We start from the raw sequence: 57,671 nt of genomic DNA, 5'->3' as shown, positions 1-57,671 counted from the left end.
ATTGTGGTGCGCGCCGACCAGCACAACACGCTCGTTGACGGGCGGGGCCGGTTGTGGCTGGCGGTCCCGGGCCGGGAACGTCGCAAGATGGTCAGGATCCCGCTGTCGACGACGGTGGCGCCGACGGGCACGTTGCGCCTAATCCTGCGCGGCGGCCGGGTCGAGGTGCATTACCAGATCGACGCATCCCAGCTGCGGTCGTCGCAGCGGCCTTGCGGCGACCGCATGATTGGCGTGGACAAGGGTTACACGGAAGCCCTGACCGACTCGGACGGCCGGCCCCACGGTGCACGGCTCGGTGAGCTGTTGACCGCCGAGTCGGACCGGTTGAAGGAACGCAACCGGCGGCGGGCGAAGCTGCGCTCGATCGCGAACACCGCCACACTGCGGGGTGACCACGCGAAAGCGCGCCGGATCAAGGTCAACAACCTCGGCAGTGTGAAGCGGGACCGGCAGGCCGCCCGGCATCGGGCGCGGGTGCGTACGGAGATTTTCACCGCCGTGCACGAGGTTGTCGACAAGGCCTCGACCGTCATCGCCGAAGACCTCACCAAACGCTTCACCAGCCGCAAAAAGCTTCCTAAGAACACCAACCGGCGCCTCGCCGCGTGGACCAAAGGAGTCACCGCCGAGGCCCTGGCAAACGTGTCGGAGCGCAGAGGTTCTGCACTCGTTCCCGTCAACGCCGCCTACACCTCACAAACCTGTCACCGCTGCGGCCGGCTCGGCCGACGCAACGGGGACCGGCTTCACTGCACCTCGTGCGGGGTGGTGTGGCAGGCCGACGTGAACGCCGCGATCAACATCCTGCAAAGAGCAGGCGACCCCGACATCGCCCTGCACACCCCACACCACAAGGTGAAGCAGATCCTGCAGGACCGGACCGATCGCCACCGGACCAGACTGCCGGTCCAGGACTCCAGCCCGGCCACCACCGAGCGGAGAGCGAACCATCCGAACTGCTCAACTATGAGCAACGAGTAGGAAGCAGAATCCGTGAGACAACCTAGGCTCCGCCGGAGCATGAGCGCATTCGTCGCCCTGGTAGCCGCCGCCGCGCTGACGGCGTGCGGTGGCTCCGGGTCCGGCACCGATTCCGGCAAGGACGCTCTCGAGGCGCCCGGCGCGGAGGTGCTCGAGAAGGCCACCGACAAGACCACCATCGAGTTCTGGCACGGGATGAAGGGCGCCAACGCCGAGGCGATCGACAAGCTGGTCGCCGACTTCAACGCCCAGAGCGGTGGCAAGGTCGAGGTCAAGGCCATCTACCAGGGCAACTACGACGAGACGATCGCCAAGTACAAGGCCTCGGTGCAGCAGAAGAACACTCCCGCGCTGGTGCAGATCTACGACATCGGCTCCCGCTTCATGGTCGACTCCAAGCAGACCGTGCCGATGTACAAGTTCATCGACAAGGACAAGTTCAACGCGGGCGACATCGAACCGAACATCGCCAACTACTACTCGATCGACGGCAAGCTCCAGTCGATGCCGTTCAACACCTCCACCCCGCTGCTGTACCTGAACAAGGAGGCCTTCGTAAAGGCTGGCCTCGATCCGACGAAGCCGCCGCAGAACCTCGACGAGATCGGGGAGATGGCGAAGAAGCTGACCGTCAAGGACGCCAGCGGCAAGACCGTCCAGTACGGCTTCGGCGCCGCCATCTACGGCTGGCTGCTGGAGCAGCTGATCGCCACCGACGGCAAGGAGTACTGCGACAACGGCAACGGCCGCAAGGGCCACGCCACGAAGGTGCAGTTCGACCAGGAGACCGGCGTGCGCGTCGCGCAGTGGTGGGCGGACCTGGTCAAGGGCGGCTACGCGACGAACACCGGCCGCAAGACCGACGACGCCCAGGCCGCCTTCAAGGCCGGCACGGTGGCGATGCACCTGGAGTCCACCGGCGCCATGCGCGGCTACGTCGAGGCGGCCAAGGGCAAGTTCACCGTGCTCACCGCGCCGTACCCGAAGGCGAGCAGCTCGGCGACGGGCGGACCGATCATCGGTGGCGCCTCGCTGTGGATCAACGGCGTCGGGCACAGCGACAAGGAGAAGCGGGCCGCCTGGGAGTTCGTGAAGTTCGCCGTGAGTCCGGCCCAGCAGGCCAAGTGGCACACCGGCACCGGATATGTGCCGGTCAACGCCAAGGCGCTCGACGAGCAGATCGACAAGGACTGGGTGGCGCAGTACCCGCAGTTCAAGACCGCCGTGGACCAGCTGCACGCACTGCCGCCGTCGGTCGCGTCGGCCGGCTGCCTGCTCGGCGTGATGCCGCAGGCCCGCAAGGCGTCCGAGGACGGCCTGGAGGCGGCGATCGTCGGTAGCAAGCCGGCCGACCAGGCTATGAAGGACGCCGCGGCGAGCGTGCAGGCCCCGATCCAGAGTTACAACAAGTCGGTCAGCTGACCACCACGTCATCACCTCAGTAAGAGGGCCGGCTCCGACGGAGCCGGCCCTCTTCGTCGGCGGCTCGGCGGGTCCGTCGGCTCAGACGAGGTACGCGTACAGGTCGACGATGGTGCCGTCGGCGCGGTGTAACCCGGCGGAGTCACCGTTGGTGCTGTTCCAGACCGCAGTGGCGCGCCCGATGTGGTAGGTGGTCGCGTCGTTGTCGCCCGGGCCGGTGTGCACCCGCAGCAGCCCGCCCGGCGGGATGACATAGCCGTCGCCCACCACGATCCGGTCGGACGCCTGGTTGTGCAGGTACCAGCCGCTGACGTCCACCGGGCGGTCGGACACGTTGCGCAGTACGACGTGCTCGCCGGCCCACCGCGGTCCGTCGCCGGGGGAGTGGTAGCTGATGTCCTCGATGATCACGCCCGCCACGCCCGACACCGGGTCGCGGCCGTGCAGCATCTCCTTCAGCGCGTACGGGTAGTTGGTGATCATGCCGTCGACGCCGAGGTCCAGAGCCCACCGCCAGAGCTCCGGTGAGTCGACCGTCCACGGCACCAGGGCCAGGCCCGCCCCGATGACGCGGGCCGCGTCGTCGGGCCGCAGCCGGCGGATGTCCGGGTTGACCGAGAAGATCCACCCGGCGAGGTCGGTCAGCTTCCCGCCCGCCGGCACGTCGTAGGTGATCAGCGAGACCGGGACGTCGGGCAGCTGCGTGTGGAAGTCCCGGAGGGCCCGCTCATCGAAGGACCCGACGATCAGCGGCTGCGGGTGGGCGTCCGGCTCGATCCAGTCGCGACGTCGGCGCAGCCGAGCGACGACCGCCTGCGCCAGCCCGGGATTGACCGCGGGTGACTTCAGCTCAAGATTCAGGCCGACCCGGCCGCCGAGCAGGTCGAGCAGCTCGTCGAAGGTGAGGATGTGCTGGCCGGTGAATTCGGCGTCGTACCACCCCCCGGCGTCAAGCTTCTTCAGCTCGGCGAGGGTGAAGTCGTGCACGTTCCAGCGTGCGCGGTCGGCGAATGCCAGCCGGGCGTCGGTGGTGCGGGGGAGGGTCACATCGTGGATGATCACCGGCTCCCCGTCGGCGCTGAGCTGCACGTCGGTCTCGATGCGTCGGCGCCCTCGGCGATCGCGAGCTCGAAGGCGGCCCCGGTGTTCTCCGGCGCCATCCCGGACGATCCGCGGTGCGCGTACGTCGCGGCGCGCCTGCCGCTACGGCTGACCGGCGGTGTCGTGCCTGCCCGGGGAACCGGCGCCACCGCAGGCCACGCAGCGCCGACAGTTGCGCCGGGGAGAACGGAGGGCCTCGATGACGGACTCGTGCTCATCCAAGAAACTCCCTGAGAAGGGTTCAACACCTCCGGCTGCTGCCCGAATCTAACCGACGCCCAGCTCGGCCTACTCGTGGCGGCACGTCCCGCGCTAGGCGGGGCGACCCCGTGATCCCGGCCCGCGGCCGGCTGGTCGCGACGGTGGCTGCCAGGGCGGTGGTGGTGACGAGTCGCGTCTTCGTCGGCGATGGCCTCTCTCCGGATCCCCCGTTACGTCCCAGTCCGATGTGGAACGAGGGGATGGGGGTTGCTAGTAAATGCTTTGTCGCTGGGGTCAGCCATCGTGGGAGGTGAATGCTAGGTTTCCGGCAACCTGAACGGGGAGGAACGTCTATGCGAAATGTCGTCAGGTCTACCGTGGTTTCCGGCCTGGTCCTCGCAGTCGTGGCGGTATCGGGACCGGCGCAAGCAACCCACGAGTACGACGGAATGATGCCGACAGCCAACTACGACGTGATCTGCCTGAGTGCTTCGGGCCCGGCCGATGGCGAGGTGTGCCGCACCGACAACGCCGACGTGTACTGGTACGCCGACAGCGCCAACCCGGGGGAGCTCGAAGCCGACGACTTCAACGCCCTCCGGACCATGCTCCTCAACGAATACGTTCCCACCGACCTGGCGCTCACCTACGACTCCTCGCCGGTCTTCTCGGGCGACGCCGAGACCGACCTCGTCTACCAGGAAGCGGAGGCCGACCTGCCGCTGCCCTCGGGCATCCTGGGCGCCACGTGGTGCAATGGCGCTGCCCCGGCGTACTACGAATGCGATCAGACCTACATCCGGATCGTGTCGCCCGACGGATTCCGGCGATACGGCGGGTCGATCGCGTGCCACGAGACCGGGCACGGCGTCGGCCTGGTTCACGGCAACGACGCATCCCCGCGGCTTGACCCGGGCGACGCACGACTCGGCTGTATGGTCAATGAGGACCAGTTCCCGTCCGATCTCGGTTCGGACAGCACCCACCTCATCAACGTCACGTACTAATGGGGGAAGTCATGCGACGTATGCGGGTAGCCGCTCTGCCGGTCGCGGTCAGCGCGCTGATTCTCTCCACCACCGGGTGCGCCACGACAGAGACTGCCGCGCCGCCGGCAGCCCCGGTCAAGGCAGCCCCGGTCGAGGCAGCCGAACATGTCCTGCTGGGCGACGGCCGTGACCGCACGGCCAGCCAGACCGCCAGCGACTGGGCCACCTATGCCGATCACGTGCTCGTCGTCACGATCCTCGACGAGGTCAAGCTCAAGCCGAGCAAGGGTGAGCTGGCGCGCGGCGAGGGCATGATCGGCCGCACGGTGAAACTTCGGGTGGACAAGGTCTTGTGGTCGGCGCCGGACGCTCCGCACGCGGCTCCGACCACGTTCAACTTGTCCGCCGCCGGCTGGATCTTCAACAACAACGACGCCAGGACCGGCGAGGTCAAGTTCGCGCTCAGGGACTCGTCCCGCCTCGACAAGGGGCACACCTACATCAAGGCCATCGAGTGGATGGACGACCCGTGCTCGAGCGACCCGAAAAAGGGTACGTGGGAGGGCCTCGGTTCGGGCGACACCATCCCCTTCGACCAGGGCGTTCTCGGCGCTGGTGAGTTCGAGGGGAAGCCGCAGACACTCGCCGAGGCCAAGACCAAGTGGCAGGCCGACGGTGCGCCCGGTGTACGGCTGCGGGCAGCCGGGGCCTCGGTCGACAAGCTGGTCTCCGACGTGAAGGCGGCCCCGGTCCGCGCCGAGACGAGCTACAAGCCCGAGTGCGACCCGTCCGACAGCTGACACTGGCCGGTACTCGGTGATGGCGTCCGCGCCTTGCCGCCATTACGGCGGCAAGGCGCGCGTCCGTCTCCAGCTGGCCGTCCTTTGACTCGGACCGCTGGGTGACCAAACGGCCGTCGCGAGCGACCAGGTCGGGGCCGATGATGACACCGACCGTTCGTCCTCGAAGCCCTGGGCGGTGTAGACGCACCCTACCTGGCCGAAGCCGTTCGGAGCCGTGCCGGATAGGTGCGCGGGTGCCTCCCAGCTACTGGCCGTCTGACGCCTCGGCCGCCTCGATCTCTCCCCGCGGCTCACCAGCGGCAAGCCTGCCTGGCTTCTTCCGCTTGAACAGGGACGCGACCCCCTCGCCGACGGTCCCGGCCGCACCGGCGATCGCCCCACCGACCCCCTTCACGGCGGTCAACGCCTGAGGTTCGTCAGGAACTCCATCGCCATCGAGGTCGACGCTTCGGAAGGGTCGGGTCACGGTGCCGGCTGCACTCGCCACCCAGCTGCCCGTAGCCCTGGCCGCGTCCTCGAGCGCCACGAGCGCCCGATTCGGCTCGTCCTCTTCTTCTTCCGCCGTGACATTGATCGGCACTGCGAGGTGATCTGGGAACTCCGATGGCGCCTCGGCAAATGCCGTCTTCGCCGCGTCGACGACCTCGCGACCAAAAACGAACCGAGTGACACCGCCAGCAAGGGCGCCGACGCCGTACTCGATCGCTGCCTGCTGCCTACCGCTCAAGCCGGAGCGCACGGCCTCCAACTTACCCGTCTGAACGGTCCGGACCAGGTCTTGTGCCGCGCCTCCTGGAAGGGTGTCGGCAAGAGTGTTGGTCCAATGCGACCAGTCTTTGCGGCCGGAGGCGATGGTCTGGCCGACGCCGACAATGCCGTCCGTTGACGCGCTCGCGAGGTCGGCTGCCATGGCTGCAATCTGCTTCTGACTGACGCGTTCGTTGGACAGGCCGTAGACGAGAGCGTGGGCCTGGTCCCGGTCAAGATCCATGCCGTGAATGTCGGCGATCGCCAGGGCGAAGATCGCGGTGATCTCGAACTGGAGTTGCTCGTCACCAGCCGGGAGGAGGGCGGCGACACCTCTCTTCGCGGCGTGTAGCGCCGCGCCTTTCGCGGCCTTCTTCGCCGCCTCCTTGGCGGCCTTCTTCGCAGCCTCCTTGCCGGCCTTCCTCACCACGTGGGCGCCCACACTCTTGGCCCCAGCCGTAGCCGCGCCACCGCCCGGGATCAGCGCGATCCCGATTTGAGCGGCAATCGCTCCGGCAGTAACGATGCCCCCGGCGACAGTGATCGCTGTGACGTAGTGCCGCTCAAGCATCGTGATGACCTCGGCAGGAGTGGCGTCGGGGTTCCGCTTCCGCACCCGTTTCACGTACTTGCGGGCAATCGCGTGCCGGCCCCTCACTGCATTCGCGATCTCACGCTCGGCGTCCTCCTCGAGGAGTTCGGCCTCCAGAGTGATGTTCTCGACGTCAGTCACAGGATCGTCTCCCCGGTCGTCAGGTATTCGTCGGCGCCAGTACGGTGCCACAGCGTAGTGCCTCATCTTTGAACGTTGATCGTGTAATCCGTCGGTTCTGAGGGACTCCTCCGGCAGGCTGTCTCCCACACTCGGTGGCCGGTGGGCAGACGCCCGGAGGTGTTCGTCCGGCAGGTGTCGATTCCCGTCGACCTGCCTGCGCAGGTTCCGCGCCGCGGCGCTGCCTAATAGGGATCCGGCTCTGTTCGACGAGCCATGTCGAGCAGGCGCTCAAGGGCCTGCCGCGACCGACCCGTTGCCGTGGCGAGTGCCCCGAGCGGGTCGCGGTGCCCACGGCCGGCCAGGTCCTCGAAGACCTCGAGAAGGTCGGCTTCGAAGCCGTCCGCGGTCGCACCCCGCGCCCGGGCCAACTGGGCGAGGCGTCGCTCGATGTAGCGGCGAACCATCACCTGGTACGCGCCGACGCTCGGCAGGTCGTGGAACTCGGCCACCATGTCGTCGACCTGCCTGCCCGTGCGGTGCAGGACCGCCGAGGTGATGCCGCGGGTCCGGACCTCGGGCACCGCGTCCTCGGCGACACGGATGATGACCTCGTCCGGCCCGGTGATGGCGGACGACCCGGCATGGGCGTGCCAACGGGCAGTGACGACGAAACCATCGTGCCTGCGCGACAGCTCAGGGGACGGATCGGGTACGGAGTGAAGGCGATTCTTCTGGGCCATGCTTCCTGTCCTTCCGGCGACCTTGATGGCGCCTGTTGCCGGGTGGCCGATGTCGTACTTGTTCCGCCCGGGTCAGGGCGTCGGGGTGGCCGCGCTCAGCACGCTGCCGAAGAAGACCATGACGGTGAAGAGGATCATCGGGCCGACGAAGACGTACCCGAGGACGAGGCCGGCGACCGCCATGCCGTGCCCCGACCGCGTGCCGTCCCGGGTCTCCCGCATGGCGAGGTGGCCCAGGATGACGGCCAGGATGCAGGGCAGCCCGAACAGGCACCAGCCGCCGAGCACGCCGAGGATCCCGAGCACCAGCGACGTCGTCGCCATGCCCGACGTCAGCGCCGGTTGCACGGTGACCCGCTGCGGACCCTGCGGGTAGCCGGCCTGGTAGGCCATGACCGGGCCCGGCGGATAACCGCCGGGAGGCGCGGACACCGGCGGATAGGGCCCCGGCACGGCAGAGACCGGCGGGTACGGGCCCGGGACGCCGGGGAGCGCCGGCTGCGGGCGGGTGCGGTCGGGTCCGGGCTGCGGGTACGTCATCGTTCAGGTTCCGTTCTTCCGTCGAGGTGGGTGAGCAGGGCGCTCACCTCGGTGTGCAGGCGACGCAGCTCGGCGGCCGTCGGCGCCAGCTCATAGCAGTGGTGGTGGGCGGCGGCGGACAGGGCCGCCCAGGTGAAGGCGATCCGTCGGGCGACGGCGGCGCCGGGTCCGAGGCGGCCGCGCAGCATCAGCTGCTTCGCCCGGCCCTGCCGGCACGCGGCCACCACCGGCCGGGTCCGCCGCCAGTACGCGTCGATGCCGCCCTCGAGGGCGAGCCGGATCAGGCAGGCGCACGCCCGGGGCCACCAGCCGGCGGTCACCGCGGCCGCGCCGAGCTCGCCGGCGCCGCGCAGCATCTGGTCGGCCGCCGCCAGGCGGCGCTGCGGCGTCGACGCGGTCACGACCGGACCTCCGCGCCGTCCCGAGGCGCGGGCACGGCAGCGGCGTGGAGCCGCAGCGCCTCCGCGAGGTGGCGGGCGTCCGCGACCAGTTCCGGCAGGTCGAACAGGTACGCCCCGTGCACGCCCTCCTTGCACGCCTTGTACGCGCCCACCGCCCGCGACCCGTGCCGGCGGCCCAGGTACCCGAGCACGTCGCCGCCCCGGTCGGCGTCGTCGAACAGCGCCAACGCGACCGTGGTGGTCAGCCGGCGGGACGCGGCCACGACGGCCGCCTCGATCTTGTCGTGCGGCACACCCCGCGCCACTCGGCGCCGCCACACGATCCGGTGGCAGGCCGCCTCGATCGCCGACCGACACAGCTCCGCCACCACCGGCCCGCGCACCTCTGCGGCGACCTCCTCGGTGCGGGCCAGCGCGTACGCGTCATCGAGGTGGCGGGTGACCGGGTCGGAGCCGGGCCGCAGGGTCACCACCGACCGTTCGGCGCGGGTCACCTCCACGATGCGAGAGTTCCCGAGGTCGAGGCGCGCGAGGGCGTCGGGCAGCCGGGTGTCGTGGGTGAAGACCACCACCTGCCGCTGCTCGGCCAGTTCGGCGAGCACCCGGGCCAGCCCGTCCACCTTGGCCGGGTCCATGCTCTGGACTGGGTCGTCGACGACGATGAACCGGAACGGGCTCTCCGGGGCGCAGCCGCGCGGCAGGAACGTCGCCAGCCCGAGGGCGTGCATCTCGCCCTGGCTCATCACCCCGAGCGCGGTGCCGTTGTCCGCGCCGTCGACGCTGACCGGGAACACCACCCGCCGGCGGGTGTTGGTGCCCTCGAGGGTCATCGCCCCGAGTTCGACGTTGCTCTCCTGGCGCAGTTGCGCCCAGATCCGCTGCGAGTGCGCCGCGAATGGAGCGAGGCGCTGGTTGCGCAGCTGCGCGCCGGTCGCCTTCAGCCACGCGCGGGCGGCCTTGATCCGCGCGAGTCTCTGTTCGCGTTCCGGCAGCGTCCGGGCGGCGTCGATCCAGGCCCGTAGCTCACCGGCTGCGGTCTGCCAGCCGGTGTCGCGTTGGCGGAGAAAGCCCGTCGCGTACGCGCGGGCGTGCGCCGCCGCCTCGAGCACCGCCGGGTAGCGGGCGGTCAGATGGTCGGCGAGCTCCTCCGGGCTTCCGGGCGCCGACCGCAGCGCCGCCGCGGCTTCGTGCAGCGCGTCCACCGGTACCCCGTCGGCCGTGCCCTCGGGGACGTCCAGGTCGTCGATCAGGTGGTGTGCCCGCTGCATGGCCGCGTTCAACCGCGCAGCGGCGGCCTGGGCCGCGAGCGTCCGGTCCCGCAGCTCGGCGAGCGACGCCGCCGCGTTGGCCCGCCAGCCGCCGTTGAGGGTGCCGGTGTCGCAGACCGGGCATGCACTGTCGCCCCGGTCGTCGTGGTGTTCCAGGGCGAGCCGGAGCAGCTCCGCGGTCCGCATTGACGCTCGGGACCGGCCACCGTCCTGACGGCGCGCCTCGGCGCCGGCCGCGCGCAGCTGCTCGGCGAGCCGGGCCACCTCGTCAACGTCGGGCAGCTGGATCGCCGCGAGTCGCCGGCACAGCAGCACCATCTCGTCTGCGGTCGGCTCGTCGGGTTCGTCGAGGATCGCGGCCACCGCGTCCAGGTCTGGTCGGGTGTCCGTGAGTAGCTTCGCCGCTCGGGCCGCCCGGTCGTCCGGCAGCTCGCCGAGCGTGACGGCGAGGGCCGTCCGGCGGGCGCGTATCTCCTTGATGGCGGCCTCGACGGGCCGGGCGGCGTTCATCAGCCGGCGGTCGGCGTCGGTGACCGCTTCCAGGCCGAGGATCGCGGACAGCGCGTCGAACAGCTGGCTCTGCGTACCGGCGGTGAGCCGGCCCAGCTCGGAGGCGGTGAGGAACGGCCGGTACAGCGCCAGCGGCCGGTCCAGCCCGAGGTCGTCAAGGCCGTGGTGGGTGCCGTGGGCGCTGGTCACCTGCACCTGCGCAGCGGTCAGCTCTGCGTCCGCGGCCCAGGAGCGGGTCACGGTGGTGGGCGTGGCGACCCCGTCGACCCGCAGCTCGACCGCGATCCGGCAGGTGTCCCCGGCGTGCAGGTTCCGCCATCCGGTACGCCACACGCTGTTGCGGTCCGCCCAGCGGGCGCTGTCCCCGGTCAGGGCCAGCTCCACCGCCTCGGCGAAGCTGGACTTGCCGGAGCCGTTGCGGCCGACCACCACGGTCAGCCCCGGACCGGGCTCGATGGCGAGAGTGCGCTCCGGCCCGACACCCCGGAAGCCGGCAACCGTGACGGAGGAGAGCCAGATCCGCTCCTGCGGCTCGTTCTCCGCCGGACGATGCGGCTCAAGGCTGGTCGGCCGGCCGGCGAGCGCCGCGTCCAGGTCGGCGTCGTCGCCGAGCGCGGCGAGGACGAGGTCGGCGGTGTCATCGGGTACGCGGTCCGCGGCGAGCCGGTCGAAGATCAGCTCGACCAGTGGTTCGGTCTGGCTCATCGGGCCACCTTCGTGTTGATCGGGGCGTGCGGATCCGCTGGCGTGGCGGTGAGCTGCGGACAGGTGCCCGGCTGCGGGCGCAGCGTGGGGCCGGCCCAGCGGGTGCGGGCGGGGTGCGGGAACGTCATCGTCGTCTCCAGGCGTGTGCGGTCCGCGGGTCGACGACGCGTCGATCCGCTGTTCGGCGATGGAGTCCGGGGCGGCGACCTTCGGGTCGCGCTCGAGTTGGTGCCGGCGATCGATCAGCCGACGGCGGGGGCCAGGTCAGCGGGCGAGGCTGCCGTGCCAGTCCCGCAGGAACGCGTCGACCAGGGCGTGCGCTCGCGGGCGCACGTCGAAGGTTTCGTCGACCCGGCGGCGGGCCATGTGGGACAGGCCGTCGGCGGCCTCGTTCAGGGCGTGCCCGCTGTGCCCCTTGACGTGCTGGAAGGACAGGTCCGGCCGGCAGCTCACCGCCTCGGCGAGCCGGACCAGCGTCGGCTGTGCGGCCCACCGGCGCTCGCGCACGTCGTAACCGGCCGGCATCCTGGTCACGACGCCGGCCTGCCAGCGGTGCAGCCAGCGCAGCGCGACGACGCTGTCCAACAGCACCGTCATCCCCGCCGGAGCCTCCTCGTACGCCGAGAGCAGGAAGTCCACCGCGCGCAGCTCGTTGATCAGCACCCGGGACGCGCCGGTCGGGTCGAGGCGGCCGGTGCCCCGGCCGCGCAGGCCGTAGTGGCCGTCGCTGACCGCGTACGCGATGCCGCCGGCGCGGCCCTTCCAGCTGGCGTCGGTCGCGGCGACGACCGGCGTGGACGCCGCCGCCCAGCGCCCAACCCGACCGCGGCCGCGCTGTTGGTCCGGCTGCGGCCGGCAGGCCGCGCCGTGCGCGGCGGCGAGGCGCTCGGCGGTGTCCAGGAGATGCTCGGCCGAGTCGAGCTCGTCGTAGTGGACGGCGGTGAGCGCGAGGGTCACCGCGTCGCCGATCCGCTGGCAGTCCGCGCATGTGGTAGGGCGGACGTAGCGGCGCAGCGGCAGGGCGTGGACGTACAGGGGAGCGGGGACCAGGGACATAGCGCGGAGGACCTCATCGGGACGCACGACGCCTCCTGACGTCTCGAAGCGGGAGAGGTGTCAGAGCACCTTGATCGAGTCGACGTTGAGCAGCGGCACGGTCGTCTGGCCGCCGATCTGCGTGTCGTAGCTGAACGAGCCGAGCACCGTGACGTTGGCGCGGAAGATGTCGTCCTCGACGAGGTTCTCCAGCTCCGACTCAGAGCCGGACAGCATGGTGTTGGTCTCGTAGTCGAATTCGTAGGACATCCGCCGGTGAGCCACGTCGGCGCGGAAGGTGTCGGTGCCGGTCGCCGCGTCGAACTGGGTGACCCTGCCGTACACGACGTAGTGCTTGCCGATGTACGCATCCGGGTTCTTGGCGATGAGCTTCCACTGCCGGGCGCTCAGCGTCTTGTACGACGGCGGCTTCGGCTTCGGCGGCGGGGCGGTCTTCGTCGGCGTCGGCGACGCCGCCGCCGTGGTCGGGGGCGCGGTGGTCGGGGCGGCGGTGGTCGGGGCGGCGCTGGTTGCACTCGGGGCCGCCGAGGTGGCGGCGATGGACTGCGGCTCGGCGTCATTGCCGCCGGAGAACGCTCCGACGACCGCGCCGCCGCAGCAGAGAACGATGACGAGGGCGATGCCGCCGACGATCCAGGCGCGAGCGGTGGAGGCCTTGGCCGGAGCGACCGGGCTCGGCGCGCCGGCGAGCGTGGCGCCCAGAGGCTGAGCGGCGAACGGGGGAACGGCGGCACCGGCCGGGGCCGGCTGCGGGGGTATGCCGGCCTGGTTGGCCGGCTGGTTAGCCGGCATCGGGCTGGTCGGGTCGGTCATGGCGGTCTCCTCTGTGAACAGTGGCGGGGGACAGGGGGAAGGGCGGGGCGGGCGGTGGCGCCCGCCCCGGGTCGAGCGGTGGATCAGGCGAGGGAGACCGTCACGCCGCCGGAGAACGGCGAGTCGTGCAGTTCGAGCTTGGCGAGCTTGACGTTCTTGGGGATGTCGAAAACGACGACGCCGGTGACCTGGTTGCCGGGGTTGATGTCGTTGAGGAACGTCTCGGCGTTCTTGTTGGCGTAGATGGCGGCCCCGCCGTCGGCGGAGTACTCGGTGCCGTTGGCGGCGTAGGCCTTCTGGCTGCTGCCGTCGAACATCTGCGACTCCTTGCCGATGTTCTTGACGTTGACGGTGACCAGGCAGAACTGGCCCTGCGCCTTCGCGCCGATCAGGTCGGTGCCGATCTTGGTCACGCCGCACTTCGACGACTTGACCGTGAACTCGAACTTGCCGTCCCGGGCGGGCTGGCCGATCTTCGCGGTCTTCGGCTTGGCGTCGCCCTTGGCGCTGCCAGCGTCGGCCTTGCTGGTGCTGGCCTCGTCGGTGCTGCCGGCGCCGCAGCCCAGGGCGACGAGACCGGTGGCGAGCAGAGCGAGAGTGGTGGCCTTGCGCATCGTTTTCCTCCTGCTGTGAACGTTGCGGGGTCAATGAGAGCATCATCTGTGAACCCTGTCAACAGCCATGATGCTTGACAGGTGTGACACACTCCGAACGTGCAAGAGACACCGACCATCACCGCAGCGGAGATCGCCCGGCTCGCCGGTGTCGGTCGGGCCGCAGTCAGCAACTGGCGCAAACGGCATGCCGACTTTCCCGCCCCGATGGGGGGCACCCCGGCCAGCCCCGAGTTCGACCTGACCCAGGTCGAGCAGTGGCTCCGCGCCCAGGGCAAACTCCCCGAACTCGCCACCGCCGACCGGCTCTGGCGGCGCCTCGCGGCGGCCAGCGAATCCCCGGCCGCCGGCCTGGCCGCCGTCGGCGCGCGGCTGCTCGCCCGGCAACGCGGTCAGCGCCCCGGCCGATCAGCGGATCCGCAGCTCAAGCCGCTGCTGCCCGACATTGACGCGCTCGCCGACGAACTCCGGCCGCAAGGCGCCTTCGACGCGCTGTGGCAACGGTTCTCCGCCCCCGGACCCGGCCGGCCCTTCGCCACCCCCGACGACCTGGCCGATCTGATGGTTGGGCTCGCCGGCGTCGGCGGCGGCTCCGTCCTCGACCCTGCCGCCGGCTCCGGCGCCACCCTCCGCGCCGCCGTTCGCGCCGGCTGCACCTCGGCGTACGGGCAGGAGATCGACGAGGACCTCGCCCGGCTCGCCGGATTGTGGCTCGCCCTACGAGACGTATCGGGGGAGGTGTGCAAGGGCGACTCGCTGCGCGCTGACGCCTTCGCCGGTCGCACCTTTGATGCCGTCGTCTGCCACCCGCCCTTCGGGGTCACCAACTGGGGCGACGAGGAACTCGGCCACGATCCCCGCTGGATCGTCGGCACTACCCCACGTACCGAACCCGAGCTGGCCTGGGCCCAGCACACCCTCGCCCACCTTCGGGCCGGTGGACACGCCGTCCTGCTGATGCCCCCCACCGTCGCCAGCCGACGCCCCGGCCGCCGCATCCGCGCCGAATTGCTGCGCCGAGGTGCCCTGCGTGCGGTCATCGCGCTCCCGCCCGGGGTAGCCGCGCCGCACGGCGTACCCCTGCACATATGGGTGCTGCGGCGGCCCGCGCCCGACGCGCCGCCACCCGCGCGGACGCTGCTGGTCGACGCCGCCACCGGCGACGTTGCCGCGACCTACCCGCGGATCCTCGCCACCTGGCGAGCCTTCGCCGCTGCGCCGGACGCCGAGGTCGAGGAGGCCGGCTTCGCCCGGGCGGTCCCGGTGATCGAGCTGCTCGACGAGGAGATCGACCTCACCCCCGCGCGCCGCCAACCCGCAGTCGGCGAGGCGACGGGCGAGCAACTGGTACGCACCAGAGAGCGCCTGGCCGCCATCGTCGGCGACCTGCCGGCGCTGATGCCGCAGGTCACGCCCGCGCCTGAGGGGCCGGACGGGGAGTTTCTGTCGGTGGGGGAGCTGGCTCGGGCCGGCGCGTTGCAACTGCTCGGCCCGATCCGCGCCGCGTCACCCGAGGTTGGCGAGCCGTCAGCCGGCCGGCCGCCGGTGCTGACCGTACAGGACGTGCTGAACGGCGAAGGCCCGTCCGGTCGGGACGACGGCCGCCTGGGGCAGGAGATTCGGTTGGTGGTCGGGGACGTGGTGGTGCCGATGATCGCGCGGCAGCTCAGGGCCCGAGTGGTGACGTCCGAGGGGGCGCTGCTGGGACGCAATCTCTACCTGTTGCGGCCCAATCCTGCCGCGCTGGACTCGTGGTTTCTCGCCGGGCAATTGCGGACATCGGCGAACGAGAAGCAGGCGTCGAGCCTGTCGGGGACGCTGCGGTTCGACATCCGGCGGGCGCAGGTGCGGCGGCTGTCGCTGGACGAGCAGCGGGCGCACGGGGAGGCGTTTCGGCGACTCGACGCCTTCGAGTCGGCAATCCGGCAGGCGGCATCGTTGGGGGCGGCGCTGGTGCAGCTCACCGCCGACGGCTTGGCCCGCGGAGCGGTCCGGCCCGAGGGGATGTCGCGGTGAGGTCAGACCTCCAGGATCTCCCAGCCCTCGCCGAGCACGATCCGGATCTGATCGGCTCGGGAGGTGATGACACCCGCCTGGTTAACCATCGCCACCCAGGCCGCGTGGCCGGCGCCGAGCCGGCCGGTGTGCCGGGCCATGCTGCCGATGGTCGGCGCCTCGTCGTCGCTGTCCAGGTCGAGCGCCGGCAGCACCGTACGCACTGCGGGATTGCGGCGCAGCATCCGCAGCAGCTCGTGCTCGCCCGGGTCCAGCAGGCTGTACGCCTCGAGCAGGCAGGCCAGCGGCACCGCGACCGTGCCCTTGGCATCGGCCACCTCGACCAGGACCGCGCCGACCGCCTCCACTGCGTGGGCGTACGCCATCAAGGCGCCCGTGTCGAGCACCCAGTACGGCCGGCTCACGCCGCCGAGCGCCGGTCCAGCTCCGACCGCAGCTCGTCGGCCGGGCGACCCAACAGCTCCGCCACCCGGGCAACCGCCGCCTCGCGGGCCTCCGGGGTGACCTGGTGGGCGGCCAGCCGTTGCGCGGCGCCGATCGGGTCGTACGGGAACTCGCCGTGGCCCGCAGCCCGAAGCGCGGCCCGCATGTCGTCGGATATCCGACGCCGCCGCAGCGCCTCGGTGACATACGCGGAAACCTGGCGAGCAGGCAGGGCGTCCAGCTGCTCGGCCACGTCATCCGGGACGGAGATCGTCACACGCCGACTCATACAACGGAGCCTAGCGGAGTATGAATCCTCCGTCAGCAATGCCCGGCTGACACTCTGGTTGATCATCTTGGCCGGATGGGGGACTACAAAGATGCACGGTCATACTGCTTGACTTAAGGCAATCGAAAGGAAGCCGGTGAGGACTCTCGGGCGGCGAGGTCGTCGCTGAGCTGGACGGTGCCCGCTCGGTGGTGAAGTACGGATGACGGCTAGTGGGGGATGTAAGGGTGGCCGTGGAGTTGGAACTGGTGGCGAACCGATTCCGCCTGCTGAACGCACTCGGCAGGGGCAACATGGGGGAGGTCCACCGGGCGGAGGACATGCAGGCGCCGGAGGGCTCGCCGGACCGCGTCGCCGCGGTCAAGCTGATCCTCAGGAGCCGGTCTGGCGCGGTCATCGATTCGACCGCGGACAGCAAAGCGGTCCAGAGATTTGAGCGTGAGTCGCGCATCATGCGCCGCCTCACCCATCCGAACCTGCCGCGCTCGATCGCAGGCGGCGTTGACTCCTCCGGCCTTCCGTACATTGCCATGGAGTTCCTCGACGGCGAGACGCTGCGCGACCTGATCTCCGAACAGCCGCAACTGCCGATCGCATGGGTCGCCGCGATCGGCGCCCAGATCGCCGACGCTCTTACCGCGGCGCACACCGCCGGGGTCATCCACCGCGACCTCAAGCCCTCCAACGTGATGCTGTTGCGCGGCGGGCTCGTCAAGGTCCTGGACTTCGGCATGGGTCGGATCATCGACGTCGACGAAGCCGAGAAGCTCACCAGCACCGGCGTCACGGTGGGTACCGCCCGCTACATGGCCCCCGAGCAGTTCCGGGCCTCGTCGGTCACCCAGGCTGCCGACCTGTACGCCCTGGGCTGCGTCCTGTTCGAGTTGCTGACCGGTGTGCCGCCCTTCCACAGCGGCTCGGCGCACGAGGTGGGACAGAAGCACCTGGAGGAGCCGCCGCCGCCGGTTCGGGTGCTGCGTTCGGACGTGCCGCGGAGCCTGGAACGGCTCATCGAACGGCTGCTCGCCAAGGACCCCGCGGAGAGGCCGGAGGATGCGGTGGCCGTCCGTGAGGCGCTGTTGCCGCTGGTGCAGGGGGAGGACAAGGTCCCCGGCTGGGACGACTTCAACCCGGTCGGCCACTTCCGTGCCGCGTACACCGTCGGGGCCGCGGCCACTCGGTCGGCGGGTCCGGATTCAGCGGCTCTCTCCCGCCCGGCTCCTGGCATGGACGTCTTCGAGGTGCACCGGCAGCTCATCAGCGACTACCGCGCCTTCACTGAGGGCGGTACGACCATTCGTAATGACCGGATCGCGGACTTCGTTGAGGACGACCTCGATGCAAAGTCGCAGTGGCCCGACCCGTGGCTGTCGCTGAACCCGTTCTTCGCCTCCGGCGGCAGCATGCTCGAGCTTGTCAACGAGAGTGTGCTGCACCCGGAATGCGCGCGCATCTTCCAGGCCAACAAGACGGAGGGCGGCCAGTCTTGCGACGGGCGCCCGCTGACGCTGCACCGGCACCAGCGCGAGGCGATCGAGAAGGCGCAGTCGGGCGCCTCCTACGTCCTCACCACCGGCACCGGGTCCGGCAAGTCCCTGTCGTACATCGTTCCGATCGTCGACAAGGTGCTCAAGACCCGGGAGCAGGAGGGCCCGAAGGCGTCGAAGCGCGTCCGCGCGATCATCGTCTACCCCATGAACGCGCTGGCGAACAGCCAGCTCAAGGAGCTCGACAAGTACCTCTGCGACGGGTACGGGCCGGGGCGCGAGCCCGTAACCTACGCCCGGTACACCGGGCAGGAGAGCGACGAGCGGCGCAAGGAGATCCGCGACAACCCGCCGGACATCCTGCTCACCAATTACGTGATGCTCGAGCTGATGCTGACCCGGCCGGACGACCGCCGGTCGCTGATCAAGATGGCTCGGGGGCTGGAGTTCCTCGTCTTCGACGAACTGCACACCTACCGTGGCCGCCAGGGCGCCGACGTGGCCCTGCTGATCCGACGGGTCCGTGAAGCCTGCCAGGCCGATGAGCTGCAGTGCATCGGCACCTCCGCCACCATGTCGACCGAGGGCACCCTCGACGACCAGCGGGAAGCGGTGGCTCGGGTCGCCACCACTTTGTTCGGTAACCCGGTCAGCAGCCAGAACGTGATCGGGGAGACCCTTATCCGGGCGACCGGAGAGGCGCCGGACGCGGTGCCGGTCGAGAGGCTGAGGGCCGCTGGCGCTCCTCGTGCCTACGCCGACCTGGTGAACGACCCGCTGGCCCGCTGGATCGAGACCCGCTTCGGGCTCGCCACCGACTCCGTCACCGGCCAGCTGGTGCGGCAGAAGCCGGCCAAGATCGAGGACGCCGCGCTGGACCTGGCTAAGCAGAGCGGCCTCACCGCCGCGGATTGCGGAGAGGCGATCCGGGCGACGCTCAAGGCCGGGTCCGAAACCCGACACCCCGTCACCGAGCGTCCGCTGTTCGCCTTCCGCCTGCACCAGTTCCTCTCCAAGGGCGACACGGTGTACGTCACCCTCGAGGACGAACTCACCCGACACCTCACCCGTGAATACCAGCTCGTCCTGCCCGGCTCGGACGGCAAGATCCTGCTGCCGCTGGCCTTCTGCCGTGAGTGCGGCCAGGAGTACCTGACCGTCTGGCGGTCCGACAAGGACGGAAGGGTCGTCTACGCGCCACGGCGGGACACCGCCGCCACCGGCGGCCGGGCGGGCGACGGTTACCTCTTCATCGACTCGGACCGGCCCTGGCCCGCTACTGAGGAGGAGGCCATCGGGGCCCGCCGGATCCCTGACTCCTGGCTGGAGGTCGATGCCGGTGGGCGTGAGGTGGTCCGTAGCTCCTACCGGGAGCGTCTGCCCCAGGCGATCACGGTCAACCCGCAGGGTTGGGAAGGCCACGGCGATCTCAGGGCCGCGTTCATCCCATCGCCGTTCCTTTTCTGTCTGCACTGCGGGGTGAGCTACGAGCAGACCCGGGGGAAGGACTTCGCCAAGCTCGCGACGCTCGACCAGGAGGGCCGCTCTTCGGCCACCTCGCTGGTGTCGGCGTCGATCGTCCGGTCGCTCATGCAGGCGCCGCCGGAGGCGCTGAGCAAGAAGGCGCGCAAGCTCCTCACCTTCGTGGACAACCGGCAGGACGCCTCGCTACAGGCCGGCCACTTCAACGACTTCGTCCAGGTCACGCAGCTTCGCGGCGCCCTCTACCGGGCGGTCGTCGAAGCGGGCGATACGGGCATCACCCACGAGGATCTCGCCACTCAGGTCACCGCTGCGCTCGGATTGAGCCTCGGCGACTACGCACGGGAAGCCGACCTTCCGCCGTCGCTGGCCAGCCTGGCGGCGAAGACCCTCCGGGACGTCATCGCGTTCCGGCTGTATCTCGATCTGGAACGCGGTTGGCGCATCACCATGCCCAACCTGGAGCAGACCGGTCTCCTTAAGATCGACTATCAGGACCTGGCCTGGCTCGCCGAGAAGCAGGATCGCTGGGCCAACACTCACGAGAAGCTCCGCGAGGCTGAGCCCGACGAACGGGTCAAGATAATGCGGGTGCTCCTCGATGAGATGCGCCGGGCCCTGGCGATCGACGTGCAGTACTTCCGCGACGACTTCGACTCGCTCCAGCGAGCCAGCGAGGAACGGCTCATCGACCCCTGGGTGCTCTCCGCCAGCGACAAGCCCAAGGTCGGCGCGGCCTACCCCCAGCCTTCCGGGCGGGGCCTGGACCGGTCCAACCTGTTCCTCTCCGGCCGAGGGAAGGTCGGAAAGTACCTGCGCAGGGTGCACTTCCCCGAGCTTTCGTGGAGTGATGCCCAAGACGTGATCGCCGACCTGCTGGAGGTGCTCAAGCGGGGCGGCCAGGTCACCGAGGTCACCCAGACGCCGGAACGCGCGGGCCGGTATCGGCGTTCAGCCGCCACGCCCATCACCGGGTACCAGGTCTCCGCAGCCGCGCTCATCTGGCGTGCCGGGACGGGTCAGACCGGCAGCCACGACCCGCTGACGCGGACGTACGCCAGCGGCGACGGTCCCCGGGTCAACACGTTCTTCCGCGAGCTGTACCGGACCGCGGCCGGCACTCTCGCCGGGCTGACGGCCCGCGAGCACACGGCACAGGTCGACCCTGTCGAGCGGGAGCGGCGGGAGGAGGCCTTCCGCAAGGCGGAGCTGAAGTTGCTCTACTGTTCGCCGACGATGGAGCTCGGCGTCGACATCTCCGAGCTCAACGCCGTCATGATGCGCAACGTCCCGCCGACCCCGGCGAACTACGCCCAGCGCAGCGGTCGCGCTGGACGATCCGGGCAACCGGCGCTGGTCACCACTTACTGCGCGACCGGCAACAGCCACGACCAGTACTACTTCCGGCGCTCCGACCGCATGGTGGCCGGTGCGGTGGCGCCGCCGCGGCTGGACCTGGCCAACGAGGACCTGGTGCGCTCGCACGTGCACGCCGTCTGGCTGGCGGAAGCGGGCCTGAAGCTGGGCCGAGCCATCCCCGAGACCATCGACATCAGCTACCTGGAGGACAGCCGCCGACCCAACCCCGCCTTGGAGTTGCACGATCACATCGCCGCGGCGCTGCGGGAAACCCACGCGCAGGAGCGTGCCGTGGCGGCGGCCCGAGCGGTGTTCGCCGGACTGCTGCCCGACTTCGAGAAGTCGACGTGGTGGGACGACAACTGGATCGAGGACACGGTCCGGACCACGCCGGAGCGGTTCAACCGCGCGTTCGACCGCTGGCGGGACCTGTTCCGCGCGGCGCTGGTCGACCAGGCCGAACAGAACCGCCGCGTCCTCGACCACACCCTCTCCGAACGCGACCGCAGGATCGCCGTCGGCCGCCGGAAGGAAGCCGAGACGCAGCTCAACCTGCTCAAGAACGAAACCGTCGAGAGCAGATCGGTCCTGTCGGACTTCAACCCGTACCGCTACCTGGCCAGCGAGGGTTTCCTGCCGGGCTACTCGTTCCCGCGCCTTCCGCTGGCCGCGTACGTGCCGACCACCGGCCGCCGGTCGGGTGACGGGGACTACCTGCAGCGTCCCCGCTTCCTGGCGATCCGGGAGTTCGGCCCGGGCGCGCTCATCTACCACGAGGGCGCCCGGTACCAGGTCACCCGGATCCAGTTGCCGCCGGACGCGGCCGGCGAGGTGGTGACGAGCGAGGCCCGGCGGTGCACCAGCTGCGGGTACCACCACGACACCCGCTACCGTGCGGTCCGCTGCGAGATGTGCAACGAACCGCTCGACGACACCACCTACGGGCTGCTGCACCTGCACACCGTCTACACGAAGCGCCGGGAACGGATCTCCTCGGACGAGGAGGAGCGGCGCCGGGCGGGCTTCCGCCTGGTGACGTCGTACCGCTTCCAGGACCACGGCGCCCGGCCCGGCCGGCAGGACGCGGCCGTCTCCGACGGCGACGACCGGCTCGCCACCCTCTCCTACGGCGACTCGGCGACCGTCCGCATCACCAACATCGGCCGGGTCCGGGCCAAGCAGGACGAGCCCGACGGGTTCTGGCTCGACCCCGCTGACGGGCGGTGGATGAACGAACGCGACGCCAGCGAGGCGTCCGGCGACTCCAGCGAGATGCCGGTGGTCGACGCCGACGGCAACGAGAAGCGCCGCAAGAAGCGGGTCATCCCGTACGTCGAGGACCGCCGGAACATCCTGGTGCTCAAGCTCGACGAGCCGCTGGACCACGATGTCGCGCTCACCCTGATGTACGCGCTCGAGCGCGGCATCGAGGCGGCCTTCGAGCTGGAGGACTCGGAACTCACCACCGAATTGCTCCCGCCGGACGACGGGCCGCGCGACCGGATGCTCTTCACCGAGGCGGCCGAGGGTGGGGCCGGCGTACTCCGGCTGATGCAGTCGGACCCGGAGGCTCTGGCCCGCGCCGCCGCCACGGCGCTGGACATCTGCCACTTCGACCCGGACAGCACCGACCGGGGCGGACCGCACAAGGACCGCCCCTGCGCCTGGGGCTGCTACGAGTGCCTGCTGACCTACGGCAACCAGCTCAACCACCACTCGATCAACCGGCACCTGGTCCGTGACCTGCTGCTGCGGTTCGCCAATGCGGCGGCGCGGACGACCGGGGAGTGCGAGTCCCGGACGGAGCAGCTGGCCCGCCTCACGGCGCAGTCGGACACCAAGCTGGAGGGGAAGCTGATCGCCTGGCTGAAGGAGCGCGGCCTGCGGCTTCCGGACGACGCGCAGATCTTCGTCACCGAGGCGCTGGCCCGTCCCGACTACGTCTACCGCCTGCCCGGGGCGAACGTGGCCGTGTTCGTCGACGGACCGGTCCACGAGCACGAGTCGGTCGCCGAACGCGACCGCGAGGCGGAGGAGCGCTTGTTCGACATGGGCTGGGACGTCGTGCGGTTCCCGCACAACGCCGACTGGTCCGAGATCGCCGCCAAGAACAAACGCTATTTCGGCACCGGCGCCAGCGCCTGACCATCCGACCGCCATTCTCTATGACGACGACGCAAGGAACAGCTTCATGACCACCTTCAGCGCCGGAACGCTGGTCTCCGCCCGGGGCCGCGACTGGGTCGTGCTGCCCGAGAGCGCCCCCGACATGCTGGTCCTGCGACCATTGGGCGGCGCCGACGACGACATCGCCGCCGTCTTCCCCGCCTTCGAGCAGGTCAAGAGCGCCGAGTTCGCCCCGCCTACGCCGTCCGACCTTGGTGACGCGTACGCGGCGGGCCTGCTGCGGTCCGCGCTGCGGATCGGCTTCCGCTCCGGCGCGGGCGCGTTCCGCGCGCTCGCCGGGATCGCCGTCGAGCCGCGCGCCTACCAGCTCGTGCCGCTGCTGATGGCGCTGCGGCAGCGGACCGTGCGGATGCTGATCTCCGATGACGTCGGTATCGGCAAGACGGTCGAGGCCGGCCTGATCGCCAGCGAGCTGCTGGCCCAGGGGAGCGCGACCAAGCTCGCCGTGCTCTGCTCGCCGGCGCTGGCCGAGCAGTGGCAGGCGGAGCTGCGCACCAAGTTCGGCATCGACGCCGAACTGGTGCTCGCCTCCACGGTGTCCAGGCTGGAGCGTGGGCTGGACCTGGGCCAGTCGCTGTTCGACAAGCACCCCCACGTGATCGTCTCCATGGACTTCATCAAGTCCACCCGGCACCGCGACGACTTCGTCCGCCACTGCCCGGACCTGGTCATCGTCGACGAGGCCCACACCTGCGTCGCCGCCGACGACAACACCTCAGCCCAGAACCAGCTCCGCTTCGAGCTGCTGCAACGCGTCGCCGCCGACCCCGAGCGGCACCTGCTGCTGGTCACCGCCACCCCGCACAGCGGCAAGGAGAGCGCCTTCCGCAACCTGCTCGGCCTGGTCCGGCCGGAACTCGCGGCGGTGGACCTGGGCTCGGAGGCGGGCCGGCGGATGCTCGCCCAGCACTTCGTGCACCGCAAGCGCGCCGACGTGCGCCAATACCTCACCAAGAGCGACGGCCTGGCCGACGACAGCCTCGCCGAGGAGACGGCGTTCCCGTCCGACCGGCACTTCAAGGATGAGACCTACAAGCTCTCGCCGGCCTACCGGGCGCTGCTCGACGACGCCATCACGTACGCCAGCGAGCGGGTGACCGCCGCGGACAGCCGGGGCCGGCGGGAGGCCCGGATCGCCTGGTGGTCGGCCATTGCCCTGCTGCGGTCCCTCGTCTCCTCGCCCCGCGCCGCCGCGCAGACCCTGCGCACCCGCTCGGCGACCGCAACCGCGGTCACCGCAGAGGAGGCCGACCGGCTCGGCGCCCCGCTGACCAGCGACTTCTCCGACACCGACGCGCTGGAAGGGCTGGACGTCGCCCCCGGCGCCGAGGCCGGTGGCGTGGAAGTCGACGCGGGCCGGCGGCTCGCCGAGCTGGCTGACCGGGCGGCCGAGCTGGAAGGACCAACGGACGACAAGAAGCTGGCGGCGCTGATCAAGCACCTCAAGGATCTGCTCAAGGAGGGCTACCACCCGATCGTCTTCTGCCGCTACATCCCCACCGCCGAGTACGTCGCGGAGCACCTGGAGGGGGTTCTCGGCAAGAAGACCGTGGTGCGCGCGGTCACCGGAACCCTCTCCCCGCAGCAGCGCCTGCAACGCATTGAGGAACTCGCCGAGGCCGCCGGCGATGACCCCGCCGCCCGCCGCGTCCTGGTCGCCACCGACTGCCTCTCCGAAGGCGTCAACCTCCAGCACCACTTCGACGCCGTCGTCCACTACGACCTCGCCTGGAACCCCACCCGCCACGACCAGCGGGAGGGCCGGGTCGACCGGTACGGCCAGAAGCGAGACGTCGTGCGGGTCATCACCCTCTGGGGGAGCGACAACGGCATCGACGGCAAGGTCCTCGACGTCCTCATCAGGAAACACCGGCAGATCCGCAAGGACCTCGGCATCTCCGTCTCCGTCCCGGACGCCGCCTCCCAGGGGGTGACCGACGCGATCGTCGAGTGGCTGCTGCTGCGCGGCCAGGAGCAGGAGCAGGCGAGCCTCTTCGACGTCGAGGAATACCGAGCCATCGACAAGAAGGCCGCCGCCCTGGCCACCGAGTGGCAGTCCGCCGCCGAGAAGGAGAAGACGTCCCGGTCTCGGTTCGCCCAGCACACCATTCGACCGGACGAGGTGGCTCAGGAGGTCGCCGCGATCCGCGACACGCTCGGCCGGGCCGCAGAGATCCATGAGTTCGTACGCCAGGCGCTCCGCGCGCTCGACGGCGTGCTGCGCGACCAGCCGGGCGGATCCGGTGACTTCACCGCCGACGTAAGCGGCACTCCGGCCGGCCTGCGTGATGCGCTAGCCCCTGCGCTCGGCGGCGACGCCGTCGAGGCGGGTCGCCCGGTACCGTTCCGAGCCACGGCGGCCGTCGCGCGTGGCGAGGCAGCCCTGGTCCGCACCGACCCGGCGGTGGTGGCCCTCGCCGGGTACGTCCTCAACGCCGCCCTGGACGACCAGGTCAGCGGCCCGCGTCCGGCCCGCCGCTGCGGCGTCATCCGCACCCGGGCCGTCGCGGGTCGCACCACCCTGCTGCTGGTCCGCTACCGCTTCCACCTCACCCTGCCGTCCCGGACCGGGACCCGGCAGCTCGTCGCCGAGGACGCCCGGCTGCTCGCTTTCGCCGGCGCGCCCGCCAACGCCACCTGGCTGCCCACCGAGGACGCGCTGCGGCTGCTCGACGTGCCCGCCGACGAGAACACTGACCCGGACTTCGGCGAGCGCACGATGAGCCGGATCCTCGACGGGCTGCCCGAGGTCACCGACCACCTCGAGGCGTACGGCGAGGAGCTGGCCGCCGAGCTGCTCGCCTCGCACCGCCGCGTGCGCAGCGCTGCCGGCGAGATCGTCCGCGGCCTGACCGTGACCGCGCAGAGGCCCGCCGACATCCTCGGCGCGTACGTCTACCTGCCCGCTTCCACCCCCGCCGCCGGAGGCAACGCCTGATGTCCGCCACCGCCCGCAACCAGGTCTTCTCCGCCGTCCACACGATCGGCGGACTGATCCCCGCCGACATGCTGGTCCGGATCGCCGAGGGCAAGGACGTCAGTGGCGCCAAGCCCGCCGACTACCGGGTGATCGGCTCCCGGTCGGTTCGTGATGACGCCGAACGCCACTGGGACTACCTCAAGTCGGTGTGGAAGGAGCTGCGCGAGAAGCTTCCGGTCGCCCCGGAAGCCGAAACGCCCGCCGACCCGACCGGCCTGGCGGTCACGCAATGGCTGGAGCCGCTCTTCGCGGAGCTCGGCTTCGGTCGGCTGACCGCGCTCGGCGCCGCTGGCATCACGTCGGACGACGGTGCCAAGACGTTTGCGATCAGCCATCGTTGGAACCACGTGCCGATCCACCTGGCCGCCTGGAACGCGGCTCTGGACAGGCGGCCCGCCGGTGGGGGCAGCGTACCGCCGCAGTCGCTGGTGCAGGAGCTGCTGAATAGGTCCGAGGCACACCTCTGGGGTGTGCTCACCAACGGCCGGCAGCTGCGGCTGCTGCGCGACTCCAGCGCGCTCGCCACCGCCGCATACGTCGAGTTCGACCTGGAGGCGATCTTCGACGGCGAGCTGTTCAGCGAGTTCGTGCTGCTGTATCGGCTGCTGCACGTCTCCCGCTTCGAGGTCGCCGAGGGCGCGGCACCCTCGACGTGCTGGCTGGAGAAGTGGCGCACCGAGGCGATCGACACCGGTGTCCGGGCGCTCGAATACCACCGCGATGCGGTGAAGAACGCCATCATTGCACTCGGCACTGGGTTCCTCCGGCATCCAGTGAACGGCGACCTGCGACGCACCCTCGACGTCAACAGCTACCATGCCGCCCTGTTGCGTCTCGTCTACCGGCTGATCTTTCTCTTCGTTGCTGAGGACCGGGACGCTCTGCACGCACCCGGCACGACCGAACAAACCCGGGAGCGGTACGCGAAGTACTTTTCCTCCGCCCGGCTGCGTCGGCATGCCCTCCAGCGTCGGGGCACCTCCCACGGTGACCTCTATCAGTCGCTCCGGATTGTCCTCGCCGCACTCGGCAGCGAGGAGGGCCGGCCGGAGCTGGGCCTGCCCGGTCTCGGCGGGCTCTTCGATGACACCGAGGCTGACTCGCCGTTGCGGGACCGGTCGATCGCCAACGCCGACCTATTGGAAGCGGTGCGTTACCTTGCCCGGGTCCGCGACGTAGGGTCTGGCCGTTGGCGCCCTACGGACTACCGCAACATGGGCGCGGAGGAGTTGGGCTCCATCTACGAGTCGCTGCTGGAGTTGGTGCCCAAGCACCAGGCGACCGATCGCACCTTCGACCTGGTCGACCGCGCGGGCAACAACCGCAAGAAGACCGGCTCGTACTACACCCCCAGTTCCCTGATCGAGACGCTGCTCGACTCGACGCTCGACCCGGTCCTTGACGACGCGCAAAAGCGCGGAGAGGCGAAGGCGACCGCTGCGGGCGAACCCGACCCGTCGCGCCACATCGTTGACGAACTGCTAGCACTCACCGTCTGCGATCCCGCCTGCGGCTCCGGCCACTTCCTCGTCGCAGCAGCACGCCGTATCGCGAAGCGGGTCGCCTCCGTCCGGGAGCGCAACCCGGAACCGACGGTCGACGCCGTCCGAGACGCCCTTCACGAGGTCGTCCGCCGGTGCGTGTACGGCGTCGACCTCAACCCGATGGCGGTCGAACTCGCCAAGGTGTCGCTGTGGCTCGAAGCCCTGAAGCCCGGACGGCCGCTCGGTTTCCTGAACGCGCAGATCAAGCACGGCAACGGGCTGGTCGGCGCGACGCCGGCGCTGCTGCGCGACGGCATTCCGAGCAAGGCGTTCAAACTGGTGGAGGGCGACGACGCGACGTTCGCAAGAGCGTTGGAACGGCGTAATGAGCAGGAACGTCAGGAGCATCCCGGGTTGTGGAAACTCGGCGTGGACGTGAGCCTCACCAACACGGGCTTCGCCGCTGATCTGAACCGGATCGTCGAGGTGCCGACCCGCACCCTGCGCGACGTGCACCGGCAGGAAGACGCCTACCTGACCTGGGCGACGTCTCCGGGCTACGAGCATGCCAAGTTTGTGAGTGACGCCTGGTGTGCGGCGTTCATGTGGCACAAGAGCAGCAAGGCCTTGCCCGCCATCACGCACGAGGTGTTCCGCAACCTGCAAGCTGGGGCGAAGCTGCCCGAGGCGGTCCACCGCGAGGTCGAGCGGCTCAGCGAGCGGCACCGCTTCTTCCACTGGCACCTGGAGTTCCCCACCGTCTTCGTCGTGCCGCAGGACAGCGTGGGTGTTGACGTCGACCCAGCGACCGGTTGGGCGGGTGGCTTCTCGTGCGTGCTCGGCAACCCGCCCTGGGACAAGGTCGACTTCGAGGACAAGAAATACTTCAGCGTGGTCGACCCGGCCATCGCCGCGATCTCCGGCACTGCTCGTCGTGCCCGTATCGCGCAGTGGGCGGAGGAGTTCCCGGAGGAGGGCGAACGCTACCAGGCCGAGCGCCGCCGGGTGAAGGGCACCTTCCACTTCGCAGGGGATTCCGGTGCGTTCCCCCTCTGTGCAAAGGGCCTCACTGTCAAGGGCGTCAACTCGCTCCAGACGGACCAACTCTTCACCGAGCGGTTCGCCTCGATCGTCGCACCGCAGGGTCGGCTCGGCTGCATTATCCCCACGGCCATTGCTACGGGCGCTGGTGCCCAGCACCTGTTCAGCGGCCTCAGTGGGAGTGGCCGCATCGCATCCCTGTACGACTTCGAAAACCGCAAGCCGCTCTTCGTCGGCGTGCACTCCAGCTACAAATTCTGCCTGCTGTCGGCGACCGGCCGCCACCTGAGCGAGCCGTCAGCACAGTACGCCTTCTTTTTGGAGGATGCGACTGATCTTGATGACGCAGACCGTGTATTTGCCCTTAGTTCCGGCGAAATCAGCCTCATTAATCCCAATACGGGTACGTTACCCATCTTCCGCTCTCGCCGAGACGCCGATCTGACTGCGGCCATCTATAGTCGTATCCCCGTCCTTTGGAACGAGCGAGATCGGCGTGGCAATCTGTGGAGCATTACGTTCAAGAACCACTTCAACATGACCGACGACTCCGACCTCTTTCGTACGCGCGAGCAGTTGGAAGCCGAAGGTTGGCAGCTGCACGGGAACGTGTTCATTCGAGGTAATGAGCGGATGCTTCCGCTCTATGAGGCGAAGATGGTCGACTTCTACAACCATCGTGCCGCTGACGTCGTCAAGAGCTTGACTGCTCTCAACCGCCAGAATCAGCCGCGTTACCTCACTCCAGCGGAGCTACAGGACCCGTCACGGTTTGCCCTCTCCCTGAGTTGGGTCGCTGAGAGCGGGCTGATTCCGACATGGAGGAGCGGGAAAGCAGTCGGCGTACCTGGTGTGGATCAGCGCTTGAAGGATCTGGGATGGGGGCGGGAGTGGCTCTGCGGATGGTGCGATGTCACCGCCTCGACAAATGAGCGAACCGCCATCCCGGCGTTCCTTCCTCGCACAGCGGTAGGGCACACCTACCCCCTGATGCTGCCCCGTGTCTCTCCGGTTCTGGCCGGTGCACTTGTTGCCACCCAGAGTTCCCTGGTCTTCGACTTTGTCAGCCGCCAAAAGATAAGCGGCGTGCATATGGCTCTCATGACGTGGAAACAACTGCCGGTGCCCACTCCCGCAACGCTCGAGCCGCACACCCCGTTCATCACGCCCCGCGTCCTGGAGCTGGTGTACACGGCCTACGACATGGGCCCACTCGCCCGCGACCTCGGCGACACGGGCGCTCCGTTCTGTTGGGACGAGGGCCGGCGTGCCCGGATGCGCGCCGAACTGGACGCCTATTTCTTCCACCTGTACGGAGTGTCGCGGGATGACGTGGACTACGTCATGGAGACCTTCCAGACCGAGAACGGCGGTCTGAAGCACAACGACATCGCCAGGTACGGCACCTACCGCACGAAGGAGCTGGTCCTCGCGGAGTACGACCGTATGGCTGCTGCCGGGGTGAGCCCGACTAACTCGCTTGTGGACGGTGAGAACTACACGTCAACTCTCGTCCCGCCGCCGGGGCACGGTCCTCGGCACCAGGCCAACCCGGTCCCAGCAACAGCGGGATAACCTCTTCGCGGTCCGCCCCAGGAGTTACTTCCTGAGGCGGGTATCGCGCTTATGAATCTCGGTCCGAGGTATCAGCGACGAAGACGCCGACACCTTGTCGCCCCTCCAGGACGCGTGCCCTCGATGAGGAGGTCGACCGCCTTCCTGACGGTGACCCTTGAGGTCTCCTACCGTCGGCCAGATCCTTGGCCGTGGGCCGCTTGTCGCCGGGCTTCAAGATGCCGGGGTCAATCTCGGCCTGGGTCTTTCGCCGGATCCTCCGCCACAGCGGCTCGTAAGGCGCCAGGGGGAGTTCATCACAGCCATCGGTCGATTTTGCAGCCGATGTGCCTACTCTTCCGCGTCCTGGAGATCCGGCCGGTGATCTCTGATCCACCGCTCCACGTCCTCGGCTTGCCAGATTCGCCCAACCGACAGGACGGCCGCCGGGTCAGGGAAGGACTTCGAGTTGGTGATTTGGTAGGCCCGCGTACGGGAGACGCCGAGCATCTCCTGTACCTCCTGGCTCGCCACCAGCCGAAGCTTCCCCATGTGACGACGGTAGGAGCATGCGAACTGAACATCTGCCCCCTGTGTAGATGCTCTGTTCATACGTACAGGAGCGTGTAGGCTGTGCACCTGTTCACCCAAGGGTCGAAGCCACCACGGGATGGGAGGCGCATGGGCAGGCGGTGGAAGTGGTTCTTGCGGCCGGGGCGTGTTGCAGTTGACCTGGTCGGGCAGGTCGTACCGGATGGCGACGTGCCGGGGCGCGACGGTCGGCCGGGCGCACATGACGTCGTACCTGATGGCCGGGTGACCTCGCGGTGCGACGGCGCGGTCGTCTACGAGCGGTCCGAGCGGCGGCGGGCGGCTCCGACGCGGAAACGGCGCGCGGACCGCTACGACCCGCGGCCGTCCGGCCAGCGGACCGCCGGGCAGCGTCGGGGAAGCCCGGCCGAGGGGCGGGGATCGGATGGCTGAGGACATGGGGTCAACGGTGCCTCGGCGGCAGCTCGGGCGGGCGCTGCGGGAGCTGCGGACCCAGGCACGGATGACGCTGGACGGTGCGGCGGACGCGCTGCACTGCAGCCGCCAGAAGATGTGGCGGATCGAGACGGGCCTGGGCGCGGTCCGCGGCCTCGACGTGCGGGCCATGTGCGAGCTGTACGGCGCGACCCCCGAGCTGACCGCCGCGCTGACCGGCCTGGCCCGCGAGACGAAGGCGAAGGGCTGGTGGCACCCGTACGGCGACACCATCCCCGACTGGTTCGAGCTGTACGTCGGCCTGGAAGCCGCCGCCGGCCGGCTGCGGGAGCACGACGACACCCTGATTCCCGGACTTCTGCAAACCCCTGGCTACGCGTCCGGCGTCTACCAGCACCGGTCCGGCATGACCGACGAGGAGTGGGAGCGCCTGGTCGAGGTGCGGCTGCAACGGCAGGCGCTCCTCCGGCGACGACTGCCTCCTCCGCCCCGGCTCGACGTAATGCTGTCAGAGGCGGTGCTGCTGCGCGTCGTCGGTGGCCCCGCGGCGATGGCGGAACAGCTCCGGCACCTGGCGGAGGTTGGCGGGCTGCCCCACGTCTCCATCCGGGTCGTGCCGCTGGCCGCCGGCCTGCACTTCGGTGCGGTCGCCGGATCCTTCGTGATACTCGATTTTCCGCTCGGCAGTCGCATCGAACCCGAGCCGTCGGTCGTCTACAGCGAGTCGTTGACCGGCGCGCTGTACCTCGACCGGAAGGAGGAACTGGCCGCGTACGAGCGGATCTGGGCGAGCCTCGACTCGCTGGCCCTGGACGAGGGGCAGTCCCGACAGTTGATCCTCAAGATGTCCGAGGAGGTCCACCATGGCTGACCTGACCGGCGCTCACTGGCGCAAGAGCACCCGCAGTGGCGACAACGGCGGCAACTGCATCGAGGTCGCCGACAATCTGCCCGGCATCGTCGCCGTACGCGACAGCAAGGACCGCAGCGGCCCGGTCCTCGTGTTCACCGCCGGCTCCTGGGTCGGCTTTGTCCGTGCGCTGCAGCAGTTGCGCTAAGGCTGTTTGCGGCACGGCACGTTAGCGGAGTATCTCCAGGACGATCGCCTCGATCTCGGGCGTGGCAGGGTGTCGCGTGAGTTCGGCTCGGACCTGACGGCGGAGGGCCACGAAGTTCACGCCGTCGGCGAGGCGCAGCCCGGCGATAGCGTCGTACTGCTGCCGGCCGAGCTCCGCGAGACGCTGGTGCGTCGGGTTCTCCGCGCCGTACATCGGGATGGGCAGATTCCACAGGTGCTTGTCGATGTGCCGCTCGTCCTTCCCGTAGGACATCAACGGACGGGCGAGCACCGTGAGGGCGGGGCTGTTGAGAATCGCGCTGAGGTAGTGGCCTTCGGCTCGCGTGTGAATGGCGCAGTAGTAGAGGCCATGCTCGATGAACGCAGCCGGGTCTTCGACGATGGCGGCGGTTACGTGCATGCCGGATGCGGCGTAGGCCAGCCGGAGCGACGGCGCGGGAAACTGCGCCGTCAGTTTACGCCGGAAGTCGAGCTGCTCGGCCAGGCTGAGGCGGCTGCGGCGATGAGTCTTCCAGACGGTTTCCGCCTGCTGCCACCAGTCTGCGAGGCCAGGGTGGTGGTCGAGCCGAGGATCGGCGGCGGTCAGCAGCATGGAGCCGTCGAGCGGAAGCACCGCGTGTTTCGGCGACAGGATCCGGTACGGCAGCAGGCTCTCGCCGAGCAGCACGGGCCGGATGAATTCCGCCTCCACGACGCCCTCCAGAGCGGGCAGGTCTTTCCAGGGCGGATTCTCATAGTTGCTGCGCGCCGAGCGAACGGCGCGGCGGCCTGCGCTGAGGCCGAGCGGCCCTCCGGAGTCTGCTTCGACGAAGAACAGGAGCTTGGGAAAGATCGTCGCGCCGTTCTTCACGTGCGGCTTGTATGGTGACTCGGCGTGGGACGCCTGCTCCTGCACGAGGTCAACGCGCTCGCGGTGGACGGAGGCTTCGACCTGCTTCCACGACTTGGCATCGGCGGGAAGGTGTCCGGTCCAGCGCTCGGTCACCGAGGGTAGCCGGCGGTAGGTGCTCAAGGTGGCGCGGTTGCCGAAGACGACGCTGGCGCCTCGCGGAAAGGGGTGAGGGCGTAGGCGCCGCAGGTCCCAGGAGCCGGTGAAGGCGACGGCAGCGGGCTCGACCTCGTCCTTATACCACCCGCTGCGGAAGCCCTCGAAGTAGTCGCGATCAAGTACGGCGTTGGGCAGGACAAAGGCGAACGTCCCGCTCTCTTTGAGGTACTGCTGGATCGATCGCGCGACGAAGAGGGCGGACAGGTCCTGGTGCGTCGCGAACTGCCGGCCGTGCCACAGTCCGCGGTCGTGGGAGAGCTTCTTGAAGCTCGCCTGCATGTCCCCGGGCATGTGGCGGTAGGAGAGCCACGGCGGGTTGCCGACCAGAACGTCCACCCGGTTTTCGTCCTTGGCCAGCCAGACGGGTCGGGCGAGATTGCGGAGGTAGTAGCTCCAGATGTGGTCGCGGCCCTCGTCGTGTAGCCGGCACATCGCCTCGAAGGTGCCGAGGATCATCGGCTGGTCGTCCGGCGCGATCTTCATCCGATGGAAGAACCCCGCCAGCGACGGTGGACTGTCCGCATCTCGCGGTTTCGCCGCCATGCTGGCGAGCTTCGCGACGATCTGGTCGAAACGGCTCGGCTCCTTGAGCAGGTCTTTCGGAAAGCGGAGCCAGTCCTCGACCTCGCTCGCGTTGTAGCCGGCGCTGATCCGTACGTGGTCCTCCGTGAAGAGGTCCCGGCGTTCCCGCCACTGGATGCTGTCGCCGAGATACACCGGGATGGTGATGTCCTCCCGCTGATCGTTCAGGCGCTGGTGCCCGATGGCGAGCAGGTAGGTCACCCGTGCGAGCGCTACGGCAACGGGGTGGAGGTCGACGCCGATCACCTGATGGGTTAGCCGGGTCAGCGCGGCGTCAAGCGGAACGCCCGCCGCCTCGGCCGCGGTGAGGTACCGGCGTACGGCGTGGAAGAGGAAGGTGCCGGAGCCGCACGCGGGATCCAGCACCCGTTGCCGCAGGGGATCGGCGACGACGGTGTCGACGAGGTGCTCGGCCAGCCAGTCCGGTGTGTAGTACTCGCCCATCCGCTTGCGCGTCTCCGCGCCGATCATCGACTCGTACAGCACCTTCAGGATGTCGTGGTCGGCGCTCGCCCACTCGAACCGTGCCAGTCGGCGGGCGAGTCCGTGGATGAACTCCCGACCGCCGGCCACTTCCGTGGTCCAGCCGAAGAAGTCGTGCTCGACCACGCCGAGGATGCCGGCCTGGTCAAACCGCTGCCCGGTGATCAGATCCTGCGGCTGCAACTCCATGACGTCGATGCCGACGACCAGGTGCGCGATGATGTGCGCGCTGTTCATGAGCAGCGTGTGCTCCACGAAGAGGTCCGGGTCGTCGACAAACTGCGTACCCAGGGCGCTGTCGAGCAGTTCCGCCCACAACTGTCGCTTCAACCTCACGGTCGGCGACTGCTCGTGCTCGTCGTAGAGTGCGGCCAGCGCGGCGCGGTCCAGCTTGTGTGACGTGCTCGCCGCCCCGAGCCGGCGGGCCACCTCGGCGGGAGTCGGCCGGACGCGCTGGCTCGTCGCCAGAACGCCTTCCAGCCAGTAGAACAGCGCCAGCCCGTCGGGCCGTGCGGCAGCGACGGCGTGGCTGTCGACCAGGGCAAGGCAGCCGGCCCGCAGCTGGTAGGCACGCCAGGTGGCGCCGTCGGTGAGGATGCCGACGTACCGTTGCCCGGTCTCCTGGCTCCGCGACCGGACATAGCCTGCCAGTTGCTGCTCGGCCTCCTGGAGCGCCCGGCCGGACTGGAGCCGCTTCTTGACCTCGATGACAGTGAAGCCGACCTGGATATCGATGCGTTGGCGATGGCCCGCCGGCGCTTCGAGGTCGACGTCGAGTTCGTGCTCGAACAGTCCGAAATCGCCAGCCAGCAGGAGCTGTCGAATGTCGGCCTGGAGGGTTGCCTCACTACGAGGAGCCCGGCGATCTGCGATGCGCGCCAACAAGGGTTGCAACGAAGGGGGGAAGCCTTCGGATGCACTCACCTCTGGCGTGACTGGTTTGTGGCGGCTCCGGCTTCCGTTGGGCGTACCGTCTGAGCGGGCCATACACCAGTGTGGATATTGTGAGCAGCTAGATCCAAGAGGTCGGGGAACTACTGTCAGATTCTCGACAGCTACCAGCCGTAACGGCTTCTCGTTGGACCTGGAACGGATACCGTCGGGCAGCGTTCCGCCCCTCCTACACGGCCCGGCGTCGCGTCACAGTTTGCTGGTCCCGCCGGTAGGGTCGCACTCACCCCTCGTCGGCCGATCATGCAGGAGAGCATCCCGTGCCACAGCTCGCCTTCGCCAACAGCTTCTGGGAGAGCTACGACGTCCTCGAAAAGCCGGTCAAGGCTGGCGTGCGTAAGGCGATGGACAAGTTCCAGCAGCTCAGCATCGCCGAGCTGCACGCCGACAAGGGCCTGCATCTGGAGTCGGTGAACAACGCCCGGGACCCGCGGATGCGTACCATCCGAATCAACGACTTCTGGCGCGGGGTGGTGCTGGCGCCCGACGACGGCAGCGACACGTTCCTGCTGCTCAACGTCGTGCCGCACGACGACGCGTACACCTGGGCCGCGAAGCGGCTCTACACGGTGAACACGGCGACGCGGGCGCTGGAGGTCCGCAACGTCGTCGCCATCGAGCAGCTCACGCCGGCCTTAGAGAAGGCGGCGGCGGAGGCGCCGACGCTGCTCTTCGCCCGCTACTCCGACACAGTGCTGCGTGAACTCGGCATCGACGACCAGGTGCTGCGGGCGGTACGCACGATCATCGACAAGCGGCAGCTGGAGGCGTTCGGCACGCTGCTGCCCGAGGACCAGTTCGAGGTGCTGCAGTACCTCGCCGAGGGCTTTACGCCGGACGAGGTCTACCGCGACGTCGTGGCCGAGCGCCGGCCGGTGGACGCGACGCCGGAGCCGAGCGAGAGCCTCGCCGTGGCGATCGCCAACACCGCCAACCGCATCACCCTGGTGACCCGGCCCGACGAGCTCGCCGAGATCCTCGACAAGCCCTTTGCCGCCTGGCGGGTGTTCCTCCACCCGTCGCAGCGGCGGGTCGCGTACCGGGTCTCCTACAACGGGCCGGCGCAGGTGTCAGGTGGGCCCGGCACGGGGAAGACCGTGGTGGCGCTGCATCGGGTCAAGCACCTGCTCTCCCGTGCGCCCGACAGCCGGGTGCTGCTCACCACGTACACCAATGCTCTGGCCGCGACCCTGCGGGAGAACCTGGCACTGCTCCTCGACGACGAGGAGCATCTGGCGCGGGTGGAAGTGACCACGGTGAACGCCTTCGCGCACCGCGCAGTGCGGGCTCTCGCCGGGCGGGTGCCGACCCCGATCGGTGACGCGGACGAGCGGCAGGTCTGGCGGCGGGTGTGTCGGCGACTGAACCTGCCCTGGACCGAGCAGTTCCTCGCCCAGGAGTTCCGGCACGTGATGCTTGCCCACAACGTGCAGACCCGGGAGGAGTACCGCGCGGCCAGCCGGCGCGGCAGAGGGTCGGCGCTAGGCCCGCGGCAACGCGACCGGGTGCGGGACGCCGTCGAGATATTCCAGAAGGAGGTATCGGCGGCCGGCAGCGCCACCCATCTGCAGATCTGCGCCCGGGCGGCGGAGTTGCTCTGCGGCGCCGACCTCACCGTCCACGGATACGACCACGTTGTGGTCGATGAGGCGCAGGACCTGCATCCAGCGCAGTGGCGGGTGCTGCGGGCTGCGGTGGCACCTGGCCCGGACGACCTTTTCATCACAGGCGACCCGCACCAGCGGATCTACGACTCGCGGGTCTCGCTGAACGCCCTCGGCATCTCCGTCGCCGGGCGCAGCAGCCGCCTGCGGGTCAACTACCGCAGCACGGAGGAGATCCTCTCCTGGTCGACGGGGGTGCTGGTCGGATCGCGCGTCGAGGACCTCGGGGGTGACGGAGTCGACAGCCTCGCCGGCTACCGGTCGCTACTGCACGGCATGCGACCGCACGCCGCGGGGTATCCGACGAGCCAGGCCGAGGTCGCGGCGCTCGTGGAGCGGGTGGGGGAATGGCTGAAGCAGGGCGTTCAGGCGAGCGAGATCGCTGTGTGCGCACGGTTTAACACGACACTCAGCACGGTGCGCGATGAGTTGGCCTATGCCGATATTCCGTCCGTCTTGGTGCGGGACCAGCCCGGCGCGGACGTCGACGGGGTGCGGCTCGCGACCATGCACGCGATGAAAGGGCTGGAGTTCCGGTGCGTGGCCGTGGTCGGTGCCAACGCGCGGGCGGTGCCGTTCGCGAAGGAGGTCACGCCGCCCGAGGTGGATCCAATGCAGCACGATAGCGACATGCTTCAGGAACGGTGCCTGCTTTTCGTTGCGAGCACTCGGGCACGGGAGGCGCTACACGTGTCGTGGAGCGGGATTCCAAGCCCGTTCCTGGCGTTTGCGGCCGACGCCCGCTGACTGGCTCGACCTCAACGGGCTGCGGCGTAGCAGCGCTCCCGCTCCTTCTGCCACAGCACTTCGTCGTCGAGGTTCGCGTACTCGGGCCGCATCCGACGGGCCAGGTCGTAGAAGCCCTCGTGCGGGCGGCGCGTCTCCTTGCCCACCACCAGCGCGCTCCAGATCGGCTCACCCCGCTCGGTGGCCCGCTGGGAGACCTTTTCCAGATGAGGTCCGAGATAATGGGGCAGAACTCCGATCCGCTGGCCGAGCGGCCCATAGCAGATAAGGCCTTCAGCTACTGCGACGCCGTACAGGATGTCGGCGATGCGGTCGACGCGATCAATCTGGAAGGTTTCAGCCATGCGAGTAGGCTAGCGACAAGATCCTTTCTCGACAATCAAGCGCTTGGGCGTGAGCCTTCTTGCGCTAGGACGAGGGCTCAGCTGTTGTGGCTCTTGTGGAGCGGAAACTCGTGGGCCCCAAGCTGTTGCATCGGCCCATCCCGCCAATGGGTGGCCACCCACGAACTGTCAGATTCGCGTCAATCGAGGAGGCAGCTCAGCTTCTTCGCGCCCTGATGAACGCCGCCCATGCGGGGGGCTCGAAGGCAAGCATCGGCCCGAACGGGTCCTTCGAATCGCGTACGGCGACGATGCCAGGAAGATTGGTGGCGACCTCGACGCACGCGCCGCCGTTGTCGCCGCTGCGGGTGCTCTTGCGCCAGACGGCGCCGGTCAGGTCAGTCATGCCGCGTCTCCCCGGTGATCCTCTTGATCATGTCCTTCGATTCTGCCTCGCCGAGGGCGAGCCCATCCAGCCCGTTCCAGACCCGTTCGTAGGCGGCCAGTTCGTCGGGCTTGTCGAGGTACAGCGCCCCCGTCAACGACTCGCTGTAGACGACCGACGGCTCCGGCGCGGCCCGGCCGCCCTTGGTGGCCGGGAAGTCGAGAATCATGAAGGTGCCGGCGACCGCACCGGGCTGGGGCCCCGCCGCAAGTGGGAGCACTCTGACAGCCACGTTCGGCAGCTCGGACAGCTTCATGAGATGGTCGAGCTGGGCGGTCATCACCGCCCGACCCCCGACGGCGCGTCGCAGCACAGCCTCTGAAAGTACCGACTCCAGCCGGGGAGCTGCCGGGAGACGTCGCATGAGCAGTGCCTGGCGTTGCAGCCGGATCTGCACGGCCCGCTCTCGCTCCTCGTCGCTCAACGTCCGACCGAGACGGTACAGCGCGTGGGCGTATTCCTTGGTTTGGAGGATGCCGGGGATCAGTGATTCGTCATAGCCGCGAAGGCGGGACGCGGCGGATTCCAGGCCGACGTACAGCTCGAACCAGCTCGGCACCGCGTCCCCGTACGCGTGCCACCAGCCCTTCGACTTCGTCTCCGCGGCCAGCCCCTTCATCGCCTCGGTCAGCTCCGCCGAGACCCCGTACAGCTCGCACATCGCCTTGACGTCGAGCACCCGGACCGCGCCCATGCCGCACTCGATGCGCCAGATCTTCTGCCGGCTGTACTCCAGGGCCTCGGCGGCGGCGTCCAGTGTCACGCCGGCCTCGGTGCGGTACTGGCGCAGCAGCCGGCCGAGCTGCCGGCGCGGCACGGTCGATCCGATCTCCTCGGCCATCCGAGCACTCCCTGATTCCGTCCTGCAACACTGCGTGACGCTACTCTGAAACTCCTACAGGTTGCAGTAAAGAAAGTCAATACATCTGGAGAGAAATCTGCTGTGGAACGTTGCATCAAGGCTGCGCACTGTCACAAGCTGGATACCAAGAGCCGTGCTGCCGTACCGCTGAATGGAGCTGCGGTGGCAGGGCCGGGTGGGTCCGCTCGTGCGGGGAGGGCGGGTGGTCCCACCCATCCACATCCGACGCAGAGGGAGGCCAGCGGCATGATCGTCCGCAACCATCGACCGGCCCGGGGGAGCGGAGCGACCTACCGCTCCGGCGCGTACACAAGTCTGCTGCCGTGGCAGGTGCGTGAGCGCCGCTTCAAGCCGGTCGGGCTCGGACGCCGCGGCCTGGACCCCGCCGACGTCTATGCCTTCCTCGACCGGGTCGCCGGGGACCTGGCCGCCGTACACGCGGCCCTGGCCGCCAGCCGCCGGGAGACCGCCGTCGTCAAGGACGCGCTGCGTCGCTGGCAGTCCGACCAGGCTCGCCGGGCGAACAGCGACCGCCGGTGACCGAGCGCTGGGTCATCCACCTGCCGGTCACCGCGACCGACCTGCCCGCCGCGCAACGTCTGGCCCGGGTGGTGGCCCGTTGGACCGGAGTGCTGCCGCAGGCCGACCCGGGGGAGACCACCGTCTCCGTCGAGGACGACCAGAACATACGCCATCGGGTCTTCTGCGACCTGCTGATGCCCGGCGGCCGGCGCTGCCTGCTCCGGGCCGACCACGACGGCCCCTGCTCCCGCCGGCTCCGCCGCTGACCCGGTCTCGCGCCGCCCGGCAACTTCCCTGGAACCGGCACCTCCTACCGAAGACCAGGCCGGCCGGCTCAGGCCACACCCGGCTGCTGGCGTACCGCAGGCGACCAACTTGCCGCCCCAGAGAAACCGTACGCGAGGCGAGTGTGCCGGCGCCGCAAGCGGGTAGGCACCCGGCCGACGGGACTGGGGAGGCGTGGATGGGGAACGAGGCGCCGGACTACTTCCAGCCCGAGAGCGGGCTGGTACTCACGCATCTGCTGATTGTGCGGGACGTGGACCGGTCACGGGAGTTCTACCAGCGGGTGTTGGCAGCCACGGTGGTGCGGGAACGCCAGCCGGCGATTCTGCGGTTCCACAACAGCTACATCGTGATCAACAGCGAGGGCGGTCCGACGGACGACAAGCCGGACGTACGGGCACAGGCGCCGCCGGACTCGAGCACCCTGAGCAGCGCGATGAACATCCGAGTCACCGATGTCCACGCGGTCTACGAGCAATGGCGGTCCCGGGGTGGCGAGTTCCTGACCAAACCGAAGGACCACGGCGTCGAGATCCGCTGCTACCTGCGCGATCCGGACGGCTACCTGATCGAGCTTGGCCAGGGCACCGGAATCCTCGCCGAAATGGACCGGGCCGTCTCGGCCTAAGGAGGGGCCCGCACGCGACGAGGAGAACCGTGCACGCGGAGTTCCTCGAGGCGGAGAGGCAGCGGGCAGGCCTGCCATCGATGGAGACGGCTCTGTGGACTGGGGCGACGAGGCGGACCGATCCGCCGGTCAGGTGGCCGCTACGCTTCCCAGGGCAAACCAGCAGGGGAATGCCCATTCGGATGAGCGGGAGACAGCGACGGTGCCGAAGGCCTACTGGATCAACACCTTCCGGTCCATCAGCGACGAGGAGAAGCTCGCCGCCTACATCGAGCTGGCCGGGCCGGCAATGCGCGCCGCCGGCGGCACGTTTCTCGCGCGCGGCCTGCCATCCCACGCGTTCGAGTCCGGCCTGCTTGAACGTACGACACTGATCGAGTTCGACAGCGTCGACGCCGCGGTCGCCGCCTACCACAGCCCCGCCTATCAGGAGGCGCTGCGGGCGCTCGGCGACGGGGCCGAACGCGACCTGCGCATCATCGAAGCGACGCCCTGACGCCGGCGACGGGCGTGCCGGGGCCAGGACGAGCCGCCTGGCTGCCCTACTCACGGCACTCCGCCGACGAGTGGGCCCGGCGGCCGGCGCTGCCTGCTCCGCGCTGACCACGACGGCCCCTGCGCCCGGCGCCTGCTCCGCTGAGCGTCGTACTCATGCTCCATGCGGGACGCCGGAGGGGCCGGTCCGACATCGACCGACCCTTCCGTCTGTCCCGCAATTCGGGCCGCCCACCCTGCTGCTGAATCAGGGGGCAGAAGCGTCGTTGGGACTTGGTGTACTACGACAGTGCGATCACCTTGGCGGCGCCCGGCAGGAGCCCCTGCGTCAGCGCATAGACCGTGCCGTCCTTGCCAACTGTCGCGGCCATTGGCATCGAGAGGCCCGTGGCCACCGGGGTGCAGGTCCAGGATCCCGGGCTGCAGGCGTTGACGGTGCCACTCGTGCCCGACCCCAGCTCCACGGCAAGGAAGCTCGCTTCATCGATTTCGACGACGTAGAGCGTGCCGTTCGGAGCGAACGCGAGGTCGACGATCGACGTGAACCCGTCGGCCACCACCGTGCAGGCCGGGCTGGTCCCGCACTCCGCGTGACGCGTGCCTGGCTCGACCCGCCACACCTTCGATGCCCCGATCGGCCCGGGGAACCCCTTCAGCTCACTGACGTAGTAGGCGCCGTCGGGCCCGACCGCCACACTGGTGGCCACGCCCTGGGCCGGGATCATCTCGGGCAGCGTGCAGACGAATGCGAACTCCGGCGGTGCGGCCGGACAGCCGGCGAGCTGCTTCGCGTTGGCGGTGGAAGCCAACTCGTCGGGGAGCGTGGCGACCCAGTCGACGTTTCCCTGCTGGTCTACGACGAGCAGGGCGTTGGCACCCGCGTCGGCCACGAGCGCTTTGCCTCCGCCAAGTGCCGCGACGTCGTACGGGTTCGAGTCGATTTCCTCTCCGTCCGGATTCACTGCGGCTTCGAAGGCGCCCAGATCGGCGATCTCGCGGGTTGCCCCACCCGAGACGCGGAACAGCTTCCGCGCTGAGGCGTCCTCACCCCCACCGGTGACGGCGAACATGTCTCCTCGCCCGATCGGCGCGACGTCGGTCACCCCTGGCAATGGGGCGGCCAGCGTGCCGACACCATTGCGCAGCTCGACGATCCCGGCTCCGGCGTCGGCGACCAGCAGGCTGCCGTCGGGCGCGGTGGCGAGGCCGAACGCCGGCGAGGCGAACTCGTACGACGGCACCGATGCCTGCGCGGATGCTGCGGGAATCAGGAGACCCCCGGTCAGCGCCACCGCTGTCAATCCACGTCTTAGATAATTGCTACCGAACATTCGTCCCCCTCCGATGGCCATTCGTACGCAGCCCACCGATCCTCCCTGTGAGCAGCGGTTTCATCTGGTTGCCCGGGTGTACCACGCTCCGCATTTCCGCCAGAGCGCCCGGTCGAATATCCGACTGCCAGATGCGGGGGCAAGCCGGGCGAATGTCGAGGATGTCGGGGTAGCGCGTCTTGGTGGTCGCCCAATCGGGATGAGGCAGGGTCACCCCCCGTCGCAGGAGGCTGTGGGCAAGGCGCACCGAACCGGACCGCGGCAATTGAGGTCACGAGCTGGTAACTGGCGGTTCGACGGCGGTCCGGCCGGAGAGGAGAATCAGGTGGAATACGAGGATTTCATCAACGCAGTGGCCACACGGGCAAAGATGTCGACGGATCAGGCGGCGACAGTGACCGGCGCGACGTTGCAGACATTGGCGGATCGGATCAGTGCCGGCCAGGCTGAGAACCTTGCCTATCAGCTTCCCGAAGGGCTTGACGACTGCCTGCGCAAACCGCTCAGACAGGAACAGGTCAAGACGTCGCTCGGGTTCGAAGATTTCGTGCAGCGGGTGGCGGATCGCCCGGACGTCGACCGTGCGCTCGCCGATGCCGGGATCGGCGCCGTGCTCACCACGCTACGTGAGGCTGTTACCCGCGACGAGTTCGAGAATACGGTGGCCCAGCTTCCGAAGGAGTTCCGGCAGGTGATCGAACCGGTCGGTGCCGGTGGCGGGCGGCGCCCCGGCTCGTAGCACGCGCAGTCAAGGCAGCAGCAGGTGTGCCCGCGCCGCACGCGGGTACGCCACTGCCGACTGGACCCGCCCTGCGGTCGCCGACCTTTCCGGACTGCCGGGCCCAGATGAGTCGGTCGGGCACCGGGACTTGAACTCCACGTCCACAAGGCACCGTCCTATAAAGATCACCCGGCGGTGGCCCCCGAGTTGGGCAGGCGCTAGCGTTTCGCGGTGCGCGGGTATCGGATCGGCATCCTCGGACAGGTCGAGCTGACCGTCGACGGGATCGACGTGGCGCTCGCCCCGCTGGAGCGGGCACTCATCGCGATCCTCGCCGCTCACCGTGGACGCATCGTCTCCGTCGACCGCTTGATCGACGGGCTGTGGCCGGACCGCCCGCCCGGCGGAGCGCGCAACCGGGTTCAGGCGGTCATCGCCTCGGTCCGGCGCAGCGCGGCGCGGGAGTTGGTCCTGACCAGGTCACCCGGCTATCAGCTGGGCACCGCGGTGGTCGTGGACTCCGCGGAGTTCGCCGCCGACGTGCAGGCCGCAGCCGCAGCGGCCGAAGCCCGGTCCGCCGTGGAGCTGCTCGACCAGGCGCTCGCGCGCTGGCGCGACGACGCCTTCGTCGACGTCACCTCGACGCTGGTCGACGTCGAGCGCGATCGGCTCCACGAGCTGCGCGCGCACGCACTCGAACTGCGCGTCGAGGCGCTGCTGTCGCTCGGTATGCACCACGAGCTCGTACCGGAGCTGGCCACGCTGGTGCGTGATCGGCCCCTGCGGGAACGGCTGCGCGGCCAGCTCATGGTGGCGTTGCAGCGCAGCGGCCGGCAGGCCGAGGCGCTGGCGGTCTACCGGGCCGGGGCCCGGGTTCTCGCCGAGGAGCACGGCATCGACCCGAGTCCGCAGCTGCAGCAGCTGCACCGGGAGATCCTCGACAGTGAGCAGGAGCCCCCGCAGCGCGCGTGGGTGCGGCCCAACCAGCTGCCGGGCGTCGCCCGCGACTTCGTGGGACGGGAGAAGGAGCGCGGGCTCCTGCTGTCACTGCTCGGCCACCCGCCGGAGGTCGCCGGAGCCGTCCAGGTCGTCGCCGTGACCGGGCTGCCCGGGACCGGCAAGACCACGTTGGCGCTGCGGGCGGCGCATGAGATCCGGCACCGGTTCCCCGACGGGTGCCTCTACGCGGACCTGCGTGGCAACACCGCCGACCCGGCGCAGCCCGGCGCGGTGCTGGGCGCCTTCCTGCGCGCCCTCGGCGTGACCGGAAAGGCCATTCCGGCCACGGTCGAGGAGCGCGCGGCGCTCTACCGCTCCGTGCTCGCCGACCGCACCATGCTGGTCATGTTGGACAGCGCGGCCGACGCGCCGCAGGTGCGGCCGCTGCTGCCGCCCGGCCCCAGCAGCGCGCTCATCACCAGCACCACCGACCTGCACGGGTTGCCCGGTGCCGCTGTCGTCGCGCTCGACGTCCTGCCGGTCGACGACGGCGTGAACCTGCTGGCCGGCCTCGCCGGGACCGACCGGATCGGCCGGGAGACCGCGGCGGCCGCCGAGGTCGTCGAGCTCTGCGGCCGCCTGCCGCTGGCGTTGCGGATCGCCGGCGTACGGCTCGCCGAGCGGGAGGCGATGACCGTCGCGCGGCTGCGCGACCGGCTGCGCGACGAGCGGCGCCGCCTCGACGAGCTGTCCCTCGGCGAGCTCGACGTGCGCAGCACTTTCACCGTCGGGTTCGAACGGTTGCGGCCGCCGGCCGCCCGGCTGCTCGCCGTGCTGAGCCGTACCTCGCTGCGCAGCTTCGGCATGTGGGACGAGACCACCGAGCCACTGCTGGAACAGCTGTGCCGAGCCCAGCTGTTGGCCGCCGACCCCGGCGGCAGGGTGCGCATGCACGACCTGATCCGACTGCACGCCCGCGAGCGAACCGAAGTCACCACCGCCGAGCTGGTCGCCTGGTACGCCCGGTTCCTCGCGTACGCCGAACGCGCCGACGCGGCACTGCCCTGCAAGGTGTATCCGGTGGCGGACGTCGAGTCTCCGCTCGACGCGTGGGACGCTGTCGGCTGGTTCGAGGCGGAGCGGGAGAATCTCGCCGCGGCCGTGCGCGACCTGCTCCGCCTGGACGCGGTCGACCTGGCCGGACGGTTGGCCGCCACGATGGGCAACTTCGCGATGATGCGCAGCGAACACCTGCCCGAGTACGCCGACTGCCTGCGCTCCGTGCTCGACCGGCAAGCCGACCTGCGCCTGCCGACCCGGTTGTCGCTGCAGCTCGGCCTGGGCACGACCTACCGGGTGCTGGACCGGCACGCCGAGGCCCTGCCGCTGCTGCGCGCCGTCCAGCGGGACAGCCGGGGAGCCCTCGTGGCACACCGGATCGCCGCGCTGCAGGGCTACTCGCTGTGCTGCCGGCACCTCGGCCGGTTGCGTCAGGCGGACGCCGCCCTGGTGCTGATGGCGCGGCTCTGCGTCGCGCATTGGCCGGTCGGCCCCGTCGGCGGGCACGCGCTGCTGACCCTCGGCCTGCACGACGGGCAGTTCCAGCCCGCTTCCCACTTCGCGTACGCCGCCTTCGCCGGTGCCTTGCAGTCCTTCCAGGACTGCGGCGACCTGTGGGGTGCGGCGATCGCACGGGAGAGCATCGGGCTGCTGCACCGGCATGCCGAGCAGTGGCCGCAGGCGCTGGAGCACCTGGGACACGCGGTGGCCGCCGCTCGACGCCTCGGTGACCGACTGACCTTGACCATCGCCGAGCAGGCGCTGGCCGCCACCCACCTCGCCGCCGGTGACTACGGTTCGGCGCGCCAGCTGCTGAACCGTACCGTGCCGGCGTTCCGCAAGATGCGCCACGGCTGGGGCGAGGCGATCTCGCGCCGGCTGCTCGGCCGGGTGTACCTCGAGGAGGGCGACGCGCTCCGGGCGGTCACCGAGCTGGCGGGCTCGGTGGCGATGCTGCGCGACATCGGACAGCCGTTCCCGCTCGCGAACTCGCTGAGCCTGCTGGCCCGGGCGCAGGCCACGCTGCAGCGGCCCGACGAGGCCGTCGCGCTGGGCGAGGAGGCGCTGCGCATCTTCGAGCACTTCGACGCCGCGTACGCCGATGACCTGCGCGAACGGCTCGCGCAGTGGCGGAGCGCAGCCCCCGCGCAGTAGGACCACAGCGCACCCGCAGCGGTCCCCGGCACAGTCACGGGCATCCATCCAACACAAGGAGGTATGTCCCATGACCAGGGTCATCACCCGCGTGGGCGACACCATGCTCGCCAAGCTGCTCGGTCGTGCGGAGGCCGGCGCCTGCGTGCCGGAGAACGGCCAGGCCTGTGCCTGCGTCGCGTCCGACGGCTACTGCTCGGGGGGCGTCTACTTCCGCCGCTACCGGCAGGGCTACTACAACTGCACCGGCGCGTGCGTGACCACGACGTCGAAGGCGCTCTGCTACGTCAAGAAGGCCGGCGTCTGCTGACCTGACTCCGTCCGCCCGGGGCCGCGCCGGCAGGCGCGGCCCCACCCTGACTCGCCAAGGAGTTCCCATGCCGGGCTTCGCCTACGCCGCGCTCGCCCTCATCGGCGCGGTCGCCGTGCTCAACCTCGTCCTGACCCTGGCCCTCGTCCGACGGCTGCGCACCATGGAGAGCGGCCATGCCCACGACGGCGAACTCATTCCCGAGGTGCTGCCCGCGCCGGGCCTGGACGTCAGCGGCTTCCCGCACGCCGACCTCGCCGTCGGGCGGCGCACGGTGGTCATGCTGACCCCCACCTGCCCGCCGTGCCAGACCCTCCTGGACACCTTGACGGCCGACGCCGACCGCTACCGCGACGACACCCTCGTGTTCATGATCGGTACGCCCGCCGAGACGGCCTCGATGGCCCCGGGCCTGACCGGCTTCGACACGACGACGATCTCCGAACAGCTCGCCGAGACGGCGTTCCGGGTCAAGGGCTTCCCGGCCGTGCTGTCGCTCGCCGACGGCGTCGTCGTCGACTCCGGCCACCAGCTCCCGGTGCTGGCCTGACTCGTGGCCACGCTGCGGACCGCCCTGCGCCTGGGCAGCGCCGACCCGAGGGCGCTCGCGGGGATGGTCGTCCTCATCCTCATCGGTTCGGCACCGCCGGTCGGCGTCGCCTGGTTCACCAAGCTGCTCTTCGACGAGGTCGGCAAGGGCCGCTCGGCCAGCCCGTCGACCGCTACCTGGTACGCCGTGGCGATCGCCGTGCTGTTGGCGCTGGGCGCGGCCGCCAGCCGCCTCTCCGGCTACTTCACCGCGGCGGTGCAACACGCGATCACGGTTGCCGCGGAGGCCCGGCTGTACCGGAAACTGAACAGCTTCCTCGGTCTTGGCCCCTTCGAACGGCCGGCGCTGCGCGACCGGCTGTCACTGGCCCAGCAGGCCGCCGACCAGGCGCCGTACGCGGTCGTCATGTTCACGGTCAACGTGGCGCAGAGCGTCGTCACCGTCGGCGGCTTCGCCGGGATCCTGGCGTCGGTCTGGCCGCCGGCCGGGCTGCTCCTGCTCGCCGCGACCGTGCCCGAGTTCCTCATCCAGCTCCGGCTGTCTCGGCGTACCGCACAGGCCGCCGAGGAGAGCGCCGGTCTGTACCGGGCGCGCTTCCTGTTCCAGACCATGCTGACCGACCTGCGCGCCGCCCGCGAGGTCCGCCTCTACCAGCTCGGCGGGTTCTTCCACGACCGGCTCACGGGCGCCCTGCGCGCCGCCGGCCGCATCGCGCTGAGCGCTCAGCGGCACGCCACGATGGTCCAGAGCGGCTGGGCCCTGGCCGGCGCTGCCGTGACCCTCACCGCGACGGTGATCGCCGTCAACGCCGCCGTCCGCGGGCGGCTCAGCCTCGGTGACCTCACCCTCCTGCTCGCCGCGTTCGGCTCGGTGCAGAGCGGCCTCTCCAGCGTCGCCGGCCAGCTCGGCGAGGTCAGCGCGGCCGTGCGCCTGTTCCGGCACTACGTGGCCGTCGTCGACAGCCCCGCCGACCTGGCCGACGGGGCGCTCCCGGCACCGCCGCTGCGTACCGGGATCAATTTCGAGGATGTGTGGTTCCGCTACGACACCGACGGCCCCTGGATCCTGCGGGGCGTCGACCTCGTGATCCCGGCCGGTGAGGCGGTCGGACTCGTCGGCCTCAACGGTGCCGGTAAGAGCACCCTGGTCAAGCTGCTCTGCCGGTTCTACGACCCCGATCGAGGCCGGATCACCTGGGACGGGGTGGACCTGCGCGAGCTGCGGGTCGAGACGTTGCGACAACGCATGGGGGCGGTGTTCCAGGACTTCATGTGCTACGACCTGACCGCGCAGGAGAACATCGGCATCGGGCAGCTGCCGTACACTCCCGAGCAGGTCGAGGACGCCGCCGCGCGGGCGGAGATCCACGACCGCGTCCGCGCGCTTCCCCACGGGTACGCCACCCTGCTCAGCCGCACCTTCGCCGACCAGGACGGCGAGACCGGGGTGACCCTCTCCGGCGGGCAGTGGCAGCGCGTGGCGCTCGCCCGGTCGCTGATGCGGGCCGACGCCGACCTGCTCATCCTCGACGAGCCCAGCTCCGGACTCGACGCCGACGCCGAGACCCGCGTCCACGCCTCGCTGACCCGGATCCGCCAGGGCCGTGCCGGACTGCTGATCTCCCACCGGCTCAGCACCCTGCGCGACGCGCGGCGCATCATCGTGCTCGACGCCGGACGCGTCTCCGAGTCGGGCACGCACGACATGCTGATGGCGGCCGACGGCGAGTACGCGCGCCTGTTCCGGCTCCAGGCCGGCGGCTACCAAATGGCGGCGTCATGACCGGCTGGCTGCGCCGCCGCTGGCGCCTGGTGACGGTACGCGGGCACAGCATGGAGCCGACGCTGCACGACGGCGACCAGCTCATCGTCCGCGTGGGGCGGACACCGGCCGCCGGCGATCTCGTCGTCTTCCGGGCCCGCGACGTCGTGCCCAACGCGGACCTGACGTGGATGGTCAAGCGCGTGCACCGGATCGAACCCGACGGCGCCGTGACGGTACGCGGGGACAACGCCCACACCCAGGACTCGCGGCACTTCGGAGCGGTGCCGCGCGACGCGGTTCTCGGCGTGGCCAGAAGGAGGCGATGACACATGTATGTCGAGCTCGGTTGCCGGGTGCTGCTCGGCGTGGTCTTCCTGGCCGCGGCGGTCGGCAAGGTCTCCGGCCGGGCCGCCTACCGCGCGTTCACCGGCTCGGTCCGCGACCTGGGCTACCGGCCGAGCGGTCCGATCGCCGCGGCCGTGGTCGCCACCGAGTTCGCCGCCGTCACCCTGCTGGCGCTCGTCCCCCTGGCCGGATTCGCCGTGGCGGCCGCCCTGCTGCTCGCCTTCGCCGTTGCCATCACGGCCAACCTGCGGCGCGATGCCGCCGCCACCTGCCGCTGCTTCGGCCGCGCCGCCGCGCCGCTGGGCCGGCACCATGTGTGGCGCAATGCGTTCCTCATCGCCTGTGCGGCCGCCGGCGCGTTCGCACCGGCCGGTCCGGTACGCCCGGAGGGGGCGGTCCTGGCCGTCGCCGGTGGGCTGGTGGCCGGTGCGCTGGTCGTCATGCTGGACGACCTGCGATATCTGTTCGGCGCGTCCAGCCGAGCGTGACTTCGCCCGCCGCCCCCACCGGCGCCGCTCAAGAACCTCCGCCTTCGACCGCCGCCGCGACCCTGACCGACCAGGACGGCTTGGCTGTCGAAAACTTCGATGGCTGCGGCTCTTGACAGCTGAGGAGCGGTGCTCCGATCATTTGTCATCCCACAATGACAAATACGTCCGGCAGGTGATGCCTGCCGGCCGGGAAGACCAGGAGGGAACCGATGAGCGTTTCGTCGCACAGGCGGATACGTGTCATGGTGGCCAGCGCGACGGTGCTGCTCCTCGGCTTGACCGGGTGCACCGGTTCCGGCGGCTCCGGCAAGGGCGACACCGGCACGGTCGAAGGCAAGCTGCGCGTAGTCACCAACTGGACCGGTGCCGAGGGCGAGGCGTTCGCCGCCGTCATCGACGGTTTCAAGGCGAAGCACCCCACCGTCGAGGTGCAGATCGAACAGGTTCCATTCGCACAGGGCGAGGCCCTGCTGACGCAGCAGTTCGCCCAAGGTTCGCCGCCGGACGTCGCGGTGGCGTTGCCCGGGATGATCCGGGCGTTCTCCCAGCAGGGCCTGCTCCTCAACCTCGACGAGATGTGGGACCGCTGGATCGCTGACGGGCAGTACACGGCGACGTTGCGAGACGTGGCCGCCGGTACGGATGGCCACACCGACGCGGTCTACTTCAAGGGCAATATCAACGCCCTGATCTGGTACAACCCGGCCCAGCTGGAGAAGCTCGGCGTGTCGGTACCGAAGTCGTGGGCGGAGTTCACGGCCGTTCTGGACAAAGCGAAGGCGGCGGGCGTGGCACCGTTCGCGGTGGGTGGCAAGGACGGCTGGCCGCTCACCCAATGGATCGACCCGGTCATTCTGCGGGTCGCCGGACCGGACGCGTTCAACGACCTCGCTCGCGGCAAGATCCGCTGGGACGACCCGCGGATCGTCAAATCCTTCGAAGTTCTGGCTGACATGATCGCCAAGTACTTCCCGAAAGACGCCCTGTCGACCGGGTTCATCGACGCCACCTGCGGGCGGGTACAGGGAAAGTTCCTGTTCGAGAATCAGGGCGCGTTCATCAACCTCGTCGACCCAGCCGAGTGCGACAAGAACCTCAAGCCCGGCAAGGATCTCGCGTTCTTCCTGATGCCTCCGTACGACAACACGGTGCCACCCGCACAGTTCGTCAGCGGTGACCTGTTCGTCGGCGCCAAGGACACCAAGAACCTCCCCGCCACCCGGGCATTGCTGGAGTACCTGGGATCGGTCGACGCGCAGACGATCTGGGCCAAGCGCGGCGGGTACATCGCACCAAACACCAAGGTGCCAACCAGCGTCTACCCCAACGTCAACGACCAGCAGGCCGCCGGGCTGTGGCCCAAGGACTCCTCCGTCAAGGCCGGCTACGACCTCGACGACTGGATCGGCGGCGAGATCCAGGTGAAGTACCGGCAGGCGCTCGCAGATTTCGCCCGCGACCGGGACGTCAACCGCTTTATCGGCACCATGAAGCAGGTCGACGACGGGTCCAGGAACTGAGCGCCGATGACCACCCCCAGCCAGTCACCCGCCCACGTCAGTGGTGGCCGCCCCGCCGGGTTTCTCCGGCGGGGCGGCCCCCGCCGGGCCGCAGACCACGACCTCGCCGAGCACAGCGGCGACCGCCCCGCCAAGCGGGGCGGTCGCCGCCGGACTGGACGGACAGCCGCCGCGTTCCTAGCCCCGCTAGTGGCCATCTTCACGGCGTTCTATCTGTGGCCCGCCGCTCAGACCGTGCTGAGCAGCTTCTTCCGCTGGAGCCTGCTGCGGCCATGGAAGCCGCAGGACCGCACGACCTGGGACTACGCGGGGCTGGACAACTACCGGCAGACGCTGGCCGATGCCAGTTTCTGGAACGCCGCGATCAACTCACTGATCTGGCTGGTGGTCTTCCCGCTGCTGGTCACCGGGTTCTCGTTGCTGGTCGCCATCCTCATCTGGCACACGCGGCGATGGTCCGCGGTGTTCCGGACGGTGTTCGTGCTACCCATGACGATCTCGCTCGCTGCGGCAGGGGTGATCTGGTCCTTCGTCTACAACCCGGATCCTGACGTCGGGGTGCTCAACGCGGTCCTGCAGGCCGTGCACCTCGATGGCCAGGTGGATTGGGGGCCGCTGCACCTGCGTACCGGTCAGTGGCTCGCCGATGCCGGCAGCTTCGACCTGGGCTTCACCCAGATTCGGTTGGTGAACATCGCCATCATCATCCCGGCCTTCTGGGCGTTCACCGGCTTCGGGGTGGTGACATTCACCGCCGGACTGTCGTCACTGCCCGGCGAGCTGATCGACAGCGCCCGGGTCGACGGATGCCGAGCCTGGCAACTCGTGCGCCACATCATCCTGCCGCATCTACGCCGGCCCATGATGGTCACATTCGTGATGAGCGTGATCTTCGCGCTCCGCACCTTCGACATCGTCTACGTGATGACCCAGGGCGGTCCCGGCCAGGACACCACTGTTCTCGCCCTGCTGTCGTGGCAACAGGCGTTCGCGTTCCTCACCAGACCAAAGGCAGGACTGGCGGTCTCAATCGCCGTACTGATGTCCGCCGCGCTGATCGTCTTCGCCTATCCGTACTTGAAGAGCATGCTCCGGCGGGAGGCGAAATGAAGGGCAGACCATTGACGGCCATGGCGCTGTACGGCTCACTGACCGTACTCAGCGTGCTGTGGCTGGTGCCGGTGGCGGCGGCGACCATGATCTCGGTGATTCCGATCGAGCAGACGCGACTCGGCTGGTGGAAGAGCGGATTCGCCGACCTGACCATCGACAACTACCGGCGTGCCTGGGAGCAGGGCCTGTCCCAGTATGCGCTGAACAGCCTCGTCATCACCGTCGGGTCGGTGGCGGTGACCCTGGTGGTCGGGGCACTGGCGTCGTACGCGTTCGCGCGGATGGACTTCCGGTTCAAACGGATCACGTACTTCCTGCTGGTCACCACGATGATCGTGCCGGTCCAGCTGATCCTGATCCCGATGCTGCCGTGGCTACGTACCCTCGGGCTGTCCGGCGGCGGCCAACAGTTCCTGGGGATCGTGCTGGTCCATACCGCATTCGGTGCAGGCTGGGCGATCTTCATGATGTACAGCTTCTTCGCCGAGGTGCCGGAGGAGTTGTTGGAGGCTGCCCGACTGGACGGTGCTTCGCACCTCGACCTGCTCCGGCGCGTGGTGCTGCCGCTCACGCTGCCGGGCCTCGTGTCGTTCGCGATCATCGACTTCGTCTTCGTGTGGAACGACCTATTACTCGGGTTGAGCCTGCTCGATCGAGACCACCAGCCGATCACCGTCGGCCTGGCGAACCTGCAGTCCCCGCATCTGGCCCAGGAGGACCTGGTGGCCGCCGGTTCGATCATGGCGGTGCTGCCACCACTAGTGCTTTTCGCTGTGTTGAACCGGTACTACGTACGCGGATTGTTTGCGGGAGGGGTCAAGGGATGAGTGTGCTGGACGTTGTCGCCCTACAGTTGGCGGCGAAACCGGGCGACGTCACCGGCAACGTGGAGCGCCTGCTGGCCGCCATGCGTACCCAATGCGTTGGCGCGGATCTGGTGATCACGCCAGAACTGGTCACCACCGGGTACGACCTGGCGATCATCGACCAGCGGGGCGCGGAACTCGCCGAGCCACTGGACGGCCCGACGGTGACCGCGGTGACGGAGGAGGCCCAGCGGCTTGGCACGACAGTCGTACTCGGTCTGCTGGAACGCGACGGCGACGCCCTGTACGACACCGCAGTCGTCGTGGTGCCGGACGGGACCGTGCATCCGTTCCGCAAGACCCACCTCTACCCGCCTGAGCGGCTCCGCTTCGCGGCCGGCAACAGTCTGCTCACCATCGATACGCCGGCCGGGCGGCTCGGGCCGCTGATCTGCTTCGAGCACGCGTTCCCGGAGCTGGCCACGACCTTGGCCCTGGCTGGCGCGCAGATCCTGGTCATCCCATCCGCGGTACCGTTCGGCTACGAATATCTGCTGACCCTGCGGACAAGGGCGCGCGCCCAGGACAATCAGGTTTTCGCGGTGGCCTGCAACCTTACCGGTGGGGACTACTGCGGACGCTCGCTGATCGTCGACCCGCGTGGAGAAGTGCTGGCCGAAGCGGGCGTGGCGGAAGAGGCGCTGCGGGCGCGCATCGACCTTGCCGCGATCGCCCGGGAACGTGACCGGGAGCCGGCGCTGCGCATGCGCCGGGCCGAAATGTACCGGGTCGACGCCGTCGACGTCCCCGGGATTGTGCCAGCGGCCCAGCAGTGAACCTGCCCGCAACCGCCCCACCGCTCCAATCCGCCGCCGATGAGCTGCGCAAGCCACTTGATGTCGGAAACGGGCTGCTGGCCGCGTCGCTTGGCGGCCATGGCTGCTGGCTGTCAGTCGGCATGCCGCACCCGGTGCACGGGTTTGTCGAGCTGTCCGGAGTGCCGGCGTTCGACGAGCGCTGGCGCGGCGACCCGGTCGCGGTTCGGCGCTACCGGTCCTGGCTGACCGAGGACCGGTACGCGTTCCTCCGCCTCGATTTGCCCGAGGAGGCAGTTTCGGCGCGACGCGCCGGCGTGGACGACGCCGGGCGGCCAGTCTGGCAACGCGCCGGTCGGGACTGGTCCTGCGCGGCGGTCGCGTGGGCGCCTCCAGATCAGCCGGTGATCGTCCAGCGGCACCTCCTGCGGGCCACCCCGGGGGCCGGCCCTACAGTCGCCATACTGAGGTTCCGCGGCCGGCTCGACCGCTGCGCGCTCGCGGAGATCACCGAGGTGAACCCACCCGCGCCGCTGCAGGTGCACACCCTGGTGCACGAGCAGTTCGGGGTGCTGGCGCTCGACGCGCCGAAACTGCCATGCCGCGCCCAGGTTTCGGTCCGGGTCCGCAACGCGGAGTCCGGTGCCTGGATAGCGGACTCGGATGGCGGCGCCACACTGGCCGTGACAACTCGCGGGGACGGGGGCGACGATGCAGAGATCGTCGTCAGCGTGTCGCTGGCACCGACCCCACAGCCCGACTGGAAGCAACGTCCAGTCCCGGTCGGGCAGTTGCCGGTCCCGGTCGCGCGCTTCCCCCGCCGCGACCCGGACACCACCCTCGCGCGGATCGGGTCCGGCGCGGTCCGCTACATCCTCGGCTGCACCGCACTGGACGTCGGCCACGGCGAGCGCGCGATCCTGACCGACCACCGGCTGCTCCCGCTGAGCTGGACCCGGGATGCCTACTACCAGGCCCTGTTGCTGCTCACCGCAGGCGGAGAAGATCACGGCACGACCGAGATCGTCGGCGGGCATCTGCGCTGGCTGTGGGGGCGCGGGCGGGCTGTCGGCGTGCCGTGGATGCGAAGCCACCTGCCGGACGGGCGCCCCAAGGACCTCGCGGTCCAGGCCGATCAGCAGCTGTACCCGATGCTGGAGCTGACCGACTTCCGGCGGATCACCCGCGGCTGGCCGACACCCCCAGGCGACGGTGAATACGCCGACCCGGCGCGGGAGTGGGGCAAGCTGGTCGCCGAGGTGTGGGAAGGCCTGCCCCGGCAAGGACCCGATGGTCTGCTGGCGAGCGCCGAGAACCCCGCCGATGATCCATCGGAGCTCCAATTTCCGCTGTCTGCCCAGATCCTGTACTGGCACACCGCCAACCGGCTGGCTCGCTGGTCCGACGAACTAGGGCTCGACGGGCTCCGGCTCTCGGAAACAGCAAGCGCACTGCGCGCAGCGGTCAACCGATGCTTCACCTGCTGCGGGCCATACGGTACTCAGTGGGCGTACGAGAGCGACGGTGCCGGCAGGCACCGGCTTTACCACGACGCGAATGACCTACCGACCGCGTTCGCGCCGATGTGGGGGTTCTGCACCCGGGAGGACCCGCGCTGGGTGGCCACCATGCGTTTCGCGTTTTCGGCGCAGAATCCGGGCTTCGTCATCGGGCGTCACGGAGGGCTCGGGTCCGCGCACACACCGGGAACGTGGACGCTCGGCGACGCGCAGGAGCTTGCTGTGGCATGGACGACCGGCGATGAGGGCAGGGCGGCTGTCGTCCTGGACCGGTTGACCCGCGTTGTGGGCACCGACGGCCTACTGCCGGAGACCTACGAACCGGACACCGGACACTGGCTCGCCCGGCACTGGTTCGCCTGGCCAGCGGCGGTTATCGGCCTGCTACACCTTGACCGGCCTGGTCTATGACCCGCGAATCCACCAACCGGACCGCGGTGCACAATGAGGACGCGACCCCCCGTGAGGAGGAAACCCTGGTGCGTCCGGCAATTGACCCCAAGCAGCCGTTGCCGGTCTACGTCCAGCTCAAGACCCTGCTGCTCGAGGAGATTCTCAGCGGCCAGTACGGCCCTGGCGAGCGCTTGCCGACCGAACATGAGCTGTGCGCCCGCTACGGCATCAGCCGGACCCCGGTCAACCGCGCTCTTTCGGAGCTCGCCGACGAAGGCGTCGTGCTGCGCCACCGCCGTCGCGGCTCGTTCGTGAACCCGCACTGGGTGCAGCGCCACCCCGCCCTTCGCGAGGCACGGATCATCGTCCCAGACGGCTGCTGGGAAGCCATCGTGCGCGAAGCCGCGCCGGCGGACCTCACCCTGAACATCGTCTCGGTGGCATTGCCCGACCTGCACCAGGTGATCATCCGCGCGGTTGCCGAGGGACGAGCTCCCGACCTCGCCGTACTGGACTCGGTGTGGGTCCACGAGTTCGCCAAGTCCGGCTTCCTCACGCCATTGGACGAACTCGACACCGGCTGGGTCCGCGACGAATACGAGCAGGATTTCCTCGAACCGTTCCGGTCAGCGAACACGCTCGACGGGCGGCCCGTCGCCGTGCAAGCCGAGGCCGACGTGGCCGGCATCTGGTACCGCCGGACCCACCTGGCCGCCGTCGGCCACCAGCCGCCCCAAACCTGGGAAGACCTCGCCGCGCTGGGTCAAGCCCTCGCCGGGCGCGGTCACGCCATCCCGCTGACCCTCCCCGGCGGCTCGCGCGCAGGTGAGACCGCGACGTATTGCCTGCTCTCGCTCCTCGCCTCGAACGGCGCCACCATCCTCGACCGGGAGATGGTCACCCTCGACACACCCGCCGCGGCGGAATGCCTGGCGTTCCTGCGGCGACTCCTGGACACGAGCGTCATCCCCGCTGAGGCGGTCTCCTACGACCGCAATCGCCCGATCCGCCAACTCGCGCACGGCCAGGCCACCCTGGCCTTCGGCGGCAGCTACGACGCGCCCGCGCTGGCTGCGGCGGCCGGGGTGGCGACGGACAGCGTGCTCGACGAATTCGGCTTCATCGGCATGCCCGCCGGGCCGCACGGGGCTCCTGCCACGCTTGCGGGCGGAATGGTCTACGGCATCTTCCGGCAGGCGTCGGCCCCGCACCTGGCCATGCGCGTGCTGCGCGATGTCACGTCAACCGACGCGCTCGCGCGGATGTCCCGAGTCACCTGGCAGATCGCCCCCCGGCGGTCCGCCGTCGACCGCACCGCGGCCAGTTCGCCGCTCCTCCGGGCGACCGGCCCGCTGCTCGGGCAGGCCGTGGTGCGGCCAATGACCGCCCAGTACCCCCGAGTCTCGGCCCAACTACAGTCGATGCTCGAGGCCGTCCTCACCGGCCGGATGGAGCCTCGCGCCGCGACCGCCCGCGCCGCAGAGATGATCAGTGCGATCACTGGTCTGCCCCTTGCCTGACAGTCGGCGCCGAACGGGAACCTTCGTGTCTCGGCCGTCAGGACGACCAACGGCCGCGTGTCAACGGCGCCGCCGCGCTGACGCATCGGCAGCGACGCCGCTGGCTCGATGTCTGCCCCTGCATGGCATCGTCCAAGCGCCGGGCTGAGGGTCCCGTTGGAGCCCGTTCCCGGTGCCGAGATCGCGGTCCGGTTAGGGGACGTGCGCACGGCGCGTCGAGTCGTTGTGCGGATGGTGCTAATCCACTGTGCCGGAGGGTATTCGGCTGACCCCGTTAGGCCACCATCGGTGATGTTGCTGGGCGGCAG

The 57,671-nt window shown here is 69.5% G+C and carries 46 protein-coding genes (1 of these 46 only partly in view); 28 read left to right on the top strand and 18 right to left on the bottom strand.

What is annotated here, in order from left to right; all coding sequences use genetic code 11:
• Both ACFYOS_RS19330 and ACFYOS_RS19325 read left to right on the top strand, forming a co-directional pair.
• A protein-coding gene (locus ACFYOS_RS19330) for an RNA-guided endonuclease TnpB family protein (protein WP_387143088.1) crosses the window boundary here: on the top strand, window positions 1-984 show its 3' portion. It extends 435 nt beyond the left edge of the window; 984 of the gene's 1,419 nt are visible here — the last part of the coding sequence; its start codon lies off the left edge, out of view; the stop codon is at window positions 982-984.
• A gap of 39 nt (window positions 985-1,023) precedes the next feature.
• Window positions 1,024-2,406: an ABC transporter substrate-binding protein gene (locus tag ACFYOS_RS19325; protein ID WP_387143085.1), complete on the top strand. Its 1,383-nt coding sequence runs from the start codon at window positions 1,024-1,026 to the stop codon at window positions 2,404-2,406.
• Window positions 2,407-2,487: 81 nt separating this feature from the next.
• Here ACFYOS_RS19325 and ACFYOS_RS19320 read toward each other — a convergent pair whose 3' ends face one another.
• Window positions 2,488-3,507 (bottom strand): glycerophosphodiester phosphodiesterase family protein, encoded by a 1,020-nt coding sequence (locus ACFYOS_RS19320; RefSeq protein ID WP_387143148.1) that lies wholly within the window; start codon window positions 3,505-3,507, stop codon window positions 2,488-2,490.
• A gap of 554 nt (window positions 3,508-4,061) precedes the next feature.
• Between ACFYOS_RS19320 and ACFYOS_RS19315 the strand changes: the two genes are divergently transcribed.
• Complete coding sequence (locus ACFYOS_RS19315) at window positions 4,062-4,715, top strand: hypothetical protein (protein WP_387143081.1); 654 nt, start codon at window positions 4,062-4,064, stop codon at window positions 4,713-4,715.
• Between the two features lie 11 nt (window positions 4,716-4,726).
• A complete protein-coding gene (locus tag ACFYOS_RS19310) occupies window positions 4,727-5,497 on the top strand; it encodes a hypothetical protein (protein ID WP_387143078.1) in 771 nt (256 codons plus the stop codon).
• Between the two features lie 247 nt (window positions 5,498-5,744).
• On the opposite strand, the gene ACFYOS_RS19305 is transcribed toward ACFYOS_RS19310, so the two are convergent.
• From ACFYOS_RS19305 to ACFYOS_RS19265, 9 genes are all read right to left on the bottom strand, one after another.
• On the bottom strand, window positions 5,745-6,980 hold the full coding sequence (locus ACFYOS_RS19305; protein ID WP_387143076.1) for a hypothetical protein: 1,236 nt from the start codon (window positions 6,978-6,980) through the stop codon (window positions 5,745-5,747).
• Between the two features lie 224 nt (window positions 6,981-7,204).
• Window positions 7,205-7,702 carry a hypothetical protein gene (locus tag ACFYOS_RS19300; protein WP_387143074.1) on the bottom strand — a complete coding sequence of 166 codons (498 nt, stop codon included), beginning with the start codon at window positions 7,700-7,702 and terminating at the stop codon, window positions 7,205-7,207.
• Window positions 7,703-7,774: 72 nt separating this feature from the next.
• The gene (locus tag ACFYOS_RS19295) at window positions 7,775-8,242 is read right to left on the bottom strand and encodes a DUF4190 domain-containing protein (protein WP_387143071.1); all 468 of its coding nucleotides are present in this window, start codon (window positions 8,240-8,242) and stop codon (window positions 7,775-7,777) included.
• Window positions 8,239-8,643 (bottom strand): hypothetical protein, encoded by a 405-nt coding sequence (locus ACFYOS_RS19290; RefSeq protein ID WP_387143068.1) that lies wholly within the window; start codon window positions 8,641-8,643, stop codon window positions 8,239-8,241. The genes ACFYOS_RS19295 and ACFYOS_RS19290 overlap by 4 nt, the downstream gene beginning before the upstream one ends.
• The gene (locus tag ACFYOS_RS19285) at window positions 8,640-11,126 is read right to left on the bottom strand and encodes an AAA family ATPase (protein ID WP_387143065.1); all 2,487 of its coding nucleotides are present in this window, start codon (window positions 11,124-11,126) and stop codon (window positions 8,640-8,642) included. The genes ACFYOS_RS19290 and ACFYOS_RS19285 overlap by 4 nt, the downstream gene beginning before the upstream one ends.
• Complete coding sequence (locus ACFYOS_RS19280; RefSeq protein ID WP_387143062.1) at window positions 11,123-11,254, bottom strand: hypothetical protein; 132 nt, start codon at window positions 11,252-11,254, stop codon at window positions 11,123-11,125. The genes ACFYOS_RS19285 and ACFYOS_RS19280 overlap by 4 nt, the downstream gene beginning before the upstream one ends.
• A 136-nt stretch (window positions 11,255-11,390) precedes the next feature.
• Complete coding sequence (locus ACFYOS_RS19275) at window positions 11,391-12,209, bottom strand: ribonuclease HI (protein WP_387143059.1); 819 nt, start codon at window positions 12,207-12,209, stop codon at window positions 11,391-11,393.
• 33 nt (window positions 12,210-12,242) lie between these two features.
• Window positions 12,243-12,995 (bottom strand): hypothetical protein, encoded by a 753-nt coding sequence (locus tag ACFYOS_RS19270; protein WP_387143056.1) that lies wholly within the window; start codon window positions 12,993-12,995, stop codon window positions 12,243-12,245.
• A gap of 83 nt (window positions 12,996-13,078) precedes the next feature.
• On the bottom strand, window positions 13,079-13,609 hold the full coding sequence (locus tag ACFYOS_RS19265) for a DUF4352 domain-containing protein (RefSeq protein ID WP_387143053.1): 531 nt from the start codon (window positions 13,607-13,609) through the stop codon (window positions 13,079-13,081).
• Between the two features lie 99 nt (window positions 13,610-13,708).
• Between ACFYOS_RS19265 and ACFYOS_RS19260 the strand changes: the two genes are divergently transcribed.
• On the top strand, window positions 13,709-15,625 hold the full coding sequence (locus ACFYOS_RS19260) for an N-6 DNA methylase (protein ID WP_387143050.1): 1,917 nt from the start codon (window positions 13,709-13,711) through the stop codon (window positions 15,623-15,625).
• Window positions 15,626-15,627: 2 nt separating this feature from the next.
• On the opposite strand, the gene ACFYOS_RS19255 is transcribed toward ACFYOS_RS19260, so the two are convergent.
• Entirely contained in the window at window positions 15,628-16,029 is a 402-nt protein-coding gene (locus tag ACFYOS_RS19255) for a hypothetical protein (RefSeq protein WP_387143047.1), read from the bottom strand.
• Window positions 16,026-16,337 carry a hypothetical protein gene (locus ACFYOS_RS19250; protein ID WP_387143044.1) on the bottom strand — a complete coding sequence of 104 codons (312 nt, stop codon included), beginning with the start codon at window positions 16,335-16,337 and terminating at the stop codon, window positions 16,026-16,028. Before ACFYOS_RS19250 ends, ACFYOS_RS19255 begins: the two co-directional genes overlap by 4 nt.
• 227 nt (window positions 16,338-16,564) lie before the next feature.
• Between ACFYOS_RS19250 and ACFYOS_RS19245 the strand changes: the two genes are divergently transcribed.
• From ACFYOS_RS19245 to ACFYOS_RS19235, 3 genes are read left to right on the top strand one after another with little or no spacing between them, the layout of a single operon-like run.
• On the top strand, window positions 16,565-22,810 hold the full coding sequence (locus ACFYOS_RS19245; RefSeq protein ID WP_387143041.1) for a protein kinase: 6,246 nt from the start codon (window positions 16,565-16,567) through the stop codon (window positions 22,808-22,810).
• A 46-nt stretch (window positions 22,811-22,856) separates the two neighbouring features.
• Window positions 22,857-25,790, top strand: a complete 2,934-nt coding sequence (locus ACFYOS_RS19240; protein ID WP_387143038.1) for a helicase-related protein — start codon at window positions 22,857-22,859, stop codon at window positions 25,788-25,790.
• Window positions 25,790-29,932 carry an Eco57I restriction-modification methylase domain-containing protein gene (locus ACFYOS_RS19235; RefSeq protein ID WP_387143035.1) on the top strand — a complete coding sequence of 1,381 codons (4,143 nt, stop codon included), beginning with the start codon at window positions 25,790-25,792 and terminating at the stop codon, window positions 29,930-29,932. The genes ACFYOS_RS19240 and ACFYOS_RS19235 overlap by 1 nt, the downstream gene beginning before the upstream one ends.
• Window positions 29,933-30,262: 330 nt before the next feature.
• Here ACFYOS_RS19235 and ACFYOS_RS19230 read toward each other — a convergent pair whose 3' ends face one another.
• Window positions 30,263-30,463 (bottom strand): helix-turn-helix transcriptional regulator, encoded by a 201-nt coding sequence (locus ACFYOS_RS19230; protein ID WP_387143033.1) that lies wholly within the window; start codon window positions 30,461-30,463, stop codon window positions 30,263-30,265.
• A gap of 424 nt (window positions 30,464-30,887) precedes the next feature.
• On the opposite strand from ACFYOS_RS19230, the gene ACFYOS_RS19225 reads away from it, so the two are divergent.
• Window positions 30,888-31,769 carry a helix-turn-helix domain-containing protein gene (locus ACFYOS_RS19225; RefSeq protein WP_387143030.1) on the top strand — a complete coding sequence of 294 codons (882 nt, stop codon included), beginning with the start codon at window positions 30,888-30,890 and terminating at the stop codon, window positions 31,767-31,769.
• A complete protein-coding gene (locus ACFYOS_RS19220; protein ID WP_387143026.1) occupies window positions 31,762-31,956 on the top strand; it encodes a DUF397 domain-containing protein in 195 nt (64 codons plus the stop codon). Before ACFYOS_RS19225 ends, ACFYOS_RS19220 begins: the two co-directional genes overlap by 8 nt.
• A 21-nt stretch (window positions 31,957-31,977) precedes the next feature.
• Here the strand turns inward: ACFYOS_RS19220 and ACFYOS_RS19215 are convergent, their stop codons facing one another.
• Entirely contained in the window at window positions 31,978-34,971 is a 2,994-nt protein-coding gene (locus ACFYOS_RS19215; RefSeq protein WP_387143023.1) for an N-6 DNA methylase, read from the bottom strand.
• A 329-nt stretch (window positions 34,972-35,300) separates the two neighbouring features.
• Between ACFYOS_RS19215 and ACFYOS_RS19210 the strand changes: the two genes are divergently transcribed.
• Window positions 35,301-37,451 carry a UvrD-helicase domain-containing protein gene (locus tag ACFYOS_RS19210; RefSeq protein ID WP_387143020.1) on the top strand — a complete coding sequence of 717 codons (2,151 nt, stop codon included), beginning with the start codon at window positions 35,301-35,303 and terminating at the stop codon, window positions 37,449-37,451.
• An 11-nt stretch (window positions 37,452-37,462) separates the two neighbouring features.
• On the opposite strand, the gene ACFYOS_RS19205 is transcribed toward ACFYOS_RS19210, so the two are convergent.
• The 3 genes from ACFYOS_RS19205 to ACFYOS_RS19195 form a co-directional block, all read right to left on the bottom strand.
• Window positions 37,463-37,795 (bottom strand): hypothetical protein, encoded by a 333-nt coding sequence (locus ACFYOS_RS19205; protein WP_387143017.1) that lies wholly within the window; start codon window positions 37,793-37,795, stop codon window positions 37,463-37,465.
• Between the two features lie 196 nt (window positions 37,796-37,991).
• On the bottom strand, window positions 37,992-38,180 hold the full coding sequence (locus ACFYOS_RS19200; RefSeq protein WP_387143014.1) for a DUF397 domain-containing protein: 189 nt from the start codon (window positions 38,178-38,180) through the stop codon (window positions 37,992-37,994).
• Window positions 38,173-39,060 carry a helix-turn-helix domain-containing protein gene (locus ACFYOS_RS19195; protein ID WP_387143011.1) on the bottom strand — a complete coding sequence of 296 codons (888 nt, stop codon included), beginning with the start codon at window positions 39,058-39,060 and terminating at the stop codon, window positions 38,173-38,175. Before ACFYOS_RS19195 ends, ACFYOS_RS19200 begins: the two co-directional genes overlap by 8 nt.
• A 267-nt stretch (window positions 39,061-39,327) precedes the next feature.
• Between ACFYOS_RS19195 and ACFYOS_RS19190 the strand changes: the two genes are divergently transcribed.
• The 4 genes from ACFYOS_RS19190 to ACFYOS_RS19175 all read left to right on the top strand — a co-directional run bounded on the left by ACFYOS_RS19190 (window position 39,328) and on the right by ACFYOS_RS19175 (window position 41,012).
• On the top strand, window positions 39,328-39,621 hold the full coding sequence (locus ACFYOS_RS19190) for a DivIVA domain-containing protein (protein ID WP_387143008.1): 294 nt from the start codon (window positions 39,328-39,330) through the stop codon (window positions 39,619-39,621).
• Window positions 39,618-39,869 (top strand): hypothetical protein, encoded by a 252-nt coding sequence (locus tag ACFYOS_RS19185; protein ID WP_387143005.1) that lies wholly within the window; start codon window positions 39,618-39,620, stop codon window positions 39,867-39,869. The genes ACFYOS_RS19190 and ACFYOS_RS19185 overlap by 4 nt, the downstream gene beginning before the upstream one ends.
• Window positions 39,870-40,066: 197 nt before the next feature.
• A complete protein-coding gene (locus ACFYOS_RS19180) occupies window positions 40,067-40,516 on the top strand; it encodes a VOC family protein (protein ID WP_387143003.1) in 450 nt (149 codons plus the stop codon).
• 94 nt (window positions 40,517-40,610) lie between these two features.
• Window positions 40,611-41,012 (top strand): DUF1330 domain-containing protein, encoded by a 402-nt coding sequence (locus ACFYOS_RS19175; RefSeq protein WP_387143001.1) that lies wholly within the window; start codon window positions 40,611-40,613, stop codon window positions 41,010-41,012.
• A gap of 280 nt (window positions 41,013-41,292) precedes the next feature.
• Here ACFYOS_RS19175 and ACFYOS_RS19170 read toward each other — a convergent pair whose 3' ends face one another.
• Complete coding sequence (locus ACFYOS_RS19170; protein ID WP_387142998.1) at window positions 41,293-42,303, bottom strand: ScyD/ScyE family protein; 1,011 nt, start codon at window positions 42,301-42,303, stop codon at window positions 41,293-41,295.
• Between the two features lie 364 nt (window positions 42,304-42,667).
• Between ACFYOS_RS19170 and ACFYOS_RS19165 the strand changes: the two genes are divergently transcribed.
• From ACFYOS_RS19165 to ACFYOS_RS19105, 13 genes are all read left to right on the top strand, one after another.
• Entirely contained in the window at window positions 42,668-43,081 is a 414-nt protein-coding gene (locus tag ACFYOS_RS19165; RefSeq protein WP_387142995.1) for a DUF2267 domain-containing protein, read from the top strand.
• A gap of 213 nt (window positions 43,082-43,294) precedes the next feature.
• Entirely contained in the window at window positions 43,295-46,216 is a 2,922-nt protein-coding gene (locus ACFYOS_RS19160) for a BTAD domain-containing putative transcriptional regulator (protein ID WP_387142992.1), read from the top strand.
• Between the two features lie 70 nt (window positions 46,217-46,286).
• Entirely contained in the window at window positions 46,287-46,526 is a 240-nt protein-coding gene (locus ACFYOS_RS19155) for a hypothetical protein (RefSeq protein WP_387142989.1), read from the top strand.
• Between the two features lie 67 nt (window positions 46,527-46,593).
• On the top strand, window positions 46,594-47,076 hold the full coding sequence (locus tag ACFYOS_RS19150; protein ID WP_387142986.1) for a hypothetical protein: 483 nt from the start codon (window positions 46,594-46,596) through the stop codon (window positions 47,074-47,076).
• A 3-nt stretch (window positions 47,077-47,079) separates the two neighbouring features.
• A complete protein-coding gene (locus ACFYOS_RS19145; RefSeq protein WP_387142983.1) occupies window positions 47,080-48,858 on the top strand; it encodes an ABC transporter ATP-binding protein in 1,779 nt (592 codons plus the stop codon).
• A complete protein-coding gene (locus ACFYOS_RS19140) occupies window positions 48,855-49,166 on the top strand; it encodes a S24/S26 family peptidase (protein ID WP_387142980.1) in 312 nt (103 codons plus the stop codon). The genes ACFYOS_RS19145 and ACFYOS_RS19140 overlap by 4 nt, the downstream gene beginning before the upstream one ends.
• A 3-nt stretch (window positions 49,167-49,169) precedes the next feature.
• Window positions 49,170-49,673 carry a MauE/DoxX family redox-associated membrane protein gene (locus ACFYOS_RS19135; protein ID WP_387142977.1) on the top strand — a complete coding sequence of 168 codons (504 nt, stop codon included), beginning with the start codon at window positions 49,170-49,172 and terminating at the stop codon, window positions 49,671-49,673.
• 245 nt (window positions 49,674-49,918) lie between these two features.
• Entirely contained in the window at window positions 49,919-51,196 is a 1,278-nt protein-coding gene (locus ACFYOS_RS19130) for an ABC transporter substrate-binding protein (protein WP_387142974.1), read from the top strand.
• Window positions 51,197-51,202: 6 nt separating this feature from the next.
• Window positions 51,203-52,306, top strand: a complete 1,104-nt coding sequence (locus tag ACFYOS_RS19125; protein WP_387142971.1) for a carbohydrate ABC transporter permease — start codon at window positions 51,203-51,205, stop codon at window positions 52,304-52,306.
• The gene (locus tag ACFYOS_RS19120) at window positions 52,303-53,136 is read left to right on the top strand and encodes a carbohydrate ABC transporter permease (protein WP_387142968.1); all 834 of its coding nucleotides are present in this window, start codon (window positions 52,303-52,305) and stop codon (window positions 53,134-53,136) included. Before ACFYOS_RS19125 ends, ACFYOS_RS19120 begins: the two co-directional genes overlap by 4 nt.
• Window positions 53,133-53,951 carry a carbon-nitrogen hydrolase family protein gene (locus ACFYOS_RS19115; RefSeq protein ID WP_387142965.1) on the top strand — a complete coding sequence of 273 codons (819 nt, stop codon included), beginning with the start codon at window positions 53,133-53,135 and terminating at the stop codon, window positions 53,949-53,951. Before ACFYOS_RS19120 ends, ACFYOS_RS19115 begins: the two co-directional genes overlap by 4 nt.
• A gap of 530 nt (window positions 53,952-54,481) precedes the next feature.
• Window positions 54,482-55,861: a glycoside hydrolase family 125 protein gene (locus ACFYOS_RS19110; protein ID WP_387142962.1), complete on the top strand. Its 1,380-nt coding sequence runs from the start codon at window positions 54,482-54,484 to the stop codon at window positions 55,859-55,861.
• Window positions 55,858-57,363, top strand: a complete 1,506-nt coding sequence (locus tag ACFYOS_RS19105; RefSeq protein ID WP_387142959.1) for an extracellular solute-binding protein — start codon at window positions 55,858-55,860, stop codon at window positions 57,361-57,363. Before ACFYOS_RS19110 ends, ACFYOS_RS19105 begins: the two co-directional genes overlap by 4 nt.
• Window positions 57,364-57,671: the final 308 nt, after the last annotated feature.

The organism is Micromonospora sp. NPDC005806 (assembly GCF_042871425.1).
Lineage (GTDB): Bacteria > Actinomycetota > Actinomycetes > Mycobacteriales > Micromonosporaceae > Micromonospora.
This window is presented reverse-complemented; position numbering and strand designations above follow the sequence as displayed.

What these genes read in the sequence shown, in the direction of transcription:
- ACFYOS_RS19235 (WP_387143035.1), top strand. Translation starts at nt 25,790, where the DNA reads ATGTCCGCCACCGCCCGCAACCAGGTCTTCTCCGCCGTCCACACGATC.
- ACFYOS_RS19250 (WP_387143044.1), bottom strand. Translation starts at nt 16,337, where the DNA reads ATGAGTCGGCGTGTGACGATCTCCGTCCCGGATGACGTGGCCGAGCAG.
- ACFYOS_RS19135 (WP_387142977.1), top strand. Translation starts at nt 49,170, where the DNA reads ATGTATGTCGAGCTCGGTTGCCGGGTGCTGCTCGGCGTGGTCTTCCTG.
- ACFYOS_RS19180 (WP_387143003.1), top strand. Translation starts at nt 40,067, where the DNA reads ATGGGGAACGAGGCGCCGGACTACTTCCAGCCCGAGAGCGGGCTGGTA.
- ACFYOS_RS19130 (WP_387142974.1), top strand. Translation starts at nt 49,919, where the DNA reads ATGGTGGCCAGCGCGACGGTGCTGCTCCTCGGCTTGACCGGGTGCACC.
- ACFYOS_RS19115 (WP_387142965.1), top strand. Translation starts at nt 53,133, where the DNA reads ATGAGTGTGCTGGACGTTGTCGCCCTACAGTTGGCGGCGAAACCGGGC.
- ACFYOS_RS19230 (WP_387143033.1), bottom strand. Translation starts at nt 30,463, where the DNA reads ATGGGGAAGCTTCGGCTGGTGGCGAGCCAGGAGGTACAGGAGATGCTC.
- ACFYOS_RS19105 (WP_387142959.1), top strand. Translation starts at nt 55,858, where the DNA reads ATGACCCGCGAATCCACCAACCGGACCGCGGTGCACAATGAGGACGCG.
- ACFYOS_RS19120 (WP_387142968.1), top strand. Translation starts at nt 52,303, where the DNA reads ATGAAGGGCAGACCATTGACGGCCATGGCGCTGTACGGCTCACTGACC.
- ACFYOS_RS19200 (WP_387143014.1), bottom strand. Translation starts at nt 38,180, where the DNA reads ATGACTGACCTGACCGGCGCCGTCTGGCGCAAGAGCACCCGCAGCGGC.
- ACFYOS_RS19315 (WP_387143081.1), top strand. Translation starts at nt 4,062, where the DNA reads ATGCGAAATGTCGTCAGGTCTACCGTGGTTTCCGGCCTGGTCCTCGCA.
- ACFYOS_RS19140 (WP_387142980.1), top strand. Translation starts at nt 48,855, where the DNA reads ATGACCGGCTGGCTGCGCCGCCGCTGGCGCCTGGTGACGGTACGCGGG.
- ACFYOS_RS19155 (WP_387142989.1), top strand. Translation starts at nt 46,287, where the DNA reads ATGACCAGGGTCATCACCCGCGTGGGCGACACCATGCTCGCCAAGCTG.
- ACFYOS_RS19225 (WP_387143030.1), top strand. Translation starts at nt 30,888, where the DNA reads ATGGCTGAGGACATGGGGTCAACGGTGCCTCGGCGGCAGCTCGGGCGG.
- ACFYOS_RS19240 (WP_387143038.1), top strand. Translation starts at nt 22,857, where the DNA reads ATGACCACCTTCAGCGCCGGAACGCTGGTCTCCGCCCGGGGCCGCGAC.
- ACFYOS_RS19270 (WP_387143056.1), bottom strand. Translation starts at nt 12,995, where the DNA reads ATGACCGACCCGACCAGCCCGATGCCGGCTAACCAGCCGGCCAACCAG.
- ACFYOS_RS19295 (WP_387143071.1), bottom strand. Translation starts at nt 8,242, where the DNA reads ATGACGTACCCGCAGCCCGGACCCGACCGCACCCGCCCGCAGCCGGCG.
- ACFYOS_RS19195 (WP_387143011.1), bottom strand. Translation starts at nt 39,060, where the DNA reads ATGGCCGAGGAGATCGGATCGACCGTGCCGCGCCGGCAGCTCGGCCGG.
- ACFYOS_RS19300 (WP_387143074.1), bottom strand. Translation starts at nt 7,702, where the DNA reads ATGGCCCAGAAGAATCGCCTTCACTCCGTACCCGATCCGTCCCCTGAG.
- ACFYOS_RS19265 (WP_387143053.1), bottom strand. Translation starts at nt 13,609, where the DNA reads ATGCGCAAGGCCACCACTCTCGCTCTGCTCGCCACCGGTCTCGTCGCC.
- ACFYOS_RS19310 (WP_387143078.1), top strand. Translation starts at nt 4,727, where the DNA reads ATGCGACGTATGCGGGTAGCCGCTCTGCCGGTCGCGGTCAGCGCGCTG.
- ACFYOS_RS19325 (WP_387143085.1), top strand. Translation starts at nt 1,024, where the DNA reads ATGAGCGCATTCGTCGCCCTGGTAGCCGCCGCCGCGCTGACGGCGTGC.
- ACFYOS_RS19150 (WP_387142986.1), top strand. Translation starts at nt 46,594, where the DNA reads ATGCCGGGCTTCGCCTACGCCGCGCTCGCCCTCATCGGCGCGGTCGCC.
- ACFYOS_RS19285 (WP_387143065.1), bottom strand. Translation starts at nt 11,126, where the DNA reads ATGAGCCAGACCGAACCACTGGTCGAGCTGATCTTCGACCGGCTCGCC.
- ACFYOS_RS19205 (WP_387143017.1), bottom strand. Translation starts at nt 37,795, where the DNA reads ATGGCTGAAACCTTCCAGATTGATCGCGTCGACCGCATCGCCGACATC.
- ACFYOS_RS19280 (WP_387143062.1), bottom strand. Translation starts at nt 11,254, where the DNA reads ATGACGTTCCCGCACCCCGCCCGCACCCGCTGGGCCGGCCCCACGCTG.
- ACFYOS_RS19190 (WP_387143008.1), top strand. Translation starts at nt 39,328, where the DNA reads ATGATCGTCCGCAACCATCGACCGGCCCGGGGGAGCGGAGCGACCTAC.
- ACFYOS_RS19220 (WP_387143026.1), top strand. Translation starts at nt 31,762, where the DNA reads ATGGCTGACCTGACCGGCGCTCACTGGCGCAAGAGCACCCGCAGTGGC.
- ACFYOS_RS19125 (WP_387142971.1), top strand. Translation starts at nt 51,203, where the DNA reads ATGACCACCCCCAGCCAGTCACCCGCCCACGTCAGTGGTGGCCGCCCC.